The following is a 48,037-nucleotide window of genomic DNA, read 5'->3' as shown; positions in this document are numbered from 1 at the left end:
GGGGCGGTTGTCGCGCTTTAGGGGGGGGGGTTTGTGGGGCGTCCCCCCCACCGCCGCCGGGACACTGACGGAAGATGTCAGGGATGGGCGCTTACCGTCCGGGCATGGACAACAGCTTCGACTTCTTCGTCGGCACCTGGACCTCACGGCAGCGACGGCTGCGCAAGGCACTCGCCGGCAGCGACGAATGGTACGAGTTCACCGGCCACACCAGGTGCTGGAGCGTCCTGGACGGGACGGGCAACATCGACGAGGTCACCTTCCCCAGCGAGGGGTCCGCCGGGGTGACCCTGCGTCTGTACGACGAGGCGGCCGACGAATGGGCGCTCTACTGGGCCGGCAGCGCCACCGGCATGTCACTGCCGCCCGTCGTGGGCCGCTTCGACGACACCGGGCGCGGGGTCTTCACCTGCGACGACGTGTACGACGGCCGGCCGATCAAGGTCGCCTACATCTGGTCGGACATCACCGGTGAGTCGGCCCGCTGGGAACAGCGGTTCTCGCCCGACGGCGGGGTCACCTGGGAGACGAACTGGATCGCCGACTTCACCCGTTCCTCCTGAATCCTTTCCGGGGGTCGATGCCTCTCATGTCCGTACAACGCAACGAGACAATGGGAGACCATCATGGTGATTGCCATCGCGGCCGGGGCTGCGGCCGTACTGATCTGCACGTGCGTGGTCGTACTGCGGCGAAGGAGCAAGGAACGTGGCTGACCCGCAGCGCCTCGGCACGTCCGCCGGCTCCGGTGCCGTGGCACCGGAGCCGGCCGGCGGCGGGCGCGCCTGGTCGGACGAACAGCTGATCAACGCGGCCCGCGCCGGCGACGCCGACTCGATCGCCGCGCTGGTGTCGGGCGCCCACCCGCACGTGCGGCGCTTCGCCCACACGCTGTGCGCCACGCCCGAGGACGCCGAGGACGCCGCCCAGGAGGCGCTGATCGTCCTGTACCGCAAGATCGGCACCCTGCGGGCGTCCGGAGCGCTGGCCTCGTGGATGTTCCGGATCATCCGCAACGAATGCATCAGGCGGGCCCGCCTGATGCTGCGCCCCGGGCCGCCCGCGCCCCCCTCGGCCGCCGCGCAGTCGGCCGAGGAGGAGATGTTCGAACGGCTGGAGGCCGCCCGGGTGGCCGAGGCCATCGCGGCACTCCCCGCCGACCAGCGGCGGGTGCTCATCATGCGGGACGTCCAGGGGCTCAGCGGCCGCATGGTCGCCGACGCCCTCGGGCTGAGCGTGCCCGCGATGAAGTCCCGCCTGCACCGCGCCCGTGCGACCGTGCACGGCCTGCTGTCCCAAGGAGCCCTCCATGACTGAGCCCACCGCGGGGACGTCACTGCCCCGTCATTTGGCCCGCGGCGCGCTGGGCTTCGGCGCGCTGATCGCCTCGGTCGCGCTGATCCCGTGGACCGGCCCCGTCAGCCTGGTGCTCGCCGTCGTCGGCGCGATCGCCCTGCGCGGGTGCCCGGCGTGCTGGGTGATGGCGCTGGTGCAGCTCGTCTCGATGGGACGCATGCAGCGGACCTGCACCGACGGCGTGTGCGAGCTGGTCCCGGCGGGCGGGCGGCACACGGGGAAGGGGCATTAGCGAGAGGCTGCCTTCGCGGGGCGGCCTTGCGGTCTGTGCCGGGCCGGGGTGTGAGCGGCTCGGCGTCGGGGGCCCTGGTGGCCTTGCCGGTCGGGGCGCGCCCTGGCCGGTGATCGTCTACCGGGGGCGGCGGTGCCAACCATGGGGGCTGAAGGGCGTCTCCCCGGACGGGCTCCAGCAGGCCCACCCGGGAACCAGGCAACGGGCCGGGTGGACCACAGGCGCCGAAGGCGCCGTCCTGACAGGCCCACCCGGTGACCGGGTGGGCGTCGAAGAAGGTCAGGGAACGCGGATGATGAGCGCGTCGCCCTGCCCGCCACCGCCGCACAGCCCCGCCGCACCCAGGCCGCCGCCCCGCCGCTTCAGCTCGTACGCCAGCGTCAGCACGATCCGCGCCCCCGAGGCCCCGATCGGGTGCCCCAGCGCGATGCCGCCGCCGTTGACGTTCACCTTGTCCAGCGGCACCCCGAGCTCCTTGGCCGACTGCAGCACGACGCTGGCGAAGGCCTCGTTGATCTCGACCAGGTCAAGGTCGTCGGCGGTGAGCCCCTGCTTGGACAGCGCGTGCTTGATGGCGTTGGCCGGCTGCGACTGCAGGGACGCGTCGGGCCCGGCCACGTTGCCGTGCCGTCCGATCTCCGCCAGCCACGGCAGCCCCAGCTCCTCCGCCTTGGCCTTCGACATGACCACCACGGCGCACGCCCCGTCGGAGATCTGCGAGGCCGACCCGGCGGTGATGGTGCCGTCGGCGGCGAAGGCCGGGCGCAGCTTGGCCAGCGTCTCGACGGTGGTGTCCCCGCGTACGCCCTCGTCCTCCAGGACGACCACCGGCTCGCCACGCCGCTGCGGGATCTCGACCGGGACGATCTCCTCCCCGAAGACGCCGTTCTTGGTCGCGGCGGCGGCGAGCTGGTGGGAGCGGGCCGACACGGCGTCCTGCTCCTCGCGGCCGATGCCGAGCCTGGCGTTGTACCGCTCGGTCGACTCCCCCATCGCGCACTGGTCGAAGGCGCAGAACAGTCCGTCGTGGGCCATCGAGTCGACCACGTCGGAGCCGCCGTACTTGACGCCCTTGCGCAGTCCGGGCAGCAGGTGGGGCGCGTTGGTCATGGACTCCATGCCGCCCGCGACCACGATGTCGAACTCGCCGGCGCGGATGAGCTGGTCGGCCAGGGCGATGGCGTCGAGGCCCGACAGGCAGACCTTGTTGACGGTCAGCGAGGGCACGGTCATCGGGATGCCGGCCTTGACGGCGGCCTGGCGGGAGGGGATCTGGCCGGCGCCCGCCTGGAGCACCTGGCCCATGATCACGTACTCGACGGCCTCGGGGGCCACTCCGGCACGTTCCAGCGCGGCCTTGATGGCGATACCGCCCAGCTCCACGCCGGACAGCCCGGACAGGGCGCCGAGCAGCTTGCCGATGGGGGTACGAGCTCCGGCGACGATGACGGAACTGGACATTGGCGGCGGCCTCCTGTGCTCATGAGGGGTTCTTTGACACCATACCCACGAGTAGGAGCTCGCCCGCTATGGAGGTAGGCCACACAATGTTCATGCGCATCGACCACATCGGGATCGCCTGCCACGACCTGGAGGAGAAGATCGCGTTCTTCTCGGAGACGTTCGCACTCACCGTCGTGGCACGCGAGGTCAACGAGGCGCAGGGCGTCAAGGAGGCCATGCTGCACATCGCCGACGGCGAGGGCGGCGGCTCCTACATCCAGCTGCTGGAACCGCTCTCCGACGACTCCCCCGTAGGAAAATTCCTCGCCAAACGGGGCGAAGGTGTCCACCATGTGGCATTTGGGGTTTCCGACGTCGCCGAGGCCATGACTAAGATCAACGAGAAGGGCGTGAGGGTGCTCGACGAACGTCCGCGTCACGGTTCCATGGGGTCGCAGATCGCGTTCTTGCATCCCAAAGATGTGGGGGGAATGCTCACCGAGTTGGTCCAAGCGGCCTCGCGCTAGCAAACAGATATTTCGTACATAAGTAACTAGTCACGCAGAAAGCTGGACGGGGCCCGAAGGTGGCACCAGCGGAGTACGCTGGCTTCCCACCGGACAGGGAGCCTGCCGCGAGGCACAGGCTCCTGGCTCGGCTGCGCCGAACCCCCCGTCCGGCCCGTGTAGCCGTCTCGACAACCCAGGATCGAGCCTCCATGCAGTCCGACATCGACGCCCAGCTCAACAACTTCTTCGAGGACGCCCCGGCACGCGAGTTCGACGTCGTGCTCAGGGGCTACGACCGGCACCAGGTACACGACCACCTCAAGCAGCTCGACCTGGAGCTACGCCAGTCGAGGGAGCAGGTCACCAACCTGCAGCGCGATCTGTCCGACTCCCAGCGCCAGTTGCAGGAGCAGGAGCGTCCGACGTACTCCGGTCTCGGCGCCCGCATCGAGCAGTTGCTGCGCCTGGCCGAGGAGCAGGCCACCGAGCTCGTGCAGGCCGCCCGGACCGAGGCCAACGAGATCAAGGCCGCCGCCAAGGTCGAGGCGGCCGACCTGCGGGCAGCCGCCGAGGCCGAGGCCGCCGAGAAGCGGGCCCAGGCCACGCGGGAGAGCGACGACATGCGCTCCACCGCCGAGCGGGACGCCGAGGAGATCCGCTCCACCGCCCGCCGCGAGGCCGACGAGCTGACCAACACCACCGAGCGCGAGGCCGCCAAGCTGCGGGCCACCGCCGACCACGAGGTGGCCGAGAAGCGGGCCGACGCCGAGCGCGAGATCGCCAAGCTCCGCACCACCACCGAGCGCGAGGTGGCGCAACTGCGCGCCTCGACCAAGCGTGAGCGCGACGAGGTGCTGACCACCGCCAAGCGGCAGGCCGACGAGATGCGCGCGCAGGCTCAGCGGGTGCTGGAGGAGTCGGAGGCCAAGCGGGCCCAGGACGAGGCCGAGTTCGAGATCCAGCTCGCCTCCCGCCGGGAGGAGGCCGAGCGCCAGGAGGCCGAGCGCCACGCCACCGCCCAGGCCAACACGCAGAAGATGGTCGCCGAGGCCGAGCAGCGGGCCGCCACGGCCGAGTCGCGCGCCACGAAGGCCACCCAGCAGGCCGAGCAGACGCGCCGCGAGGCCGACCTGCACGCCAAGCAGCTCGTCGCGAACGCCCGCAAGAGCTCCGAGACGGTCATGGCGGAGGCCAAGTCCAGCGCCGAGACGATCGTCACCGAGGCGAAGAACGACGCCGAGCGCACCCGTACGACGATGCAGCGCCAGGTCGACGAGCTGACCAGGCAGCGCGACAGCATCACCAGCCACCTGGCCCAGCTGCGCCAGCTCCTCGGCGGCGCCGCCCTGCCGGGCCTGGAGCCGGAGCCCGCGGTCGCCGCGGCCCCGGCCAAGCCGGCCATCGCGGCCCCGGCCGCCGAGCCGGCCGCGCCGCCCACGACCCCCGCTCCCAAGGTCGAGGCCAGGAGCGAGGACGACGCGGAGTGGTGGCAGGAGTGACGGCGGGCTAGACGGAGACCGCACACGGGGGCTGTACACGGCTGGAAGAGAGCCTGGTGACCTTGGGTCGCTAGGCTCTCTTTCTGTTTCACGACAAGCGTTCCACCGACCCCCCCGTCCCCCTAGGAGCCTAGGAGCCCTCCGTGTCCGCAGAAACCGAGCCCAGGACCGCCGAGGAGGCCAAGGCGCCCCAGGAGGCCGGGCCGTCCGAGGAGCAGGCGCCGTACGGGCTGCCGGGCAAGCCGTTCGCCCGCGGGCCGTTCCTGTTCGGGCTGGTGGGCGGGCTGGGCGTGCTGACGGCCATCGCGCTCGCGCAGATGATCGAGAAGTCGCTCAGCACGATCATCCTCATTGTCGTCGCGATGTTCCTGGCCGTGGGCCTCAACCCGGCGGTCGAGGCGTTACAGCGGCGCGGGCTGGCCAGGCGGCTGGCGATCTCGATCGTGTTCACCGGGGTGATCGTGGCGTTCACGCTGTTCGGCCTGGCCATCGTGCCGCCGGTCAGCCAGCAGTTGTCGGAGTTCATCGCGGCCGTGCCCGGTTACATCACCGACCTGAGCAACCATCCGACGGTCCGCCAGATCGAGGCCGAGTATCACGTGCTCGCGCAGGTGCGCCAGTTCGTGACCAGCACGCTCGGGCCCGCGCTGGCCAGCGGCATCATGGGCGCGGGGCTGGTGGTGCTCAACGGCGTGTTCACCACGGTGACACTGCTGGTGCTCATGCTGTACTTCCTCGGCTCGCTGCACACGATCAAGGAGTACCTGCTCAAGCTCGTCCCGGCCTCGCGCCGGCCGCGCACGTCGGCCATCACCGAGCAGATCCTCACCGGCATCGGCGGCTACGTCGCGGGCAACGTCCTCATCTCGGTCATCGCGGGCGTGCTGACGTGGATCTTCCTGTCGATCGCCGGGGTGCAGTACGCGCTCGCGCTCGCCCTCGTCGTGGCGCTGACCGACCTGATCCCGCTGGTGGGCGCCACGATCGGCGCGGTGCTCGTCACCGGGGTCGCGCTGTTGCAGTCGCTGCCCGCCGGCATCGCCTGCGCGATCTTCTTCGTGGTCTACCAGCAGATCGAGAACTACTTCATCTACCCCAGGGTGATGAAACGCTCGGTGGACGTGACGCCCGCCGTGACGGTGATCGCCGCGCTGTTCGGCGGCGCCCTGCTCGGCATCGTCGGAGCGTTGCTGGCGATCCCGGTGGCCGCCGCCATCGCGCTGATCATCCGGGAGATCGTGCTGCCCCGCCAAGCTCGGTCCTGAGGAACTCGGTCACCGCCGCGTTGAACGCCTCCGGCTGCTCGACCGCGCTCAGGTGACCGGCCTTGGGGATGACCTCCAGCCTGCCCTCGGGCGCGGCCCGTGCCATGGCCTCGGCATCGGCGGGCGGCGACAGCTCGTCCTCCTCCCCCACGACGATCAGCAGGGGCACCTTCAGCTCGCTCAACGTGCCGAAGGAGTCGGGACGGGCGGCCATGGCCCGTTGCGCCCAGGCCACGGCTCCCGGCGGGGCCGACTGCACCAGGCCCTTGACCCGGCCGAAGACCATGGCCCTGCGTTCCTTGGTCGTGGGACCGATGAGCGCCGGCAGCACCTCGCCGACCAGCACCTCGCTCCCCTCGGCCAGCACGGCCTGCGCGATGCGCTCCCGGTTCTCCCTGGCCGCGGGCGGGTCGGGGCTGGCCTTGGTGTCGGCCAGGATCACCCCGAGCACCCGGTCGGGATGCCGCCGGCAGAGCGCCATGGTCACGTAGCCGCCCATCGACAACCCGCCGACCACCGCCCGATCGATGCCTTCCTCGTCGAGCAGCCTGACGACGTCGTCGGCCATCAGGTCGAGGGAGGGCTCGTCGTCGCCCAGCCGGGAGCCGCCGAAACCGCGCAGGTCGGGGGTGACGACCCGGCAGACCTTCGACAGCACTTCGCGTTGGGCCAGCCACATCGCCGACGACAGCGGGAACGCGTGAAGCAGCACAACCGGGAGTCCGCTCCCGGCCGATCTCGTGTAGAGCTGCACGGACCACACGGTAGCCCGGTTCACGTTGACATTCACTTATTGACGTATGCCGGTATACCGCGATAAGCCCGCCCGGCGTCCGAGCGGGCTCAGCCGATCGCGGTGGCCCCGCCGTCCACGAACAGCACCTGGCCCGTCATGTACGCCGACGCCTCCCCGGCGAGGAACACGGCCGGCTGGGCCATCTCCTCCGGCGTCCCCCACCGCCGCATGGGCACGCCGGCGATCGTGGCGGCGCTCGCGGCCTCGTCCTCCCACAGGTTGCGGTTGAGGTCGGTGGCCGTCCAGCCGGGGCACAGGGCGTTGACGCGTACGCCGGCCGACGCCCACTCGGCCGCCAGCGTCTTGGTCAGGGCCACCAGCCCGGCCTTGGCGGCGGCGTACGGGGCGAGCAGCGGGGCGCCGCGCGCCGCCACCGACGCCACGTTGATCACCGAGCCGGAGCCGCGGCCCAGCAGATGGGGCGCGACGGCGTGGCAGACGGCCATGGCGGAGTCCAGGTTGAGCCGCATCAGCTTGTCCCAGCCGGACAGGCGCAGGTCCTTGAACTCGACCAGGAAGTTCGAGCCGCCGGCGTTGTTGACGACGACGTCGAGGTGCCCGAGCCCGTCGATCGAGGCGGCGACGGCCGCGGCGGCGGCTTCGCGGTCGGTGAGGTCGGCGGCGATCACGACGGCCCGCCTGCCGAGCGCCTCGACCTCCTTGCCGACCTCGGCCAGCGCCTCGGCCGACCTGGAGACCAGGGCGACGTCGGCGCCCGCCGCGGCGTAGGCGAGCGCGATGGCCCGTCCGATGCCCTTCGACGCCCCGGTGACCAGAGCCGTCCTGCCGGACAGGTCGAACGCGCCCACAGTGCCTCCTCGCTCGGAACCGAACAAGATTCTACAAATCTTCGCCCGCCCGCGCCATGCCCGTCCCACCCCGAATCAGGACGGACCCACCGGCAATCGCGGCGCTTCCGGCGCGGCGGGAGCCTGCGGCTTGCCCGGCAGCCCCGCCCCTTCCGGCAGCAGCGACCCGCACGCCTTGACCGCCGCCCCGTACTTCTCCGACAGCGCGTCCACCCGCTCGCCGCCGATGCTGAGATTGACCAGGCCGTCCTCCGAGACGGTGACCCCGGGGAAGTCCGGCAGCCCGTGCGCGCGCACGCACGACGTGAACGCCTTGCCGCCGTCATCCGGCCCGGCCTCCCCGTACGAGGCCGCCGCGCCGCCCGCGACGGCGGCGAAGACCAGCGCGGCCAGGACCACCCGCCTGACGGTCGAACCCTTCATGGTGACTCCTCCGTTTCGTCCGATGCTCACAGCGAACCCCGCCCCCGGTTACCACCCGGGAACGACGGCGGTTACCCCGCTGTAACCCCGCTCTGGGCATGCTGGGGCGACCATGAGGGTGCTGATCGTCGAAGACCACGAGGAGCTCGCCCACACCGTGGCCGCCGGCCTGCGCCGCGAGGGCATGGCCGTCGACGTGGCGCTGGGCGGGCACACCGGGCTGGACCGCGCCTCCGTCAACGACTACGACGTGGTCGTGCTCGACCGCGACCTGCCCGGCCTGCACGGCGACGACGTGTGCCGGAGCCTGACCGCCGACGGCCGTCCGGCGGGCGTGCTGATGCTCACCGCCGCCGGGACCATCGACGACCGGGTGAGCGGGCTGGGCATCGGGGCCGACGACTACCTGCCCAAGCCGTTCGCCTTCGCCGAGCTGGTGGCCAGGATCAGGGCGCTGGCCAGGCGGGCGCGTCCGGCGCTGCCGCCGGTGCTGCCGCCGGTGCTGGTCCACGGCGGGCTGCGGCTGGACCCGTCCACGCGCGTCGCCACCCGCGACGGGCGCCGGCTGGCGCTCAGCCCGAAGGAGTTCGCGGTGCTGGAGCTGCTGCTGTCGGCCGGCGGCGCGGTGGTCTCGGCCGAGCAGCTGCTCGAACGCGGGTGGGACGAGTTCGCCGACCCGTTCACGCAGACCGTGAAGGTGACGGTCAGCCGGTTGCGCCGCAAGCTCGGCGACCCGCCGCTGATCGAGACCGTCCCGCAGGCCGGCTACCGGATGGCCGGTCCCGGAGCCGGTTCGGACACGGGCGGAGGTGCCCCGGCGTGCGACGGACCGTACGGCTGCGGCTGACGCTGCTCTACAGCGGCCTGTTCGTGGCCGCCGGCATGCTGCTGGTCGCCCTGATCTACCTGCTGGTCGCGCACTCGCCGTTCCCCGGCGCGCCGACCGCTCCCGTCCTGCCAGGGGGGCCGGCCGTGCCGGAGCCGCGGGTGGACCTGGCGTACCTGGCCGAGCAGCAGGCGGCCGGGCTGCGCAGGCTGCTGGTCAACTCGGTGATCGCCCTCGTGGTCATGGCGTTCGCGTCGATGTTGCTGGGATGGCTGACGGCCGGACGGGTGCTGCGGCCGCTGCACGACATGACGGCGACCGTCCGGCGCATCACGGCCGACCGGCTGGACAGGCGGCTGGCCGCGTCCGGCCCGGACGACGAGCTGAAGAAGCTGGCCGACACCTTCGACGACCTGCTGGATCGGCTGGAGGCCGCCTTCACCGCGCAGCGGCGGTTCGTGGCCAACGCCTCCCACGAGTTGCGCACACCGCTGACCCTCCAGCGCGCCATGGCCGAGGTCGCGCTGGCCGACCCGGAGGCCGACGCCGCGGCGCTGCGCCACGTCCTTGACCGCCTGCTGGCGGCCGGCCGGCATCAGGAACGGCTCATCGAGGCGCTGCTCGTCCTGGCCAGGAGCGAGCAGGGCCTGGACCACCGGGAGCCGCTCGACCTGGCCGCCGTCGCCGGGCAGGTGCTCGACCGGCGGCCGGGCCCGTCGCTGCGCGTCGAGGCGGCGCTGCGGCCCGCGCCCGCCTCCGGCGACCCCGCCCTGCTCGAACGCCTGGTCGCGAACCTGCTGGACAACGCGGCGCGGCACAACGTACCGGACGGGTGGATCTCGGTCGCCACGGACGTGCGGGCGGGCCTGGCCACGCTCACCGTCGCCAACAGCGGCCCGGTGATCCCGCCCGACCGGGTCGCGACGCTGCTCCAGCCTTTCCAGCGGCTGGAGAGCGGCCGCAGGGCGGTCGGCGACGGGCTGGGGCTGGGGCTGTCGATCGTCGCCGCCGTCGTCCGGGCCCACCACGGCACGCTGGAGGTGGTCGCGCGGCCGGAGGGCGGACTGGAGGTGACCGTCAGATGTCCGTCGGCAGCGGGTACGCCTCCGGATTGACCCGCCGGACGATCTCGTTCAGGACGATCCGGACGTAGGGCTCGCCCACCCACAGGTGCTTGGCACCGTCCACGCCGATGACCTCGGCCTGCGGCACCCTGGCGAACCGCCGCCGGGCCTCCTCGGGACGCAGGTAGTCGTCGAACTCGGGCACCAGCGCCACCAGCGGCCGCCCGAACCCGGCCCACGCGTCGAGGTCGTCGTCGGTGGCCCTGTGGAGCGGGGGCGAGAGCAGGATCGCACCCTCGACGAGAGGGTCGTGCGCCCACTTCAGGGTCAGCTCGGTGCCGAAGGACCAGCCCACCACCCACACCCGCGGCAGGTCGTGGAACTCGGCGTACTCCAGCGCCGCCGCCACGTCGAACCGCTCGCCCTCGCCGCCGTCGAACGTGCCGCCGGAGGTGCCGCGCTCGGAGCCGGTGCCGCGCGTGTTGAAGCGCAGCACGGCGAGGTCGGCGAGCGCGGGCAGCCGGTTGGCGGCCTTCTTGTAGACGTGGCTGTCCATGAACCCGCCGTGGGTGGGCAGCGGGTGCAGGGTGACCAGGGTGGCCACGGGCGGCCGGTCGAGGGGCTGGGCCAGCTCGCCGACCAGGGTCAGGCCGTCGCCCGTCTGCAGCTCGATCGGTTCACGTCGGGCGGGCAGCACGGTGGCCGCGCGAATCTCCACGGGGGTCCTCCTAGTAGCGGCTGCGGCCGGGGCCGCGGTCGAGTCTCTTGCGCCAGCAGGTCGGGTGCCAGTGGCGGCGCTCCTCGTCGCCGCCCGGCCAGTCGGGCCAGGCGACCAGGTGCGGCCTGCCGCCCAGGATCTCCTGGTCGCAGCCGGGGCAGCGGTAGGTCTTGGTCGAGGACGCGCCCGTGAGCATGCGCACCTTCCAGTCGCCGTCCGGCCATTCCTCCACCTTGTCGTTGCCGGCGGGAAGGCCGAGAGGGCGGGAGTCGTCCCGCCGGCGGGCGCGGCGGGGGCTCATGAGCGGGGGAACTCGCTCACACCGGCGGTGACGAGCTGGTCGAGCAGGGGGGCGGGGGCGAAGGCGGGCTCGCGGTATTCGGCGTAGAGGGCCCTGAGGCCGTCGCGGACCCTGGCCAGGCCGAGGTAGCCCAGCATCTCGAACGGGCCGGCCGGGTAGCCGCAGCCCAGCCGCATGGCGGCGTCGATGTCGGCGATGGAGGCGTAGCCGGCGTCGTACATGCGGACGGCGTCGTTGAGGAAGGGGAAGAGCAGGGCGTCGGCCACGAACCCGGCCCGGTCCTTGCACGAGACGGGCACCAGACCGGCCACCCGCATCAGGTCGCGCGCCGCCTTGGCGGCCCCGGGCGAGGTGAGCGCGGTGCCGGCCAGCTCGGCCACCTTGTCGCCGACGACGTGCACGCCGACCATCCTGGTGGGGTCGGACAGGCGTGCGGCGTACTCGATCACGGGACGATCGGTGCACCGCAGCACGGTGTCCGGCGAATCGGACGGGCGGAATCCGGACGCCCGCAGCCGCTCGCCGAGCCCGTGGACGTCGGGCCCGTCGATCCCGAAGGTGATGACGGTCGACTTCTCCGGCTCCTTGGGCGGCTCCTGCGGCCCGTAGAAGCCGTGGCCGGTCTTGCGGCCGAGCAGCCCGGCGGTGACCAGCTCGCGCAGCAGCGGCGAGGGCGCGTGCCGGCGGTCACGCGTCTCGTCGAACAGCACCTCCATCACCTCGTACGCGGTGTCGAGCCCGATCAGGTCGAGCAGCGCGAACGGCCCCATCGGCAACCCCACGCCCAGCCGCATGGCGTCGTCGATGCCGTCGCGCGTGGCGATGCCCAGCTCCAGCAGGACGGCGGCGTGGTTGAGGTAGGGCAGGAGCAGCCGGTTGACCACGAACCCGGCCCGGTCGCCCGCCGGGACGGCCGTCTTGCCCAGCCGCCCGGCCAGCTCGCAGACCTCGGAGACCACCCCGGGCGCGGTCACCACCGTGCCCACCACCTCGACCAGCCGCATGACCGGCGCCGGGTTGAAGAAGTGCATGCCGACGACCCGATCGGGCCGGCCCGTGGCGGCGGCGACGGCGGTGACCGGCAGCGAGGAGGTGTTGGTGGCCAGGACGGTCTCGGGCTTGCAGATGCGGTCGAGGTCCTGGAACAGCGAGATCTTGTGGTCGAGCACCTCGGGGATCGCCTCGATCACGAGGTCGACCTCGCGCAGGTCCTCGCGCGAGGTGGTCAGCGTGATGCGGCCCAGGATCGCGGCCCGCTGCTCGGCCGTCAGCTTGCCCCGGTCGGCCGCCCTGGCCGTGGAGCGCTCGACGTGCCCGCGCCCTCGGGCCAGCGCCTCGACGTCGGCCTCGACGCCGATCACCCGCAGCCCGGCGCGCGCGAAGACCTCGGCGATCCCGGCACCCATCGTGCCGAGCCCGACAACTGCCACCGTTTCAAACGCCATGCGACCAGTTTTCCAGAGCCGCTAAGGTGGGACGTCATGCGGCTGGTCATCGCGCGATGCAGCGTGGATTACATCGGACGGCTCACGGCACATCTGCCGATGGCGCCTAGGCTCGTCCTCATCAAGGCGGACGGGAGCGTCAGCATCCACGCCGACGACCGCGCCTTCAAACCGCTCAACTGGATGAACCCGCCGTGCAAGCTCAAGGAGGACGGCGGCACCTGGACGGTCACCCACGGCAAGACCGGCGAGAAGCTGGTCCTGACGATGGAGGAGATCATCCACGACTCCAGCCACGAGCTGGGCGTCGACCCCGGCCTGATCAAGGACGGCGTGGAGGCCCACCTCCAGGAGCTGCTGGCCGAGCACATCACGACCCTGGGCGAGGGCTACTCGCTGATCCGCCGCGAGTACATGACGGCCATCGGCCCGGTCGACATCCTCTGCCGTGACGCGCTGGGCGCGACGGTGGCGATCGAGATCAAGCGGCGCGGCGAGATCGACGGCGTCGAGCAGCTCACCCGCTACCTGGACCTGCTCAACCGCGACCCGCTGATCGCGCCGGTGCGCGGGGTGTTCGCGGCGCAGGAGATCAAGCCGCAGGCGCGGGTGCTCGCCACCGACCGGGGCATCGACTGCGTCACCCTCGACTACGACGCCCTGCGCGGCATCGAGCCGGAGAACCCGACCCTCTTCTGACCCTCCCGGCCCCGAACGGGCCGGGATTTCTCATGGCCTGACATTCCTGTGTTGACAGGTCGCTCATGGACATTCTAGTTTCGACCTATCGAGATTGGAGTGTTCATGAGCGTTCCTTCGTACCTCAGCGGCGATCTGGCGCCCGTGCCCGACGAGATCGAGGCGCGTGACCTTGAGGTCACGGGTGTGCTCCCCGGCGAGCTGACCGGGCGCTACTTCCGCAACGGGCCCAACCCCCGGCCGGGCGAGGACCCCGGTCACTGGTTCGCCGGGCACGGCATGCTGCACGGCGTCCGGCTGCGGGACGGGCGGGCCGAGTGGTACCGCAACCGGTGGGTGCGGACCAGCAAGTTCACCGACGACGCGCCGTTCGTCTCCGACGCCGGGGTCGATCGGGCCGCCGTGACGGCCAACACGCACGTCGTCCGGCACGCCGGGCGCATCCTGGCGCTGGTGGAGAACGGCCTGCCGCACGAGGTGACGCCCGAGCTGGCCACCGTGGGCCCGTGCGACTTCGGCGGACGGCTGACCACCGCGATGACCGCCCACCCCAAGCAGGACCCGCTCACCGGTGAGCTGCACTTCTTCGGCTACGGGTACTTCCCGCCGTTCCTCACCTACCACCGGCTCTCGGCCGCCGGCGAGTTGGTGGAGAGCAGGGAGATCGAGGTGCCGGGGCCGACGATGATGCACGACTTCGCCGTCACCGAGCACCACCTGGTCTGGCTCGACCTGCCCGTGGTGTTCGACCTCAACCGCCAGGGCATGCCGTACGCCTGGGAGGACGGCTACGGCGCCAGGATCGGCGTGACCCCCCGGACGGGCGGCCCGACGCGCTGGTTCGACGTCGACCCCTGCTACGTGTTCCACGTCGGCAACGCCTGGGAGGACGAGCGGGGACGTGTCGTCCTGAACGCCGCCCGCTACTCCCCCGAAGCCTGGTCCACCGTCTGGGACCAGATCGGCGGCGCGGCGGACCCGGCCAGGCACGCGGGGGCCGCCGGCGCCGCCGCCCTGCACCGCTGGATCCTCGACCCGGCCGACGGCACGGCCAAGGAGGAGGCGCTGGACGACCGCGGCGTGGAGTTCCCCACGTTCAACGAGGACCTGCTCGGACGGCCCAGCCGCTACCTCTACACGGTGAGCGCCGAGGCCGTCGTCAAGTACGACCAGCGCGACGGCTCCACCCAGGTCAGGAGGACCGGCGGCAGCACCGGCGAGGCCGTCTTCGTGCCGGCCGAGGGAGCCAAGGGCGAGGACGAGGGGTGGCTGCTGTCGATCGTCACCTCCGGGGAGTCGTCCGAGCTGGTGGTGCTGGACGCGAGCGATCTGTCCGACGTCGCGTCGGTGCGGCTGCCCAGGCGGGTGCCGGCCGGCTTCCACGGCTCGTGGTTCGCGGAGGGGTGACGGTGGACGTCAGGGAGTCGGACGACTTCGACGCCGCGGGCCAGGCGCTGGCCAGGGCCTTCCACGACGATCCGGTGATCGGGTGGCTGCTGCCCGGCAACCGGGGCGCGGCGGGGATGTTCGCCACGCTGGCCCGGCACACGCACGCGATCACCGAGACGGCGCCCAGCGGGGGCGGCGCCGTGGCGGGGGTCGCGCTGTGGGACCCGCCGGGCCACCGTCCCGACGACGAGGCGGCGATTCCCGGCCTGGTCGAGGCCATGGGCGACCGGGTGCACCAGGGCCTGCTGCTGGAGGCGGAGTTCGCCCGGCACAAGCCCGCCGGCCCCTACTGGTACCTGGCCCAGCTCGGCACGGTGCCCGAGCTCCAGGGCACCGGGGTCGGCGGCGCGCTGATGCGCGCGGGCCTGGCCAGGTGCGGCGGCCTGCCGATCTACCTGGAGAGCAGCAAGGAGTCCAACGTGCCCTTCTACGAGCGGTTCGGGTTCGTGGTCACCGAGCGGTTCACGCTGCCGGACGGGCCGCCGGTCTGGGGGATGCTGCGCCCACCCCAGAGCTAGTAAGCGACGGCTTACCGGTTTATCGTGACGCCATGTCCACGCTGACGTTCGACTCACTGAACCCGGCTACCGGCGAGGTCGTCGGCAGTCACCCGAAACACGACGCCCAGGCCGTGCACGAGGCGGTGGCCAGGGCCGGGGCAGCCGCGGAGTGGTGGGCGGCCCTGCCTCCGGGGGAGCGCAGGCGCCGCCTGCTCGACTACAAGGCGGTCATCACGCGGCGGCTGCGGGAGCTGGCCGCGCTCGTGCACGAGGAGACCGGCAAGCCCGTCGGCGACGCCACGCTGGAGATCGTGCTGGCCGTCACGCACCTCGACTGGGCGGCCCGCAACGCCGCCAAGGTGCTGGGCCGCCGCCGCGTGGCCACCGGCATGCTCGGGCTCAACCTGGCCGCCACGCTCGAATACCTGCCGCTCGGCGTGGTCGGCGTGATCGGCCCGTGGAACTACCCGGTGTTCACCCCGATGGGCTCCATCGCGTACGCGCTGGCGGCCGGCAACGCCGTCGTGTTCAAGCCCAGCGAGCTCACCCCCGGGGTCGGCGTGCGTCTGGCGGAGCTGTTCGCCGAGTCGGTGCCCGAGCAGCCGGTGCTGCAGACGGTGACCGGGCTCGGCGAGACCGGCGCGGCGCTGGCCGCCGACCCCCGGGTGCGGAAGGTGGCCTTCACCGGTTCCACCGCCACCGCCAAGCGGGTCATGGCGGCGTGCGCGGAGAACCTCACGCCCATCGTGGCCGAGTGCGGCGGCAAGGACGCCTTCATCGTGGACGCCGACGCCGACCTGCCCGCCGCGGCCGACGCCTGCCTGTGGGGCGCGATGTCGAACGCGGGCCAGACCTGCGCGGGCGTCGAACGGGTCTACGTGGTGGACGCGGTGTACGAGCCGTTCATGCGGGAGCTGTCGGAGCGGGCCGCCAAGGTCAAGGCAGGCCAGGACTACGGCCCGATCACCATGCCCGCCCAGCTCGACATCATCAGGCGGCACATCGACGACGCCACCAAGTCCGGAAAAGTAGTGACAGGCGGCCCCGACTCCGTACGGGCGCCGTTCGTGGACCCGGTGATCGTGGCGGACGTGCCGGAGGACTCGCCGGCCGTGCGGGAGGAGACGTTCGGGCCGACGATCACCGTCCGGCGCACCCGCGACGCGCAGGAGGCGCTGGAGCTGGCCAACGCCTCGGCGTACGGGCTGGCGGGCACGATCTTCTCGCGGAACGCCCGCCGGGCGACGCAGCTCGCGCGCGCGATGCGTACCGGGATGACCGCCGTCAACTCGGTGATCTCCTTCGCCGGGGTGCCCGCGCTGCCGTTCGGCGGAATCGGCGACTCGGGGTTCGGCCGCATCCACGGCGCCGACGGCCTACGCGAGTTCACCAGGCCAAAGGCGGTCTCCCGCCAGCGCTTCGCCCTGCCCGGCATGAACCTGACCTCGTTCAGGAGGGGGCCCGATGAGCTTGAGCGACTGATCAGGCTTGTCACGTTCTTGCACGGGCGACGTAAAAGATAATCATCGCGCTCTTTCCCAAATCCGATCATCCGTCCATAATTGTGTGCTCTGGGGGCCACGATCATGTTGGACGGGTGGAATGTGAACCGGTCTTACCGGGGAATGTCGGCCGAGCAAAGGCTGGCGGACAGACGCGAGCGGCTGATGACGGCCGCCTACACGCTATACGCGAAACCAGGTTTCGCGGCGACGACCATCGAAAGATTGTGCTCGGAGGCGCGGATCTCCAACCGCGCCTTCTACGAATGTTTCGGCGGCCGCGAGGAGTTGCTCCAGGCGCTGCACGAGCGGTGCGTCGAGGAAAGCCTCGCGGTTGTGGCCAAAGCGTTACAGGAGGCGCCGAGCACGCTTGACGGAAGAGTCAAGGCGGGGATTCGCGCCTATATCGAGTTCGCCGCCGCCGACTGGCGGCGGGCCCGCATCATGCACCTGGAGGTGCGCAGATCGGGCGACGTCCTGACAGCCTCGCGTCAGCGGGCGGTGGACGCCTTCGCCCGGCTCGTGGAGGAGGCCTCGGCGGATTTCCCGCAGGGCCCGACGCTCAATCGGCGACTGGTGGCACTTGGCGTAATTGGCGCACTACAAGAGCTGCTGATCGAATGGATACTGGCCGAGGAGCAGCCGGGCATCGACGAACTCGTGGAGGTGGCCGTGCACATCTTCATCCGCAGCCTGAGTCCGTCGTGACCCGCCGATTACCCGCAGTGATGGGGTCACGAAATAATCACTTTCGAAGTTCTTTCCCGGAGCCCACGCCCATGATAGCGGCCGACCCGAAATCTACATTCCATCTATATTCGGCTCGTGGAAAGGGCGCGGGCGACGGCTGATCGGCACCCGGCCCCGATATGTGACCTCAGGCCACCGCGGCCGCGGGAACCTCGACGTGCAGGACCCGATTCAGCCGGGTCACCGCCAGGATCCTCATGATCCGCGGGGGCACCCCCCGAAGTACGAGGCGGCGTTGCACGCTGATCGCGCGCCGATGCGCCCCGACCAGCACCCCGAGGCCGGTGGCGTCGATCATCTCCAGCTTGGAGAGGTCGAGGATGAGGTCGCCCTCGCCGGCGTCGAGCGCGGCGTGCAGCCGCTCGCGCACGCCGGCCGACGTGCCGGCGTCGAGCCGGGCACCGATCCGTACCGTCTGGCCTCGTGGATTGCGCCGGACGCGCATGCCACCTCCTCAGTCACGCACACGGCGTGTGGTCGCCGGGATCGAAACCCCCGCTCTCCTCCTCTACCCAGCTATCGGCAGTGACACGACCGCCGTCAGCAGGAACTGTCCGTCGCCGATGGGAAGGGCCGTCATGCTCCCGCCCACGGCGGCCATCCGCTCACTCATGCCGATCAGCCCGCTGCCCAGGTCCTCGGCCTGCCTGCGAGCCACTCCGTCGTTGCGCACCGCCAGTTCCGCCTCCTGGTCGGTGAAGCGCAGCGTGATGTCGCAGAAGGTCGCGGCGCTGTGCTTCAGGACGTTGGTGACCGCCTCGCGCACCGCGTAGGCGAACACCGGCGCGACCCCCGGGGGCAGCTCGCGGTGCGGCAGACGCACCTCGCAGCGGACGCCCGCCGCTTCGAGCACTCCCCTCACGCTATTCAGCTCAGCGGTCAAGTCAAGTTCGCGGTAGCCGCGCACGGCCTGCCGCAGCTCACGCAGGGCCTTGCGGGTCAGCGTGTTCACCTCCGCCATCTCGTCCTTGGCCGCCCGGACGTCGGCGTCGGCCAGGCGCACGGCCAGCTCGGTCTTGACGGCGATGGCGGAGAGCTGGTGGCCGACCAGGTCGTGCAGGTCCCTGGCGAAGCGCAGCCGCTCCTCGGCCAGCGCCAGCCGGGTGTGCGCCTCGCGGCCGTCGTGGGCCTGCACGGCCAGGGTCCAGATCCAGGCCCACATCCGGTTGGTGCAGGGCAGCGCCGCGGCCCACAGGACGTCGAGGGCGGCGATGATGACCAGCGAGACGAGGAAGGTGTCACCGCTCTCCGCGAGCAGACCCGTCCCGCCCAGCACGGCCAGCGCGCCGAGCCCGATGCAGACCGCGCACGTCGCCACACCCAAAGCCAGCGCCCGGCGGCTCGGCAGCCCGATCACCGCCACCGACAGCCAGACCATGGGCACGAACCCCCAGCCCATCGGGTCGGCCCCGCCCAGCACCGCCGCCAGGAACGCCAGAGCGCCGGTCCACACGATCTCTCTCGTGGGATACCGGCGCTCCAGGACCGAGGCCACGACCCGGACGAAGAGCCAGGTGAAGGCGAGCGCGGCGACCGTCGCGGGCACGAGCCGCAGCCAGCCGACCGACCCGGCGCCGAGGCCGAACACCGCCGAGGCGACCAGGAAGATCCACATGATCGCGAGCGTCGAGTTCAGCATCCGGCGGGTCGAGCGGCGTGCCCGCGTGATCGCGTCCATCTAGCCCGCGCGCAGCACGTCGCCGAGCTTGAGCCGGGCGCCCGTCCGCAGCACCGCCCGCTCGTAGACCTTGGCGCCGAACGACAGCACCGCCAGCACGGCCACCGCCATCGCCGCCATGGACGCCGCCACCTGCCACATCGGCACGTCGGCCGCCGCCATGCGGACCGGCATGATCATCGACGAGAACGGCGGGATGTAGGACATGACCGTGGCCAGCGTGCCCGTGGGATCGTTGGTGGCGTAGAAGGCCACGAAGTACGTGACCATGATGAGCATCGTCAGCGGCGACATCACGCTGCTCACCTCCTCCTGGCGGGAGACCAGCGAGGCGAACGCCGCCGCGAGCGTGGCGAAGAACGCGTACCCGAGCACGAACCAGACCAGCACGGCGGCCACCAGCCCCGGGATGCCCGGTGGGAAGTCGGCGGCGAAGCCCGACGCCGAGGTGGCGATCAGGCCGACGGCGAGGATCGTGAGCAGGTTGATCAACCCGAGCACGCCCAGCCCGACGATCTTCCCGGCGAGCAGCTGCCACGGGCGCACCGCCGCCAGCAGGATCTCCACGATCCTGCTGCCCTTCTCCTCCACCACGCCCATGGCCACCATCATGACCTGGCCCATGAGCAGCATGAACAGGACGAGCACCAGCACCACGGCGATCCCGGTCTTGGCGGCCTGGTAGCGGGTGTCCACGCCCACGGAGACCATCTGCAGCGGCGGGATCGTCACCCCGGCCGCGCCGAGGCGCATCTCCCGGTTGGTGCTCTGCATGAGCACGCCGAGCTTGGAGTCGACCTCGCCGTCGGTGAGCACCTTGTCGCCGTTGACCAGCACCGCGTCCACGTCGCCGGCCAGCACGGCCTTCTTGGCCGCGGCCTCGTCGGGGAAGGTGCGCCACTCGAACTCGGCCTCCGGCGCGGCGGCCTTCAGCGGGAGCTGCTGGGAGTTGACCGTGCCCAGCGTGTACGAGTCGTTCCCGCCCATGATCTTGGGCGCGAAGGACACCGCCGCCACCAGGATGACGGTCACCAGCAGGCCGACGAGGAACGTCTTCGTGCGCACCTGCGTCACGATCTCGCGGCGGGCGATCAGCATCAGTCCTTTCACGCCACGGCCTCCTTGAAGATCTCGGTGAGGGTCGGCTGCTCGACGCCGAAGTGCTCGACACGGCCCGCCTTCATGGCGCGGCGCAGGATCTCCTGGTCGTCACCTTCGGTCGTCCGCAGGGTGTGCAGGTCGCCATGGACGGCCACCGTGCCCGGCAGGCCGTCGGCCCAGCCCGGCGCGGGGTCGCGGACGTCCACGCGCAACGTCTCGCCCTCGGCGGCGCGCAGCTCGGCCACCGTGCCCGTGGCGACCATCCGGCCGCCGGAGACGATGCCCACCGAGTCGCACAGCCGCTCCACCAGGTCGAGCTGGTGGCTGGAGAAGATCACCGGCACGCCGCTCCTGCACCGCTCCTGGAGGGCCCCGGCCAGGGCGTCCACGGCGAGAGGGTCGAGCCCGGAGAACGGCTCGTCCAGGATCAGCGCCTCGGGGTCGTGCACCAGCGCCACGGCGAGCTGCACGCGCTGCTGGTTGCCCAGCGACAGCGCCTGCACCGCGTCGCCCCTGCGCTCGGTCAGCCCCAGCCGCTCGATGAGGTCGTCGGCGGCCTTCTTCGCCGCCGCCGGGGCGAGCCCGTGCAGCCGGCCGAAGTACTCGATCTGCTCGGCGACCCGCATCTTCTGGTACAGCCCGCGTTCCTCGGGCATGTAGCCGAAGCGCGTCCGGTCGTCGTGGCCCAGCTGCCGGTCCCGCCAGCGCACCGATCCGGAATCGGCCTGGAGCACGCCCATGACGATGCGCATCGTCGTCGTCTTGCCCGCGCCGTTCGCGCCCACGAAGCCGTACATCTCGCCCGGACGTACCGTGAAGCTGATCCCGTCCAGCGCGACCTTGCCACCGGGGCTGTCGGGACCGCCGGCGAAGCGCTTGCGCAGCTCGCTGATCTCGAGCATCAGGCCCTCTCTCTCGTCATGGGTAAATAGTGGCTTTGATGGCGTTCGTCCTGGTAGTCGTGGAAATCATGGAGGTGACATGGAAAGCGCGTCCCGCTCGGATGACATTTGTCATTACGCTGGGTCCATGACGCGTGCCGACAAGGACAAGCCCGTCGTCCTCTCCCGCATCTACACCCGTACGGGCGACGACGGCACCACCAACCTGAGCGACATGAGCCGCGCCGCCAAGACCGACACCCGGCTGGCCGCGTACGCCGACGTCGAGGAGGCCAACGCCTGCCTGGGCCTGGCCCTGTCCCACGGCACCCTGTCCGCCGACCTCGTGGCGGTCCTCGTGCGCATCCAGAACGAGCTGTTCGACGTGGGGGCCGACCTGGCCACGCCCGTGGTGGACGATCCGGAGTTCCCGCCGCTGCGAGTGGAGCAGTCCTACATCGACCGGCTGGAGGAGCAGTGCGACCGGCTCAACGCCGAGCTCAAGCCGCTGCGCAGCTTCATCCTGCCCGGCGGCGACCCGGCCACGGCCGCGCTGCACCTGGCCCGGGTGACCGTACGCAGGGCCGAGCGCACCACGTGGGCGGCGCTCCAGGCCCACGACGACGTCAATCCGCTGACCGCCAAATACCTCAACAGGCTGTCCGACCTGCTCTTCATCGCCTGCCGGGTCGCCCACGGCGGCAACGAGATCCTCTGGAAGCCCGGCGGCACCCGCTAGGCGACGTCGAGGTACGCGCTGGGCGGCGCCGACTCCAGCCAGGCCAGGAACCCGGTGAGCGCGTCGGCGCTCATCGCCAGCGACAGGCCGCGCGTGGTGCCGCCGCAGTCGACGGCGTAGAGGCCGCCGTCGATCTCACGCCGGGCGGAAACGACGAGGCCGCGCCTCGCGATCGCGTGGCGCGGCCTCAGACGGACGCTCATGAGCGGAATCCAGTGGAGCTCACCGTCGGCGTAGCGGGCTACCCCGCTCTGCCAGCCCCGGCTCTCTACTTTCAGCCGACAGGGGACGCTGCCGCGCGAGCGGGCCAGCGTCATCCCTCGCAGGACCACGAGGGCGACCAGCAGCAACAACAAAACCGAAACCGTCGCCACCATGGCCGCCCCCCTGAATCCCGTTGTATGTATTAAACCTCTTCGCCCGCCGCGCGCAGCCGGGCCCTGGCCCGCTTCGCCTCGATCGCCGCGTCGGCGTCCTCCTGGTTGGCCTCGATCGAAGCCTGAGCCCGGTCGAGAGCGTCTCGGGCGGCCGCGACGTCGACCTCGGAACCGAGCTCGGCGACCTCGGCGAGCACCGACACCTCATCGTCGGCCACGGAGATGAACCCCCCGTGAACGGCCGCGACGAGCTCGGGCTCGCCTTCCCGCTTGACGCGCAGCACGCCGCCCTCGACGAGAACGCCGAGCACAGGTGCGTGTTGCGGCATAATACCGATCTCGCCGTCCACGGTCTTGGCAATCACCATGTCGGCCTCGCCCGACCAGATCTCACGCTCGGGTGAGACAACCCCTACGCGTAGCTTCGCCACTTCTGTAGGTTCCTTTCCGATCAGGTAGCGGCACGGGTTCTCGCGCCCGTGCCACTACCGTAGGGCGATCAGCGACGCTCGAGTTCCTTGGCCTTGGCCACGGCCTGGTCGATGCCGCCGACCATGAAGAACGCCTGCTCGGGCAGGTGGTCGTACTCGCCGGCGCACAGGCCCTTGAAGGAGGCGATCGTCTCGTCCAGCGGGACGTTCTCGCCCGGCTGGCCGGTGAACGCCTCGGCGGCGTACATCGGGTGCGACAGGAACCGCTCGATCCGACGGGCCCGCTGCACGGTGACCTTGTCCTCTTCGGACAGCTCGTCGATACCGAGGATCGCGATGATGTCCTGGAGCTCGCGGTACTTCTGCAGGATCCGCTTGGTCTCCTGGGCCACCCGGTAGTGCTCCTCGCCCACGACCTGCGGGTCGAGGATCCGGGAGGTGGAGTCGAGCGGGTCCACCGCGGGGTAGATGCCCTTCTCCGAGATCGGCCGGGACAGAACGGTCTGCGCGTCGAGGTGCGCGAACGCGTTGTGCGGGGCCGGGTCGGTGATGTCGTCGGCGGGCACGTAGATCGCCTGCATCGAGGTGATCGAGTGACCGCGCGTCGAGGTGATGCGCTCCTGGAGCACACCCATCTCGTCGGCCAGCGTCGGCTGGTAACCCACCGCGGACGGCATGCGGCCGAGGAGGGTGGAGACCTCCGAGCCCGCCTGCGTGAAGCGGAAGATGTTGTCGATGAACAGCAGCACGTCCTGCTTCTGCACGTCGCGGAAGTACTCCGCCATCGTCAGCGCGGACAGGGCCACCCGCAGACGGGTGCCCGGCGGCTCGTCCATCTGGCCGAAGACGAGCGCGGTGTCCTTGAGAACGTCCGCCTCCTCCATCTCCAGCCAGAGGTCGTTGCCCTCACGGGTGCGCTCGCCGACGCCGGCGAACACCGAGGTGCCACCGAAGTTGCGGGCGACACGGCGGATCATCTCCTGGATGAGAACCGTCTTGCCCACACCGGCGCCACCGAACAGGCCGATCTTGCCACCCTGCACGTACGGGGTGAGCAGGTCGATGACCTTGATACCCGTGACCAGCATCTCGGTACGGGACTCGAGCTGGTCGAAGGGCGGGGACGGCCGGTGGATGCCCCACTTCTCGGTGATCTGGAGCGAAGCGGTCGGCACGTCGAGCGACTCGCCGAGCGTGTTCCACACGTGACCCTTGACGACGTCGCCGACGGGCACCGAGATCGGGTGGCCGGAGTCGGTGACGGCCGTACCGCGGACCAGGCCGTCGGTGGGCTGCATGGAGATGGCGCGGACCAGGTTGTCACCCAGGTGCTGGGCGACCTCCATGGTCAGGGTCTTGGTCTCGCCGCCGAGGGTCACCTCGACGTTGAGCGCGTTGTAGATGTCGGGCATCGCCTCGACGGGGAACTCCACGTCGACGACGGGCCCCTTGACGCTGGCCACACGACCGGCACCGGCCGACGTGGGCTCAACAGTCTCAACAGCCTCTGCAGTCATTTCACTCTTTCCCCGCTGCGGCGTCAGCCAGCGCGTTGGCGCCACCGACGATCTCGCTGATTTCCTGGGTGATCTCGGCCTGGCGAGCCTGGTTCATCTGCATGGTGAACACGCGGATCAGCTCGTTGGCGTTGTCCGTGGCGGACTTCATGGCGCGGCGGCGCGCAGCCTCCTCCGAAGCAGCCGACTGCAGCAGCGCCGTGAAGATGCGGGACTCCACATAGCGCGGCAGCAGCGTTTCGAGGACGTCGCCCGCGGTGGGCTCGAACTCGAAGTACGGCGGGATCGTCTCGCTTGCCGTCGCCTCGGTCTCCTCGACCTCCAGCGGCAGCACGCGCTTGACCACGACGTTCTGGGTCAGCATCGAGACGAACTCGGTCGAGACGATGTGGATCTCGTCGATCCCCGCCTCTTCCTTGAAGGAGTCGATCAGGATCTGCGCGATCTCCTTGGCGTCGGCGTAGGCCGGCTTCCTGGAGAAGCCCACCCACTGGCCGCCCATCGTACGGTTGCGGAAGGTGTGCCAGGTGACACCCTTCCGGCCGGTGACGAACGGCACCACCGTCAGGCCGCGGCTCTCCAGCAGCCCGCGCAGGGCCTCGGCCTCGCGCAGGACGTTGGCGTTGAAGCCGCCACAGAACCCGCTGTCGCTGGTGACGATGAGGACCCCCGCCTTGGCGGGGTTCTCCTTCGCCACGGTCAACGGATGGTCGACGCTGGCCGCGTTGCTGACGACGCCGGTGACGGCGCGAGTGATCTCACGCTCGTACGGCAGCGCCGCCTGCATCCGCATCTGCGCCTTCACGATCCGCGAGGAGGCGATGAGCTCCTGGGCGCGCGTGATCTTGGCGGTCGACTTGACCGACTTGATCCGCCGCCGCAGCAGCCTTAGCTGGGCACCCATGAGCTACTTCTCCGTCGCCGGACGGACGACCTTCTTGATCTTCTCCTGGCCGACCTCGCCGGCTTCGAGCGGCGCCACCGGCTCGTCCTTGACCAGGAGCTCGCCCGAGGAGGTGGTGAAGCCCTTCTTGAACTCCGTGACGGCGTCCTTGAGGCTGGTCACCGCGTCGTCCGACAGCTCGTTGGTCTCGCGGATGCTGTCGAAGATGCCCTTGTGGCTGCTCTGCAGGTAGTCGAGGAACTCCTGCTCGAAGCGGCGGATGTCCTCGACCGGAACCTCGTCGAGCTCACCCGTCGTGCCCGCCCACACCGACACGACCTGCCGCTCCACGGGGAACGGCGAGTACTGCGGCTGGATGAGCAGCTCGGTCAGGCGCTGACCGCGCTCCAGCTGGGCGCGGGAGGCCGCGTCCAGGTCGGAGGCGAAGGCCGCGAAGGCCTCCAGGTCGCGGTACTGCGACAGCGACAGACGCAGCGTGCCGGCCACCTTGCGCATCGCCTTGATCTGCGCCGAGCCACCGACTCGGGAGACCGAGATACCGACGTTGATGGCGGGACGGATACCGGCGTTGAAGTAGTCGGTCTCCAGGAAGCACTGGCCGTCGGTGATGGAGATGACGTTGGTCGGGATGAACGCCGACACGTCGTTGCCCTTGGTCTCGATGATCGGAAGACCGGTCATCGAGCCGCCGCCCATGTCGGCGGAGAGCTTGGCGCAGCGCTCCAGCAGACGGGAGTGGAGGTAGAAGACGTCACCGGGGAACGCCTCGCGGCCCGGCGGGCGGCGAAGCAGCAGCGAGACGGCGCGGTAGGCGTCGGCCTGCTTGGTGAGGTCGTCGAAGATGATGAGGACGTGCTTGCCCTGGTACATCCAGTGCTGGCCGATGGCCGAACCGGTGTAAGGGGAGATGTACTTGTAACCGGCCGGGTCGGAGGCCGGGGCGGCGACGATCGTGGTGTACTCCAGGGCGCCGGCCTCTTCGAGACGGGAACGCACCTGGGCGATCGTCGAGCCCTTCTGGCCGACCGCGACGTAGACGCAGCGCACCTGCTTCTCGGGGTCGCCCGAGAGCCAGTTGTCGCGCTGGTTGATGATGGTGTCCACGGCGACGGCCGTCTTGCCCGTGCCACGGTCACCGATGATCAGCTGGCGCTGGCCGCGGCCGATCGGCGTCATGGCGTCGATCGCCTTGATGCCGGTCTGCAGCGGCTGCTTCACCGGCTGCCGCTGGACGACCGAGGGGGCCTGCAGTTCGAGGGCGCGCAGGCCCTCGGACTCGATCGCGCCCTTGCCGTCGAGGGGGTTGCCGAGCGGGTCGACCACACGGCCGAGGAAGTTGTCGCCGACGGGCACGGACAGGACCTCGCCCGTCCGGCGGACCGTCTGGCCCTCCTCGATGCTGCTGAAGTCGCCCAGGACCACGACGCCGATCTCTCGGGGGTCGAGGTTCAGGGCCAGGCCGCGCGTGCCGTCCTCGAACTCGAGCAGCTCGTTCGCCATCGCCGAGGGAAGGCCGGAGACATGGGCAATGCCGTCGCCGGCGTCGACGACGGTCCCGATCTCCTCGCGCGCGGCGCCTTCCGGTTCGTACGCCTGGACGAAGCGCTCAAGCGCGTCCCGGATCTCGTCCGGCCGGATCGTAAGCTCCGCCATCTCTACTCTGTCTCCCTATTCATTCGGCGCTCACTGCGCCTCAGCCGGCCAACCGGCGGCGGACTTCTTCAATTCGTCCCACGATCGTGGTGTCGATCATCTCGTCGCCGATGCGAACCGAGAACCCACCGAGCACTCGCTTGTCCACCTCGACGTTCAGGTGCACGTCACGACCGTAGGAGGTGCGCAGCCAGTCGGCCAGTCGCTGCTTCTGCGCGTCGGACAGCTCGACCGCGCTGCGCACGACCGCCACCAGGCGCTGGCGCTGCTGGGCCACGAGCTGGCCGAGCTCCTCCAAGCCCATTTCCAGGCTACGCCCTCGCGGGTGCACCGCCAGCTGCGTGATCAGGCGCAGGCTGGTGGGGGCGACCTTGCCGCCGAGCAGGTCGCTCAGCAACTGCCGCTTGCCCTCGCCGGGCGCGGCCGCGTCCGCGAGCGCGCGGCGGAGGTCGGGGTTGGCGGCGACGATGCGGCCGAAGCGGAAGAGCTCGTCCTCGACGTCGTCGAGCCGGGACTGGCTCTCCGCCTCAGCGGCAGCGGCGACGACGCCGAGCCGTTCGAGCGAGTCGGCCAGGTCTCCGGCGCGCGACCACCGGGCCGAGACCGCGGCCTCGGTCGTGGCGATGGCCGCCTCGGAGACCTTGCCGCCGAGCAGGGCGCGGATGGTGCCCGCCTTCTGCTCGCCGGGCCTGGCCGGGTCGGACAGCGCGCGGCGCAGGCCGTGCTCGCGGTCGAGCAGATCCGCGACGGCGAACAACTCGTCGGAGAGCGCGCCGAGGTCGGCGCTGCCCGCGACCGCGTTGAAGCGCTCCTCGACCTCTGCCAGCGAGGTCCTGCTCAGACCTCGCATTAGCGCACCGCCTGCGCGTTGCTGCTCTCGAGCTCGTCGAGGAACCTGTCCACGATGCGGCTCTGGCGGGCCTCGTCCTCGAGGGACTCGCCGACGATGCGGCCCGCGAGGTCCGTGGACAGACGGCCGATCTCCGTGCGGAGCTGCGCGAACGCGGCGGCACGGTCGGCCTCGATCTGGGCGTGCGCGGCCTCGACGAGACGACGGGCCTCGGCCTGCGCCTCCTCGCGGAGCTCCGCCTTGATCTGCGCGGCCTGCTCGCGAGCCTCTTCACGGAGCCTGCCGGCTTCGCGGCGGGCCTCCTCAAGCTGCTGCGCGTACTGCCGCTGGAGGTTCTGCGCCTCGGCCTGGGCCTCCTCAGCCCTCTTGATGCCACCCTCGATCGCGTCGGTCCGCTCGGCCAGAGTCTTCTGGATGCGCGGAACGAGAATCTTGCCGACGACGAGGAGGACGACGAGGAACGAGAAGATACCGACGACGAGCTCGAACGTGTGCGGAAGGAGCGGGTTCGCCCCTTCTTCCTGCGCGAGGAGCGTAGCTGCCTTAATCATGGGTGCAGCCTTTCGTCAGAATTCTTCTGGTCCTAGATGCCCTGGAAGATGAAGGGCGCGACCAGACCGATCAGGGCGAGGGCCTCGGTGAGGACGAAGCCGAGGAGCATGTTCTGGCGAATCAGGCCGTAAGCCTCGGGCTGACGCGCGATGGCCTGCACGCCCTGACCGAAGATGATGCCGACGCCGATGCCGGGGCCGATGGCGGCGAGACCGTAACCGATGGCGGTGACGTTGCCGGAGACCTCAGCGAGAACGCTCATTGCTATTTCCTTTACTGGACGGCCGGTGAAGGGAGTCCCACCGGTCATGGATATTCCGGTATGTGGTTCTCAGTGATCTGGGTGCAGCGCGCCGCCGATGTACATCGACGCCAGCATCGCGAACAGGAAAGCCTGCAGGAACTGGATGAACAGCTCGAACCCGGTCAGGATGATCGTCATGATCACACCCACCACGCCGACGGGAGCACCCAAGGGGGTCAGCTTCTCGAACAGGAACCAGAAGCCGACCATGCTGAAGAACGCGAGCAGCATGTGACCGGCGAACATGTTCGCGAACAGTCGGACCGCGTGCGTGAACGGTGCGATGATCATGTTCGAGAGGAACTCGATCGGCGCCAGGAGGAAGTAGATCGGCTTGGGCAGACCGGGCGGGAACATCATGTTCTTGAAGTAACCGATGCCGCCCTGATGCTTGACGCCCAGGTAGACCTTGATCACGTAGATCGAGATCGCGAGCACGGCCGGGAACGCGATGTGCGAGGCGACCGGGAACTGCGCGAGCGGGATCACACCCAGGACGTTCCAGAACAGGACCAGGAAGAAGAGCGTGATCAGCAGGCCCATCCACCGATCGGCGTCCTTGCCGAGGAACGGCCGGGCGATCTGGTCGCGGACGAACATGTAGCCGTACTCGACGACGTTCTGGGTGCCCCTCGGCACGAGCTTCGGCTTGGCGAAGGCCACCCAGCACACCGCGATCACCACGAGCGCGCTGAGCATCGCCAGCAGCACCGGCTTGGTGAACCAGCTCACCCCAGGGATGATCGGCGTGAACGAATTGAACAGCTCATCGGGCGATGGCGCCCGGAAGTTGTCTTCGGGGGCGAGGACCGTCAGCGCAATCACGCGGCGTTCCCTTCAACGTCGTAGTGGATCACAAGGGTTTCCTCAGCGAGGCGATCGCTGCGTCGGGTTAGCGACCGAACTTCCGGTAGACCGCGTAGCCGCCGAGCACGACCCCAAGGACCACGCCTATGGGGAAGAACGCGGACATGTCGAGCCACCGGTCCAGCAACCACCCGAGACCGCCATAGATCGCCATCCCGGCGAGCAGATAGCTGGGGACTGACCACATGGCATCGGAGAAGTCGCGACCGTCGTGTTCCGGTCGGCGTTCCTGTGCGCTCATCGCGGCCCCGACGATAGCAGGCGAGTGGAGGACTAGTCATATCGGACCCCATCCCTTTACCTGCCTCATGAGTCGCCCTTTCCGGGGACCGAGGCTTCGGGGTCGACGTAGAGCATCTTGGTCTTCATGAACGCGCGGACCTCGAACCCGGTCCAGACGAGCGTGCAGCCGACCACGGACCACGCGAAGGCCTGGGTGTTCCAGGCGGTGGTCTCACGGAAGGCGGTGAGCACCGCCATGATGGCGATGACCTTGACGAGGTAGCTGACCATGGCCGCGATCGCCATCATCTGCGGGGAGACGCGGGCGGCATAGGAGACCGCTACCACGCTGACGCTGAAGAAAACTCCGACGAGCAAGGTGCCGAGGGCCGCGCCGAGCGCTCCCTTGCCGCCCGCCACGAGGAAAGCGACGATGACCGCGACCACCCCGACCGCGAAGGTCGGAACAGCGGCGCTCTTGAGTACGCGCACGTCGTTGGCCTGCATCGGTGCTCCATCAGCATGTTGTCAAGCGAGCGTTTGCTACCTCCAGAACATGTGCGTCTGGAGGTCCCTGCTCGTGAAAGATATCACAAGCTCACGGAAGACCGCTTTTACCTGCCGTTTCTAGTTCCCGATCAAGGACGACTCGGAAATGCAGGAATGACCGGTTTGCCCTCGGCGCTCGCGCGTTCCTGCGAGGACGGGCCGCTCTGCGGCGGCATCTGCCGCCTGACCTCGGTGTCCGGCGGGATCGGCGGCATCGGGCCGGTGGGCGGGCCGTCGTCGTCGGGCTGCTTGTTGCGCGCCGCCGAGTGCGCGCCGCCCCTGCCCCGCCAGCGCGGCGCCGCCATCAGGACGAGCACCGCCAGCGCCAGCACGATGACCACGACGAACAGCAGCACCGGCACGCCCTCGCGCGACATCGCCACCAAGCCGAAGGCGAACAGGAACGCCCACGCGTACATGATCAGCACCGACCGGCGGTGCGAGTGGCCGATGTCCAGCAGCCGGTGGTGCAGGTGACCCCGGTCGGGGGCGAACGGCGACATGCCGTGGGACGTGCGCCGGACCACGGCGGTGATCAGGTCGATCAGCGGCAGGACCAGCACCGCCGCCGGCAGCATCAGCGGCAGCAGCACCGGGACCTTGTTCATGTCCTCGATGGCGGCCGGGTCGAGCGGCGTGACCGTGACGATCGACGAGGCGAGCACCAGCCCGATCAGCATCGCCCCGGTGTCGCCCATGAAGATCTTCGCGGGATGGAAGTTGTGCGGCAGGAAACCCAGGCACGTGCCGATGAGGACGGCCGCGATGGCCGCCGTCGTGGTGATGTTCCCCACGCTCATGCTCTGGGCCAGCAGGATCGAGTACGCCCACGTGGCCATGGCGGCGATGCACACGATGCCGGCCGCGAGCCCGTCGAGACCGTCGACGAAGTTCACGGCGTTGATGGTGACCACCACGATCATGATGGTGATGATCGTGCTCAGCGTGTAGTCGAGGCTGGTGGAGCCGCCCCAGTCCTTGGGCAGCGGAATGTAGAGCAGCCGCAGGTCGAAAAAGACCAGCACGCCCGCCGCCGCGATCTGCCCGCCGAGCTTGATGAAGGCGTCCATGCCCCACCAGTCGTCGAGGAAGCCGGTGAGCGTGATCAGGCCGCCCGCGACGATCAGCGCGGTGACCGCCTTGGGGTTGTACTCCGACAGCGCCTCGCCGGTGTGTTTCAGCTGGGTGGCGACCAGCAGGCCGACCACCAGGCCGCCGTACATGGCCAGGCCGCCGAGCCTCGGCGTCGGCGTGGTGTGCACGTCGCGCTCGCGAACCTCGGGCATGGCTCCGATGCGGATGGCGAAGCGGCGCACCAGCGGGACCAGCAGATACGTCACCGCTGCCGAGATGAGCGCCATGAACAGGTATTCGCGCACGGACCTAGTTTCCCGGATGCTCCGGCCAGCTGTGACCGGAAACCGACACAGACCAGCTTAATATTCGCTGAGATATGGCTGATGGATGGCGAGAAGCGCCGACACTCTTTCCCTGACCTCGGGCGCGACGGACGGATCGCGCACTGCGCACGAGACCAGACTTCCCACCTCTTTCATCTCACGCGGGCCCATGCCCTGCGTGGTCACGCACGGCGTGCCCACCCGGATCCCCGAGGTGACCGCCGCAGGCTCCGGATCGTACGGGATGACGTTGCGGTTGAGCGTGATCCCGGCGGCCGCGCAGCGCCGTTCGGCCTCGGCCCCGGACACGCCCAGCTCGCGCAGGTCGATCAGCGCCAGATGGGTGTCCGTGCCGCCCGTGACCGGACGCATGCCCTCCACGGCCAGCGCGTCGGCGAGCGTACGGGCATTGGCGACGACGCGGCCCGCGTACTCGGCGAACTCCGGCCGCAGCGCCTCCCCGAACGCCACCGCCTTGGCCGCCACGGCGTGCATCAGCGGCCCTCCCTGCACGAACGGGAACACCGCCCGGTCGATCTTCGCGGCCAGTTCCTCCGTGCACAGGATCGCGCCGCCGCGCGGCCCGCGCAGCACCTTGTGGGTGGTCAGCGTCACGACGTCCGCGTACGGCACCGCCGACGGGATCACCCCGCCCGCCATCAGCCCGATCGGGTGCGCCACGTCGGCGAGCAGCCACGCGCCCACCTCGTCGGCGATGCCGCGGAAGATCGAGAAGTCGATCAGCCTCGGGTACGCGGTCGCGCCGCACACGATCACCTTGGGCCGCCGCCGCAGCGCCAGGTCCCGCACCTCGTCGTAGTCGATGAGCTCGGTGTCGCGCCGCACGCCGTAGGAGGCGACGTCGAACCACCTTCCCGAGAAGTTCACCTTCGAGCCGTGCGTGAGGTGGCCGCCGTGCGGGAGCGCCATGGCGAGCATGGTGTCGCCCGGCTGGAGCAGCGCGGCGTAGGCGGCCAGGTTGGCGGTGGCCCCGGAATGCGGCTGGACGTTGGCGTGCTCGGCCCCGAACAGCCTGCGCGCCCGCTCGACGGCCAGGCGTTCGGCCCGGTCGACCACCTCGCAGCCGCCGTAGTAGCGCCTGCCGGGGTAGCCCTCGGCGTACTTGTTGGTGAGGGTGGAACCCAGGGCGGCCATGACGGCCGGGGAGGTGAAGTTCTCGCCGGCGATCAGCTGGATGCCGGCGCGGACCCGTGCGAGCTCGTCGAGCAGCACCTGCGCCAGCTCGGGATCCTGCCGCCGCAACTGCCCGAAGTCGGGACCGTAGTAGGGCTCACCACCCATCCCTTCACTGTACGACCGCATGCCCGATTTGCCCAGGTAGAAGGCCCGTGGCGGTCGTTGTCTCGTCCGGGGTGGTTGCGCGTGGCGGTGGTCGTTCGCCGGGCCGCTCCCCGTGAGGACCCTTGGCTTTGAGGACCCTCACCCGTGAGGGCCGTTGCCCATGGGAGCCGTCATCTGGGAGGGCCGTCGTTCGCGGAGACGGGCGCCTGCGGGGGGCGCCTGCGGGTCAGGGGAAGGCGTGCGGTGCGCCGGTCTGGCTGGGGATCCATCTCGGGGTGTCGTCGGCCTCATCGCTGATCGCGGTGAGCACGGAGTGGCGGTAGATGGCCAGCTTGGACCGCCATTCCCGGATGTCCTGCACATAGCGCTCCCCGACCGGGGCGTCCCAGGTCTGCGGGCTCTTGGCCAGTGTGTACGCCTTGTCGAGGGCCGTGCTGAGCTTCTCCAACATGGGCATGACGGTGTTCCAGGCGGTGATGAGACGTTCGTAGTCCGGGTTGAACTCGTAGGCCAGCGGCTGGTTGTCCAGCGGGCCCGCCGCGGTGACGGGGGGCATCTCGTCCCTGCTCCTGGGCCTGGGGGCGGGCGGGTCGACGTACATCACGCACTCCTTCCCGGCGTCCCGGAGTCGATCTCACCTGTCGGACCGTCCGGCCTGATGTCCTCGGGCATCCATTCGCCCTTGCCGTACTCGCCGGGCGGAACCTCCACGGATGGCATGTCGAGCGGCTGAATGTCGCGGGCGTCCTGCATCAGCGTCCTGAGCACGTCCTCCCCGGCGTCGGGCAACTCCACCGCCACGACCCCGTCACCCACACTCACCCACTTCCCGCCATGGCCGCCGACATCCAACCCCTGCACCCCACCGCCGACGCCATGACCGGTTGCACCGTGACCGCTGGCACCGTGATGAGCATTCACGCCGTAAGCACCCGCACCACCGTCCGCCGCCGTAGCCGTCGCACCACCTGCGCTCGCGCCCCCTGCTCCCCCAGCCGGTACGTCGCCTCCAGGAGGTACGGCCGCCCCTCCCCCCGGCGCCGTAGGCGGAATCCGCACCCCGGTAGAAGCATCACCACGCCCACCCCCACCTCCATCGGCAGTACCACCACCGCCCCGACCAGCCTCGACGCCGCCATCAGCACGACGCCCGTCCGCTGCACCACCATCAGAGCGACCGGCATCGGTTGCCTCACCGCCAGTCCCGCCATCGGCGCGTCCGCCATCCGCGCCACCGGAGCCCCCACCGACGTCACGACCAACGTTCGTAGCACCGCCATCAGCCCGAGCCCCGTCAGCACCGCGGCCATAGCCGCCGCCATCAGTGCCGCCGACGTCACGACCGCCATTCGTGGCGCCCCCATCAGCCCGAACCCCGTCAGCTCCCCCGCCGCCGTAGCCACCACCATCACGGCCACCCACGTCACGACCACCATTCGCGGCACCGCCATCAGCCCGAGCCCCGTCGGAACGCGCGCCATCAGCGTTGCCGCCACCGGCGTCACGGCTGCCGTTCGCGTCCTTGCCGTCCGCGCAGGCGTCGCCCTCGGAGCGACCGGTGTCGGTAGTACCGCCGTCCGAGCGGCCGGTGTCCGCGGTGCCGCCGTCGGAGCGGCCGGTGTCGCTGTTCGCGACGCCGGTGGACCCGTCGGTTCGGCCCGTGCCGTGGTCCGTGTGGCCATTTGTGCCGTCGGCTTGACCGGTGTCGCCGATGGGCTGGGTGCCAGTGCCGGTGGTGGCGTCGGGGCGGGTTTGGGTGGAGGAAGCGCCGTCGGGGTGGGTGCCGTGGGCGTTGCCCGCGTCTCCGGGAGTGCCGTGGTGACCGCTCTCGCCTGCTGCGGTGCCGGCGTGCGAGCCCGTGTCCCCTGCGGTGCCGGCGTGCGAGCCCGTGTCCCCTGCGGTGCCGACGTGGGAGCCCGCGGCCTCTGATGTGCCGACGTGGGTGTCCGGGAGTCCTGGTGTGTCGTAGGGGTGGCGGCCGGTGGTGCCTGGGGTGGTGGTCGAGGGGTCGGTGCCGCCCTCTCCTGTCGGCACCGACAGTCCTTCGCCCCCGCCCGCCGTCGCCCCGGCGCCATCGGCGTGCACCGTCGGCATGTCGGCGGGCTGCACGTTGTCGACGTTCTTGAGCAGGGACTCCAGTTGTTCGGCCGTGGGCGGGTCGATGGGGACCTGGAGGACCTTCACGCCGTCGACCACCACGACCTGGGGCTTGTGCGCGTCGGCCGGTCGGTCGTTGGCGGGGACGTCGGTCGTGCCGGTGTCGGCTTCCGCTCCCCGGTCGCGCCTGCTGTCCTGGTCGGCGGCCTTCGGATCGTCGACGGACGAGGTGTCGCCGGTCCGGGTGTCGGTTCCGCGAGGGTCGTTCGTGCGGGTCCCGGTGTCCTTGTCGGTGTCGTCGCACGACTTGCCGTCAGCGTCGGCCTTGGCGTCGTCGCCGGTCTTGGTGCCATCGCCGGTCTTCGGGCTGTCGCCCGCTTTGTGCCCGTCGCCCGTCTTGGTGTCGTGGTCCTTCGGCGTGGGTGGTTCCGTGGGCTTCGGGTCGTGGTCCTTCGGGGCGGGTGGGTCGGCGGGCTTGGTGTCGGGGGCCTTCGAAGGTGGCTCGGTGGGCTTCGGGTCGTGGTCCTTCGAGGCGTCGGGGTGTTTGGGGGTGGCAGGGGTCGAGTCGTCGGCGCGGGGGTTGTCGTACTTGTCGTTGCGGGTGCCCGGCAGTTCCTTGGGCTCGTCGTCCTTGCCGCCGCCGCCCGTCTTCGACGTGTCGCCCAGCTTCCCGTCGGCGCGCTTCTCCAGGACGGCCAGCCGCGCGTTGACGTCCTTGACCATGTGATCGGCGGAGTCGGCCACCTGGACCGGACGATGGGTGCTCCGCGTGGACAGCCTGGCACGGCTCATCACCGCTCTGACCTGGTCCTCGGCCGTACGCAGCACCGAGGACGCGTGCTTGACCTCGGTCAGCAGGTCACGGACCAGCTGCGGATCCATGCCGTCGAACTTGCCCATGGGCCACTCCCGGACGTGTCGCCGTTCCGGGACTCACCGTAATCGTGTCCGAGGCACCGCCGCAGCCGGGATAAAAAGACGGTATACGTCAGTCGTCGGTGGCGACGTAACCGATGATGCCGCGCAGCTTCTCCACCGGGATCGCGCCGCGGCGCAGCAGGCGGGGCACCGCCGTGGTGAGGTCGAGGATGGTGGAGGGCGTGTTGTCGGTGGTCTTGCCGCCGTCGAGGTAGACCGCGACCGAGTCGCCGAGCTGCTCCTGGGCCTCCTCCGCCGTCGTCGCCGCGGGGGCGCCGGAGCGGTTGGCGCTGGAGACGGCCATCGGGCCGGTCTCCTTGAGCAGGTCGAGCGCGACCGGGTGGAGCGGCATGCGGACCGCGACCGTGCCCTTGGTGTCCCCCAGGTCCCAGGAAAGGGCCCTGTTGGCCCTGCAGACCAGCGTGAGCGGCCCGGGCCAGAAGGCGTCGATGAGATCCTGCCCATAGGGCCCGAGGTCGTCCACGAGCGCTGTGGCGGCTCTGACGGTGCCCACGAGGACGGGCGGAGGCATGTCGCGGCCGCGCCCCTTGGCGTCGAGCAGCGCGGTGACGGCCGGCGGCATGAACGCGTCGGCGCCGATGCCGTAGACGGTGTCGGTCGGCAGCACGACCAGCTCGCCGCGGCGCACGGCGGTGGCGGCCTCGATCAGGCCCTCGGCGCGCTGGTCGAGGTCGGAGCAGTCAAAGCGTCTTCCCACGGCGTGCATCCTAGTCCTGGCCGAGTCTGGCCGTGACGAAGCGGTCCCTTCGGGTGAGGTCCTGGCGCAGGCGGACGTCGCGCCAACCGTTGTCCTCGGGGAAGGTCAGGTAGACGGCCCTGCCCTGCTCGTCGGCGTGTTCGACGGCCACCCAGCCGCCGGGGCGGAGCAGGCGGCGGGCGGTGCGTTCGACCGCGCGCACCTCGCCCAGCCCGTCGTCGCCGGAGCCGTACAGGGCCCTGGAGGGGTCGTAGTCGCGGACCTCGGGGTCGCGCGGGATGGCGCCGGGCGGGATGTACGGCGGGTTGGAGATCACCAGGTCGACCTTGCCGTTGAGCTCGGGAAGGGCTCCGGCGAGGTCTTCCGGGTGCAGGTGCGTACGCCCCTGGCCCAGCTCGGAGATGTTGCGCTTGGCCCAGGTGTAGGCCGCCGGGTCGACCTCGACGGCGTGCACCTCGGCGAGCGCGACCTCCTGGGCGATCGACAGCGCGATGGCCCCCGAGCCGGTGCCGAGGTCGACGACGAGCGGGGCCGTCACGTCCATGGCGCGCAGAGTCTCGATCGCCCACCCGGCCATGACCTCGGTCTCCGGCCGCGGCACGAACACGCCGGGGCCGACCGCCAGTTCCAGGTAGCGGAAGTAGGCGTGGCCGGTGATGTGCTGCAGCGGCTCACGCGCCTCGCGCCGGGCGATGCCCTCCCAGAACAGCGCGTCGAAGTCGGAGTCCTTGACCGTGTGGAGCTCGCTCCTGCGCACGCCGTGGACGAACGCCGCGATCTCCTCCGCGTCGGTGCGCGGCGAAGGCACACCTGCCTCGGCCAGCCGGGCGGTGGCTAGAGCGATCTCGTCCAGCAGAAATGTCATGAGTGTTGTGCGAGCTTCTCCGCCATCTCGGCGTCGATGAGTGCCTGGGTGACGGCGGTGAGCTCGCCGTCGAGAACCTGGTCGAGGTTATACGCCTTGAAGCCTACGCGGTGGTCGGAAATCCGGTTCTCGGGAAAGTTGTACGTGCGGATGCGCTCGGAACGGTCGACCGTGCGAACCTGTGACTTGCGCTCGGCCTGCGCCGCGGCGTCGGCCTGCTCCTGGGCCACGGCCAGCAGGCGGGCACGCAGGATGCGCATCGCCGACTCCTTGTTCTGGAGCTGGCTCTTCTCGTTCTGGCAGGAGACGACCACGCCCGTGGGCAGGTGGGTGATGCGGACGGCCGAGTCGGTCGTGTTGACGCTCTGGCCGCCGGGACCGCTGGAGCGGTAGACGTCGATGCGCAGGTCGTTGGGGTCGATCTGGACCTCGACCTCCTCCGCCTCCGGGTAGACCAGCACGCCCGCGGCGCTCGTGTGGATGCGGCCCTGGGACTCGGTGACGGGCACCCGCTGCACGCGGTGGACGCCGCCCTCGAACTTGAGCCTGGACCACACGCCCTCGTCGCCCTTGGCCTTGATGCCGACCGTGACGTCCTTGTAGCCGCCGAGGTCGGAGGGCTGGGTGTCGATGATCTCGGTCTTCCAGCCCAGGCGCTCGGCGTACCGGAGGTACATGCGCAGCAGGTCGCCGGCGAACAGCGCGGACTCCTCGCCGCCCTCGCCCGCCTTGATCTCCATGATGATGTCTTTGTCATCGTTGGGGTCGCGCGGGATGAGCAGGTGCCTGAGCTTCTCCTCAAGCTGCGGGATGCGCTCTTCGAGCTCGGCCGCCTCGGCGGCGAACGCCTCGTCCTCGCCGGCCAGTTCCTTGGCCGCGGTCAGGTCGTCGCGGGCGGAGTCGAGCTCGCGGTAGGTGCTGACGATCGGGGTGAGCTGGCTGTAGCGCCGGCCGAAGGTGCGGGCCTTGTTCTGGTCGGCGTGCACGGCGGGGTCGGCAAGCTGCAGCTCCAGCTCGGAATACTCCTTGAGCAACTCGTCGAGGTTCACCGTGGGTCCTTCAGTGGTTTGAATGCCGTTTCACCAAGAACGCCGACCCGGCGCACGTGGTGCGGGCCGGGTCGGCGTCGGTGAAGCTACTTGCCCGTGGCCTTCTTGCCGAAGCGCTTCTCGAAGCGAGCCACCCGGCCGCCGGTGTCGAGGATCTTCTGCTTGCCCGTGTAGAACGGGTGGCAGGCGGAGCACACGTCGGCGTGGATGACGCCGTTCTTCGCGGTGCTGCGGGTCGTGAACGTGTTACCGCAGGAGCAGGAGACCTGCGTCACGTGGTAATCGGGGTGGATGTCGGGCTTCATGGCTGTCCTTTCGGGCTGCGGCCGCCGGGTCGCCTTCACGCATGGCGTGAACCGGAACCGCAAAATGGTCAGCTACCAGTGTGCCAGATCGTGCAACCTCCCCAGGCCATGAGGCATTCCCACGATCTTCATGACGCGGCCGCACGCGTCACACTAGGCTCCCACGCACAAACTATCACTTTCCCCTCAAATGGGACTTAGCCAAAGGATCACCCAACTGATGAAGAGAAGGGTGCGGCTGCTCCTCGCGGCCGCCACGGGGGCCGCCGTTCTCCTCGGAGGCGCCGGTCTCTCGGCCACCGGCGCGTCGGCCTCGGCGTACGCGCTGGCGGACGACTTCACGGGAGACGCGTCGGCGAACGCGTACATCCCCCTGGAGAAGGACGTCGACGCGACCGTCACGCTCAAGCTCAAGAACCCGGACACCGTCACCGGCGTGACCGGGACCATCGAGCCGCCCGGCAAGACGGCCAAGACGGTGACGTTCGACTTCACGCCGAGCACGCCGAGCACGTCCACCCCCACCGCCACGCCGACCACCACGCCGTCCCCGGTCGCGGACAAGACGATCACCGGCAAGTGGACGATCGGCAAGGACGACCCGGCGGGCGACTGGAAGCTCACCGTCAACGTCGCCCGGTCGGGCGGGAGCAGCCCGAGCACCTTCACCGTCAAGGTCTCCGGCAAGCAGGGCATCTCCGGCGCGAACGTCACGCCCGACCCGGTCCAGCTCGTCAAGGGCAGGGACACCAAGGTCACGGTCGAGGCGTCGGTGAAGGACGCGGGCACGGTCTCGGCCAAGCTCGTCAGCGACACCACCAGCGAGTACTACGACCTCGGTGAGCTGGCCAAGGAGTCGGACACCTACTACCGGGGCGTCACGTACTTCACCGACGACACCACCGAGGGCTCCTGGACCCTTGAGGTGTACGCCACCCGCGGCGGCCAGACGCTCAAGGGCGAGGCGTCGTTCTCGGTCGTCGCCCCGACCGGCGGCGCGTCGAAGAAGGTCAAGACCCGGGTGACGATCTCGGCCCCGAACAAGGTCACCAAGGGCCGCGCGTTCAAGGTGTACGGCAAGGTCTACCGCGGCACCAAGGCGTACAAGGGCAAGATCGTCGAGGTGTACTTCAAGACCAAGGGCACCAAGACGTACAAGTTCATGGGTTACGCCAAGGCCACCTCGACCGGCAAGTACAGCAAGACGTTCAAGGGCAAGAAGGACGGCTACTTCCAGGTCAAGGTGCCCGGCACGAGCAAGACGCGCACCTCCCTGTCGCCGCAGGAGTTCGTGGACGTCAGGTAGCGGGTACGGCCCGCATCCCCAACCCCGGGTGCAGGCCGTATCAGCGACCCAGGTACGTCAGGACGGCGAGTACCCGCCGATGGTCCTCGGGCGCCGGCCCGAGGGCCAGCTTGGTGAAGATGCCGGACACGTGTTTCTCCACCGCGCCTTCGGTGACGACCAGCCTGGAGGCGATGGCGGTGTTCGAACGGCCCTCGGCCATCAGGGCCAGGACCTCGCGCTCCCGGGGGGAGAGCAGGTCGAGCGGCGCGCCCCTGCGCCTGCGGCTGAGCAGTTGCACGACGACCTCCGGGTCGACGACCGTGCCGCCCGCCGCCACCTGGCGCACCGCCTCCATGAACTCGGCCACGTCGGCCACCCGCTCCTTCAGCAGGTAGCCGACGGCGCGGCCGATCAGCTCGCCCGCGTAACGCTCCTCGACGTACTGGGACAGCACCAGGATCGGGAAGTCGGGCCGGGCCGCGCGGACCCTCAGCGCCGCCTTCAGCCCCTCGTCGGTGTGGGTGGGCGGCATGCGCACGTCGACGATCGCCAGGTCGGGCTCGTGTTCGAGGACCGCGGCCACCAGCGCCGGCCCGTCGGACACGGCGGCCACGGTCTCGAAGCCGCCGTCGGCGAGCAGCCGCGCCAGCCCCTCGCGTAACAGTACGGAATCCTCGGCGATGACCACGCGCATGAGCACATGACTACCATTCGCAGGGCAGCTCCGCGCGCACGATCGTCGGCCCGCCGACAGGGCTGTGCAGCACGAGCACGCCGTCGATGGTGGCCGCCCGGTCGGCCAGCCCCGACAGGCCGCCGCCCGGCGTGACGAGGGCGCCGCCGATGCCGTTGTCCCACACGTCCACGACCACGCCGCGGTCGTCCCTGAACACCGTCACCGACGCCTCCGTCGCGCCCGAGTGCTTGGCCAGGTTGGTCAGGGCCTCGGCGACGATGAAGTACGCGATGCTCTCCACCGCCGGGGGCGGCCGTTCGGACAGCTCGACGGAGACGTCCACGTGCACCGGGGCCCGCGCGGCCAGCCCCGACAGCGCCGCATCGAGCCCGCGGTCGGTGAGGATGGCCGGATGGATGCCGCGGGCGAGGTTGCGCAGCTCGGCGATGGCCGCCTTCGTGCCCGCGTGGGCCTGCACGATCAGCGTCCTGGCCGCCTCCGGCTCGGTGTCGAACTTGGCCTGCGCCCGTCCGAGGTCCACCGCCACCGACAGCAGCCGCTGCTGCGCGCCGTCGTGCAGGTCGCGCTCGATCCTGCGGCGTTCGGCCTCGGCCGCGTCGATGCCCCTGGCCCTGCTGGCCCGCAGCCGCTCCTCCTCGCTGCCGCCGAGCAGCACCGTGGCGAGCGTGCCGTGCAGCCAGGCCATCCCCCGTACGAGATAGGCCGTCACGACGAGCAGCAGCACCCCGAACGCGCCCGCCGCCAGCGCGCCCGTCCAGTCGTCGATGACCAGGCCGCTGCGCACGTCGCCCAGGACGTACAGGACGCGTGCGAAGGGCGCGAGCAGCAGCATCCCCGTGGCCGTCCACAACGCGACCGACAACGCGGACTCGACCAGGCCCAGCGGCACCAGCATGAGGAGGTAGCCGAGGTCCTGCCAGGTGGCCTTGTCACCCAGCAGCCAGGTGAGGTGCGCCAGCAGCCCGCCCTCGGGCCTGCTCCGGTACGGGTCCGCGATCCGCACCCCGAACGCCGCCCCCATCAGCCGCCGCTCCAGCATCGCCCCGCCGCGCCACATCAGCACGGCCGCCATCGTCAGCGGCAACCCCACCCAGACGATCACCAGCGGCACCGCGACCGTCGTCGCCAGGGCTACGACGACGAACCAGGCCACCCCGAACCCCGCGCTGACCAGCAGGTACGGAGCCGCGCGCCAGGTCATGGGGTCCACCAGCACCCCTAACGGCCCCATCGGCCCGAACCGCACCCTGTCCTTCAGCCTCACCGATCGCATGCCTCCAGCCTGCCCGGCGGCACGGGCGGGGTGAATGGAGCAGGCGTCCGGTCCACGGGTGGGGTTAACCCCACCCCTTCGGCCCCGCGCGAACGCGAAAGGGGCGGCGGGGAGAACTCCCCACCGCCCCTCAAGGCGCGCGGCCGCTAGTCGCGGTCGTTGCTCACCGTGGTCTTCTGGACCTGCATGAGGAACTCGGCGTTGGACTTGGTCTCCTTCATCTTCTCCAGGAGAAGCTCCAGAGCCTGCTGCATGTCCAGAGCGTGCAGCACCCGCCGCAGCTTCCAGACGATCTGCAGCTCGTCCTTGCCCATGAGGATCTCTTCCTTACGCGTGCCGGACGCGTCGACGTCGACCGCGGGGAAGATGCGCTTGTCGGCCAGGGAGCGGTTGAGCTTGAGCTCCATGTTGCCGGTGCCCTTGAACTCCTCGAAGATGACCTCGTCCATCTTGGAGCCGGTCTCGACCAGGGCCGTGGCGAGGATCGTCAGCGAGCCGCCGTTCTCGATGTTGCGGGCGGCGCCGAAGAAGCGCTTGGGCGGGTAGAGCGCCGTGGAGTCGACACCACCCGACAGGATACGACCGGAGGCCGGGGCCGCCAGGTTGTAGGCACGGCCGAGTCGCGTGATCGAGTCGAGCAGGACGACCACGTCGTGACCCAGCTCCACCAGGCGCTTGGCGCGCTCGATGGCCAGCTCCGCGACCGTGGTGTGGTCCTCGGCCGGACGGTCGAAGGTCGAGTGGATGACCTCGCCCTTGACCGACCGCTGCATGTCGGTGACCTCTTCGGGACGCTCGTCCACGAGCACGACCATCAGGTGGCACTCGGGGTTGTTGCGGGTGATCGCGTTGGCGATCGCCTGCAGCACCATCGTCTTGCCGGCCTTCGGCGGCGAGACGATCAGACCGCGCTGGCCCTTGCCGATCGGCGAGACGAGGTCGATGATCCGCGTGGTGAGGATGTTGTGCTCGGTCTCCAGGCGCAGGCGCTCCTGCGGGTAGAGCGGCGTCAGCTTGTTGAAGTCGGGCCGGTTGCGGGCCTGCTCCGGGTCCATGCCGTTGACGGTGTCGAGGCGGACCAGGGCGTTGAACTTCTCGCGGCGCTCGCCGTCGCGCGGCTGGCGCACCGCGCCGGTGATGACGTCGCCCTTGCGCAGGCCGTTGCGGCGGATCTGGGCCAGCGAGACGTAGACGTCGTTGCTGCCCGGCAGGTAGCCGCTGGTCCTGACGAACGCGTAGTTGTCGAGGATGTCGAGGATGCCGGCGATCGGGATGAGCACGTCGTCGTCGCCGATGACGGGCTCGGTGCTGTCGAAGCGGTCACGACCGCGGCCGCGGTTGCGCTCACGGAAACGGCCCCTGCGGCCACGGCCGCTGCCGTCGTCGTCGACGCCGCCACGCTGGTCACCACGCTGGTCACCGCGCTGGTCACCGCGCTGGTCACCGCGCTGGTCACCGCGCTGGTCACCGCGCTGGTCGCCACGCTGGTCACCGCGCTGGTCGCCGCGCTGGTCGCCGCGGCCGCTCTCGGCGCGGCCGCCCTCACCGCGGTCGGCACGGTCACCGCGGTCACTGCGCTCACTGCGCTCGCCACGGTCACCGCGGTCACTGCGCTCGCCGCGGTCACTGCGCTCGCGGCGCTCGCCGCGGCTGCGCCGCTCGCGACGGCTCTCACGCTCGCCCCGCGTGTCGGCCTGACCGGCGTCCACGACCTGGGCCTGCTGCTCGACGGCCGGCTCGGCCGGCGCGGCCACGGGCTCGGGGGCCGCGGCCACCGGCTCGGCGGCCTGCGGAGCGGCCTCCTCGGCGGGCTTGGTGCGGGAACGTTCCCTGCGCGTACGGGTGGGCCGCTCGGCCACGGGAGGCGCCGCCTCCGTCATGACGGGCGCAGCCTCGACCGCGGGTGCCGCCGGAGCGCCGTCTCCGGAGGCGCCACCCTGCTTCTCCTGGATGGCCGCGATGAGCTGGCTCTTCCGCATGCGCCCGGTGCCGCTGATGCCCAGCTCAGCGGCCATCTTCTGCAGCTCGGGCAGCACCTTGGCGGACAGGCCGGTGCCGGAGCGACGCGCACGAGGCTTGGCCGCGGCGCGGGTGGGGGTGTCGCCGGACGCGGGCTGAACGCCTGGTGCGTCGGAGAGGAGTTCGGTGGTGTCGCTCAACTAAAAGGTCCTTCCCAGGGGTCGGGCGCCGGTTTTGTTCTGCCGGGCGTCCCGGAGGTGCTTGCGACCCGGCGGGACAGACCGGGTCGGGGTGCACGTTGCGATCTTCGGCTGTCGCGGACGGCCGCCACTCTTGGGGAGGGGTTCGTCCAGGCCGCCACAGGACCGTGGCGCGTGGCTGACACCCCCCAGATTGCTGTCGCCAACCAGATGTCGATGTGCGTCGAACGCGCAGGTCCCCGTCGTCGCCGCCTCACGTTGAGCCAACCGGGTGTGGGCCAACCGGAGGCAACGGATTCCGGGGAGACAGCCGCGCTGCTCACGCCTCGCGACGTGAAACATGATGCAGCGATGTATGGCTGACAAGCACGCACCCACCAAGGGGGCATCTGGTGCGGCTATCAGCCTAACATCACCAGCGCACACGGCTATTCCCTGAAGGTCTAAAGAGGCATCAGCGTGTCTCGGGGAACTGAACGTTCGCACCAACCGGGTCGACGTCCATTTGCTGGATGTGCCAGTCATTACCCACTTCTGGCGCGATCAAATCCTGCGTATCCGGTGACGAAAACGCAAGAACCGTGGGACCCGCCCCCGAAACGACCGCGGGCACGCCGACTGCACGCAGACGTTCTACCAGACGTGCGCTCTCCGGCATGGCAGGCGCGCGGTAGGGCTGGTGGAGACGGTCTTCGGTGGCGGCGAGCAACAGCTCTGGTTCCGGTCGCGAGGTCAGCGCGGCGATCAGCAACGCGGCCCTGCCGGCGTTGAAGGAGGCGTCCTTGTGGGGCACGTCCTTCGGCAAGAGCCCCCGAGCGGTCTCCGTGGCCAGCCGCGTCGTCGGGACGACGGCGACCGGACGGACCCTCTCGTCGGGGGCCAGCTTCACCATACGCGGCGCTCCGGCGTGGTCGGTCCAGGCCACCGTCAGGCCCCCGGCCAGGCACGGAGCGACGTTGTCGGGGTGGCCCTCCATCTCGGTGGCCAGCGCGAAGACGTCGTCGTCGGACAGGACGGCGTCGCTCAGCGCGCGGGCGGCCAGGATGCCGGCGCAGACGGCCGCGGAGGACGAGCCGAGGCCGCGGGCGTGCGGGATGCGGTTGACGCAGCGCAGGCTGATGCCCTCGGGCTGCGGCGCTCGCATGCGGGTGTACGCCTCGCGCATGGCCCTGAGGACGAGGTGTCCCTCGCCGAGGTCCACCTCGCCCGCGCCTTCGCCCTCCACGCTCACGCGCACGCCCGGCTCGGCGGTGAGCGTGGCCTCCACGTCGTCGTAGAGGGTGAGCGCGAGGCCCAGCGCGTCGAAGCCGGGCCCCAGGTTGGCCGACGTGGCCGGCACGCGGATCCGCACCGTCGTCATTGGTTCACGATTCCCTCGTCGTTCGCTCACTGCCCGTGCGGGCCTCAGGCGAGGTTGAGCGCCGCGGCGGCGGCGTGCACGTCGATCGGGATGACCACCGGGGCGGGCGCGCCCGCGATGGCCCAGTCGGGGTCCTTCAGGCCGTTGCCGGTGACGGTGCACACGATGCGCCGCCCGGGCTCCACGAGCCCCTGGGAGTGGGCCTGGAGCAGCCCCGCGACGCTCGCCGCCGAGGCCAGCTCCACGAACACGCCCTCTTCCTGGGCCAGCAGCTTGTACGCCGCCGCGATCTGCCGGTCGGTCACCGCCTGGATGACGCCGCCGGACTCGTCGCGCGCCGCCGTGGCCAGGCCCCAGGACGCCGGGTTGCCGATGCGGATGGCGGTGGCGATCGTGTGGGGATGGGTCACCGGAGCGCCCTCGACGATCGGCGCGGAGCCGCTGGCCTGGAAGCCGAACATGCGCGGACGCTTCGTCGAGACCCCGTCGGCGGCGTACTCCTGGTAGCCCATCCAGTAGGCCGAGATGTTGCCCGCGTTGCCCACCGGGATGCAGTGGATGTCGGGCGCGTCACCGAGCGTGTCGACGATCTCGAACGCGGCCGTCTTCTGGCCCTGCAGCCGGAACGGGTTGACCGAGTTGACCAGCGCGATCGGGTAGCTGGAGGACAGCTTGCGGGTCATCTCCAGGCAGTCGTCGAACGACCCCTCGACCTGCAGCAGCGTGGCCCCGTGGACGAGCGCCTGCGCCAGCTTGCCCATCGCGATCTTGCCCTTGGGCACCAGCACGGCGCAGGTCAGCCCCGCGCGTACGGCGTAGGCCGCCGCGCTGGCCGAGGTGTTGCCGGTGGAGGCGCAGATGACCGCCTTGGCGCCCTCTTCGACCGCCTTGCTGATGGCCATGGTCATGCCACGGTCCTTGAAGCTGCCGGTCGGGTTGGCCCCCTCGACCTTCAGATAGACCTCGCAGCCCGTCAGCGCCGACACGCGGTGCGCCGGGACGAGCGGGGTGCCGCCTTCCAGGAGCGTGATGACGGGCGTCTTCGTGGTGACCGGAAGACGCTCTCGGTACTCCTCGATGAGGCCACGCCATGACCTGCCCATGATGACTCCCTACCTGCGGTGTTGGCCACCGAGTGTACGGGGTGCGCGGCGGTGACGCGGAGCCGAGTCCACTGTGTGGACAGGTCGTTGGACAGCGGCACTATTCAGGAAATTCTCAGCATCTCCCGATAAGGTCTCGGCAGGGGGTCACCATGAACGCGCGTCCTGCTTTGAGGCAGAACGACTATTCACCAGTAGTGCCGCCGGAGCTCGGGGCCTGGTCGCCGGGGTTGTCCGTGAGCGTGGTGATACCGGCGCACGGCGGGCAGGACAAACTCGATCTGGCGCTGGCCGCGCTGGCCGCGCAGACGTACCCGGACCAGCTGATGGAGGTCCTGGTCGTGGACGACGGCAGCGCGCCGCCCGTCCGGTTGCCGGAGATCCGGCCGGTCAACACCAGGCTCGTCCCGGTACGCGACGGCTGGGGCATCTCGAACGCGGTCAACACGGGTGCGAAGGCCGCCGACGGTGAGATCATCCAGCGGCTCGACGCCGACATGGTCGCCTGCCGCGAGCACATCGAGGCCCTGGCCCGCTGGCACCACGTGACCGACTACCTGGTCACCATCGGGATGAAGAAGTTCGTCGACGCGCCGCCGGTCACCGCGCGCCAGGTCTTCGGCGCCGGACGTCTGGACGAGGTGTTCGACCTGGCCGGGGCCGTGTCGAGCTCGACCGAGGCGACGATCGAGAAGACCGACGGGCTGCGCAGGAGCCGCAACCCGTACCACGTGTGCACCGGGCCGACCTTCGCACTCCCCCGCGAGGTCTTCGACGCCGTGGGCGGCCTCGACCCGACCGTGGTGCGCGGCGAGGACACCGAGTTCTCCTACCGGCTGGCCATGCACGGCGTGGTGTTCGTGCCGGACCCGGCCGCCCAGGCCGTGCATCTCGGGCTGCCGGCGCAGCATCGCGACCGGGAGCGGGCCGTGCGGGCGGTGGAGCCGTACCTGGCGCACCGGATCCCGCTCCGCCGGGACCTGCGCAAGGACCGGGGGCGGCGGTGGCTGGTGCCGTACGTGGAGATCGTGCTGGACGTCACCGACACCTCCGAGTCGGTGGTGCGGCGGGCGGTGGCGGCGGCCCTGGACGGCAAGCTCCAGGACGTCGTCCTGACGCTGGTGGGCCCGTGGTCGCGGCTCGACGACGGACGGCGCGCGGTGTTGTCGGACCCGTGCTTCGAACTGCGGCTCATGCGCGACCTGTTCGCGCACGACGAACGCATCCGGCTCATCGACGAGGCCGCGCCGACGCCCGCGCCCACGCCGTTCCGCTACCGGGGGCCGGTGGAC

50 protein-coding genes and 1 pseudogene (1 of these 51 running past the window's edge) are annotated in these 48,037 nt (G+C 70.3%); 16 read left to right on the top strand and 35 right to left on the bottom strand.

What is annotated here, in order from left to right; all coding sequences use genetic code 11:
* Nucleotides 1-104: 104 nt before the first annotated feature.
* The 3 genes from ABZ815_RS07775 to ABZ815_RS07765 all read left to right on the top strand — a co-directional run bounded on the left by ABZ815_RS07775 (nucleotide 105) and on the right by ABZ815_RS07765 (nucleotide 1,588).
* The gene (locus ABZ815_RS07775; protein ID WP_357695156.1) at nucleotides 105-563 is read left to right on the top strand and encodes a hypothetical protein; all 459 of its coding nucleotides are present in this window, start codon (nucleotides 105-107) and stop codon (nucleotides 561-563) included.
* 145 nt (nucleotides 564-708) lie between these two features.
* Nucleotides 709-1,317: a sigma-70 family RNA polymerase sigma factor gene (locus ABZ815_RS07770; RefSeq protein ID WP_357695154.1), complete on the top strand. Its 609-nt coding sequence runs from the start codon at nucleotides 709-711 to the stop codon at nucleotides 1,315-1,317.
* On the top strand, nucleotides 1,310-1,588 hold the full coding sequence (locus ABZ815_RS07765) for a hypothetical protein (RefSeq protein ID WP_357695152.1): 279 nt from the start codon (nucleotides 1,310-1,312) through the stop codon (nucleotides 1,586-1,588). The genes ABZ815_RS07770 and ABZ815_RS07765 overlap by 8 nt, the downstream gene beginning before the upstream one ends.
* A 279-nt stretch (nucleotides 1,589-1,867) precedes the next feature.
* Here ABZ815_RS07765 and ABZ815_RS07760 read toward each other — a convergent pair whose 3' ends face one another.
* Nucleotides 1,868-3,049, bottom strand: a complete 1,182-nt coding sequence (locus ABZ815_RS07760; RefSeq protein ID WP_357695150.1) for an acetyl-CoA C-acetyltransferase — start codon at nucleotides 3,047-3,049, stop codon at nucleotides 1,868-1,870.
* Between the two features lie 86 nt (nucleotides 3,050-3,135).
* Between ABZ815_RS07760 and mce the strand changes: the two genes are divergently transcribed.
* The 3 genes from mce to ABZ815_RS07745 all read left to right on the top strand — a co-directional run bounded on the left by mce (nucleotide 3,136) and on the right by ABZ815_RS07745 (nucleotide 6,304).
* Nucleotides 3,136-3,558 (top strand): methylmalonyl-CoA epimerase, encoded by a 423-nt coding sequence (mce, locus tag ABZ815_RS07755; protein ID WP_357695148.1) that lies wholly within the window; start codon nucleotides 3,136-3,138, stop codon nucleotides 3,556-3,558.
* Between the two features lie 191 nt (nucleotides 3,559-3,749).
* On the top strand, nucleotides 3,750-5,039 hold the full coding sequence (locus ABZ815_RS07750; protein ID WP_357695146.1) for a DivIVA domain-containing protein: 1,290 nt from the start codon (nucleotides 3,750-3,752) through the stop codon (nucleotides 5,037-5,039).
* Between the two features lie 143 nt (nucleotides 5,040-5,182).
* On the top strand, nucleotides 5,183-6,304 hold the full coding sequence (locus ABZ815_RS07745) for an AI-2E family transporter (RefSeq protein ID WP_357695144.1): 1,122 nt from the start codon (nucleotides 5,183-5,185) through the stop codon (nucleotides 6,302-6,304).
* On the opposite strand, the gene ABZ815_RS07740 is transcribed toward ABZ815_RS07745, so the two are convergent.
* The 3 genes from ABZ815_RS07740 to ABZ815_RS07730 all read right to left on the bottom strand — a co-directional run bounded on the left by ABZ815_RS07740 (nucleotide 6,264) and on the right by ABZ815_RS07730 (nucleotide 8,332).
* Nucleotides 6,264-7,016: an alpha/beta fold hydrolase gene (locus ABZ815_RS07740; RefSeq protein WP_357695142.1), complete on the bottom strand. Its 753-nt coding sequence runs from the start codon at nucleotides 7,014-7,016 to the stop codon at nucleotides 6,264-6,266. The two genes, ABZ815_RS07745 and ABZ815_RS07740, sit on opposite strands and share 41 nt — an antisense overlap.
* Before the next feature lie 131 nt (nucleotides 7,017-7,147).
* Nucleotides 7,148-7,909 carry an SDR family NAD(P)-dependent oxidoreductase gene (locus tag ABZ815_RS07735; protein WP_357695140.1) on the bottom strand — a complete coding sequence of 254 codons (762 nt, stop codon included), beginning with the start codon at nucleotides 7,907-7,909 and terminating at the stop codon, nucleotides 7,148-7,150.
* A gap of 75 nt (nucleotides 7,910-7,984) precedes the next feature.
* Nucleotides 7,985-8,332 (bottom strand): hypothetical protein, encoded by a 348-nt coding sequence (locus ABZ815_RS07730; protein WP_357695138.1) that lies wholly within the window; start codon nucleotides 8,330-8,332, stop codon nucleotides 7,985-7,987.
* Between the two features lie 112 nt (nucleotides 8,333-8,444).
* Here ABZ815_RS07730 and ABZ815_RS07725 point away from each other — a divergent pair.
* Together ABZ815_RS07725 and ABZ815_RS07720 are read left to right on the top strand one after the other, a co-directional pair.
* Nucleotides 8,445-9,107, top strand: a pseudogene (locus ABZ815_RS07725) (response regulator transcription factor); the annotation flags it as partial.
* 44 nt (nucleotides 9,108-9,151) lie between these two features.
* Nucleotides 9,152-10,273 carry an ATP-binding protein gene (locus ABZ815_RS07720; RefSeq protein ID WP_357695136.1) on the top strand — a complete coding sequence of 374 codons (1,122 nt, stop codon included), beginning with the start codon at nucleotides 9,152-9,154 and terminating at the stop codon, nucleotides 10,271-10,273.
* Here the strand turns inward: ABZ815_RS07720 and ABZ815_RS07715 are convergent.
* From ABZ815_RS07715 to ABZ815_RS07705, 3 genes are read right to left on the bottom strand one after another with little or no spacing between them, the layout of a single operon-like run.
* The gene (locus tag ABZ815_RS07715; protein WP_357695134.1) at nucleotides 10,236-10,940 is read right to left on the bottom strand and encodes an alpha/beta fold hydrolase; all 705 of its coding nucleotides are present in this window, start codon (nucleotides 10,938-10,940) and stop codon (nucleotides 10,236-10,238) included. The two genes, ABZ815_RS07720 and ABZ815_RS07715, sit on opposite strands and share 38 nt — an antisense overlap.
* A gap of 10 nt (nucleotides 10,941-10,950) precedes the next feature.
* On the bottom strand, nucleotides 10,951-11,241 hold the full coding sequence (locus ABZ815_RS07710) for an ATP/GTP-binding protein (RefSeq protein WP_357695132.1): 291 nt from the start codon (nucleotides 11,239-11,241) through the stop codon (nucleotides 10,951-10,953).
* Entirely contained in the window at nucleotides 11,238-12,686 is a 1,449-nt protein-coding gene (locus ABZ815_RS07705) for a 3-hydroxybutyryl-CoA dehydrogenase (protein WP_357695130.1), read from the bottom strand. Before ABZ815_RS07705 ends, ABZ815_RS07710 begins: the two co-directional genes overlap by 4 nt.
* Before the next feature lie 36 nt (nucleotides 12,687-12,722).
* On the opposite strand from ABZ815_RS07705, the gene nucS reads away from it, so the two are divergent.
* From nucS to ABZ815_RS07680, 5 genes are all read left to right on the top strand, one after another.
* Complete coding sequence (gene nucS / locus ABZ815_RS07700) at nucleotides 12,723-13,385, top strand: endonuclease NucS (RefSeq protein ID WP_357695128.1); 663 nt, start codon at nucleotides 12,723-12,725, stop codon at nucleotides 13,383-13,385.
* Between the two features lie 105 nt (nucleotides 13,386-13,490).
* The gene (locus ABZ815_RS07695) at nucleotides 13,491-14,792 is read left to right on the top strand and encodes a carotenoid oxygenase family protein (protein WP_357695126.1); all 1,302 of its coding nucleotides are present in this window, start codon (nucleotides 13,491-13,493) and stop codon (nucleotides 14,790-14,792) included.
* A gap of 2 nt (nucleotides 14,793-14,794) precedes the next feature.
* The gene (locus tag ABZ815_RS07690) at nucleotides 14,795-15,352 is read left to right on the top strand and encodes a GNAT family N-acetyltransferase (RefSeq protein WP_357695124.1); all 558 of its coding nucleotides are present in this window, start codon (nucleotides 14,795-14,797) and stop codon (nucleotides 15,350-15,352) included.
* A gap of 32 nt (nucleotides 15,353-15,384) precedes the next feature.
* Nucleotides 15,385-16,857, top strand: a complete 1,473-nt coding sequence (locus ABZ815_RS07685) for an aldehyde dehydrogenase family protein (RefSeq protein WP_357695122.1) — start codon at nucleotides 15,385-15,387, stop codon at nucleotides 16,855-16,857.
* 102 nt (nucleotides 16,858-16,959) lie between these two features.
* Nucleotides 16,960-17,544, top strand: coding sequence for a TetR/AcrR family transcriptional regulator (locus ABZ815_RS07680; protein WP_357695120.1), 585 nt, complete (start codon nucleotides 16,960-16,962; stop codon nucleotides 17,542-17,544).
* A gap of 169 nt (nucleotides 17,545-17,713) precedes the next feature.
* On the opposite strand, the gene ABZ815_RS07675 is transcribed toward ABZ815_RS07680, so the two are convergent.
* The 4 genes from ABZ815_RS07675 to ABZ815_RS07660 form a co-directional block, all read right to left on the bottom strand.
* Nucleotides 17,714-18,031, bottom strand: coding sequence for an STAS domain-containing protein (locus ABZ815_RS07675; protein WP_352324282.1), 318 nt, complete (start codon nucleotides 18,029-18,031; stop codon nucleotides 17,714-17,716).
* 63 nt (nucleotides 18,032-18,094) lie between these two features.
* Nucleotides 18,095-19,264 carry a sensor histidine kinase gene (locus ABZ815_RS07670; protein ID WP_357695118.1) on the bottom strand — a complete coding sequence of 390 codons (1,170 nt, stop codon included), beginning with the start codon at nucleotides 19,262-19,264 and terminating at the stop codon, nucleotides 18,095-18,097.
* Nucleotides 19,265-20,374 (bottom strand): ABC transporter permease, encoded by a 1,110-nt coding sequence (locus ABZ815_RS07665; RefSeq protein ID WP_357695116.1) that lies wholly within the window; start codon nucleotides 20,372-20,374, stop codon nucleotides 19,265-19,267.
* Complete coding sequence (locus tag ABZ815_RS07660) at nucleotides 20,371-21,267, bottom strand: ATP-binding cassette domain-containing protein (RefSeq protein ID WP_357695114.1); 897 nt, start codon at nucleotides 21,265-21,267, stop codon at nucleotides 20,371-20,373. The genes ABZ815_RS07665 and ABZ815_RS07660 overlap by 4 nt, the downstream gene beginning before the upstream one ends.
* 127 nt (nucleotides 21,268-21,394) lie before the next feature.
* Here ABZ815_RS07660 and ABZ815_RS07655 point away from each other — a divergent pair, with 127 nt between their 5' ends.
* Entirely contained in the window at nucleotides 21,395-21,985 is a 591-nt protein-coding gene (locus ABZ815_RS07655; RefSeq protein ID WP_357695112.1) for a cob(I)yrinic acid a,c-diamide adenosyltransferase, read from the top strand.
* Here the strand turns inward: ABZ815_RS07655 and ABZ815_RS07650 are convergent.
* From ABZ815_RS07650 to rpmE, 19 genes are all read right to left on the bottom strand, one after another.
* Nucleotides 21,982-22,362, bottom strand: a complete 381-nt coding sequence (locus tag ABZ815_RS07650; RefSeq protein WP_357695110.1) for a DUF2550 domain-containing protein — start codon at nucleotides 22,360-22,362, stop codon at nucleotides 21,982-21,984. The two genes, ABZ815_RS07655 and ABZ815_RS07650, sit on opposite strands and share 4 nt — an antisense overlap.
* 29 nt (nucleotides 22,363-22,391) lie before the next feature.
* Nucleotides 22,392-22,793 carry a F0F1 ATP synthase subunit epsilon gene (locus ABZ815_RS07645; protein WP_080042501.1) on the bottom strand — a complete coding sequence of 134 codons (402 nt, stop codon included), beginning with the start codon at nucleotides 22,791-22,793 and terminating at the stop codon, nucleotides 22,392-22,394.
* Between the two features lie 68 nt (nucleotides 22,794-22,861).
* Nucleotides 22,862-24,310: a F0F1 ATP synthase subunit beta gene (atpD, locus tag ABZ815_RS07640; RefSeq protein ID WP_357695107.1), complete on the bottom strand. Its 1,449-nt coding sequence runs from the start codon at nucleotides 24,308-24,310 to the stop codon at nucleotides 22,862-22,864.
* A 1-nt stretch (nucleotide 24,311) separates the two neighbouring features.
* Nucleotides 24,312-25,214, bottom strand: a complete 903-nt coding sequence (locus ABZ815_RS07635) for a F0F1 ATP synthase subunit gamma (protein WP_357695105.1) — start codon at nucleotides 25,212-25,214, stop codon at nucleotides 24,312-24,314.
* A 3-nt stretch (nucleotides 25,215-25,217) separates the two neighbouring features.
* Nucleotides 25,218-26,867, bottom strand: a complete 1,650-nt coding sequence (gene atpA / locus ABZ815_RS07630; protein ID WP_357695103.1) for a F0F1 ATP synthase subunit alpha — start codon at nucleotides 26,865-26,867, stop codon at nucleotides 25,218-25,220.
* A gap of 40 nt (nucleotides 26,868-26,907) precedes the next feature.
* Nucleotides 26,908-27,717, bottom strand: coding sequence for a F0F1 ATP synthase subunit delta (locus tag ABZ815_RS07625; protein WP_357695101.1), 810 nt, complete (start codon nucleotides 27,715-27,717; stop codon nucleotides 26,908-26,910).
* Nucleotides 27,717-28,268, bottom strand: coding sequence for a F0F1 ATP synthase subunit B (locus tag ABZ815_RS07620; protein WP_357695099.1), 552 nt, complete (start codon nucleotides 28,266-28,268; stop codon nucleotides 27,717-27,719). The genes ABZ815_RS07625 and ABZ815_RS07620 overlap by 1 nt, the downstream gene beginning before the upstream one ends.
* Before the next feature lie 32 nt (nucleotides 28,269-28,300).
* Complete coding sequence (atpE, locus tag ABZ815_RS07615; protein WP_138666586.1) at nucleotides 28,301-28,531, bottom strand: ATP synthase F0 subunit C; 231 nt, start codon at nucleotides 28,529-28,531, stop codon at nucleotides 28,301-28,303.
* 69 nt (nucleotides 28,532-28,600) lie between these two features.
* On the bottom strand, nucleotides 28,601-29,398 hold the full coding sequence (gene atpB / locus ABZ815_RS07610) for a F0F1 ATP synthase subunit A (protein WP_357695097.1): 798 nt from the start codon (nucleotides 29,396-29,398) through the stop codon (nucleotides 28,601-28,603).
* Nucleotides 29,399-29,465: 67 nt separating this feature from the next.
* Nucleotides 29,466-29,681, bottom strand: coding sequence for an AtpZ/AtpI family protein (locus ABZ815_RS07605; RefSeq protein WP_357695095.1), 216 nt, complete (start codon nucleotides 29,679-29,681; stop codon nucleotides 29,466-29,468).
* Between the two features lie 65 nt (nucleotides 29,682-29,746).
* On the bottom strand, nucleotides 29,747-30,169 hold the full coding sequence (locus tag ABZ815_RS07600) for a hypothetical protein (RefSeq protein WP_357695093.1): 423 nt from the start codon (nucleotides 30,167-30,169) through the stop codon (nucleotides 29,747-29,749).
* 131 nt (nucleotides 30,170-30,300) lie between these two features.
* Nucleotides 30,301-31,590 carry an MraY family glycosyltransferase gene (locus ABZ815_RS07595; RefSeq protein ID WP_357695091.1) on the bottom strand — a complete coding sequence of 430 codons (1,290 nt, stop codon included), beginning with the start codon at nucleotides 31,588-31,590 and terminating at the stop codon, nucleotides 30,301-30,303.
* A 57-nt stretch (nucleotides 31,591-31,647) separates the two neighbouring features.
* Complete coding sequence (gene glyA / locus ABZ815_RS07590) at nucleotides 31,648-32,913, bottom strand: serine hydroxymethyltransferase (protein WP_357695089.1); 1,266 nt, start codon at nucleotides 32,911-32,913, stop codon at nucleotides 31,648-31,650.
* A gap of 226 nt (nucleotides 32,914-33,139) precedes the next feature.
* Nucleotides 33,140-33,514 carry a hypothetical protein gene (locus tag ABZ815_RS07585; RefSeq protein ID WP_357695087.1) on the bottom strand — a complete coding sequence of 125 codons (375 nt, stop codon included), beginning with the start codon at nucleotides 33,512-33,514 and terminating at the stop codon, nucleotides 33,140-33,142.
* Complete coding sequence (locus tag ABZ815_RS07580) at nucleotides 33,514-35,910, bottom strand: hypothetical protein (RefSeq protein WP_357695085.1); 2,397 nt, start codon at nucleotides 35,908-35,910, stop codon at nucleotides 33,514-33,516. Before ABZ815_RS07580 ends, ABZ815_RS07585 begins: the two co-directional genes overlap by 1 nt.
* An 88-nt stretch (nucleotides 35,911-35,998) precedes the next feature.
* On the bottom strand, nucleotides 35,999-36,655 hold the full coding sequence (locus tag ABZ815_RS07575; RefSeq protein ID WP_357695083.1) for an L-threonylcarbamoyladenylate synthase: 657 nt from the start codon (nucleotides 36,653-36,655) through the stop codon (nucleotides 35,999-36,001).
* 1 nt (nucleotide 36,656) lies between these two features.
* The gene (prmC, locus tag ABZ815_RS07570) at nucleotides 36,657-37,511 is read right to left on the bottom strand and encodes a peptide chain release factor N(5)-glutamine methyltransferase (protein ID WP_357695081.1); all 855 of its coding nucleotides are present in this window, start codon (nucleotides 37,509-37,511) and stop codon (nucleotides 36,657-36,659) included.
* Complete coding sequence (prfA, locus tag ABZ815_RS07565) at nucleotides 37,508-38,560, bottom strand: peptide chain release factor 1 (protein ID WP_357695079.1); 1,053 nt, start codon at nucleotides 38,558-38,560, stop codon at nucleotides 37,508-37,510. Before prfA ends, prmC begins: the two co-directional genes overlap by 4 nt.
* Nucleotides 38,561-38,646: 86 nt before the next feature.
* A complete protein-coding gene (rpmE, locus tag ABZ815_RS07560) occupies nucleotides 38,647-38,865 on the bottom strand; it encodes a 50S ribosomal protein L31 (RefSeq protein ID WP_352320396.1) in 219 nt (72 codons plus the stop codon).
* Nucleotides 38,866-39,085: 220 nt separating this feature from the next.
* On the opposite strand from rpmE, the gene ABZ815_RS07555 reads away from it, so the two are divergent.
* Nucleotides 39,086-40,171 (top strand): hypothetical protein, encoded by a 1,086-nt coding sequence (locus tag ABZ815_RS07555; protein ID WP_357695077.1) that lies wholly within the window; start codon nucleotides 39,086-39,088, stop codon nucleotides 40,169-40,171.
* A 40-nt stretch (nucleotides 40,172-40,211) separates the two neighbouring features.
* On the opposite strand, the gene ABZ815_RS07550 is transcribed toward ABZ815_RS07555, so the two are convergent.
* The 5 genes from ABZ815_RS07550 to thrC all read right to left on the bottom strand — a co-directional run bounded on the left by ABZ815_RS07550 (nucleotide 40,212) and on the right by thrC (nucleotide 46,745).
* Nucleotides 40,212-40,847, bottom strand: coding sequence for a response regulator transcription factor (locus ABZ815_RS07550; RefSeq protein WP_357695075.1), 636 nt, complete (start codon nucleotides 40,845-40,847; stop codon nucleotides 40,212-40,214).
* 10 nt (nucleotides 40,848-40,857) lie between these two features.
* The gene (locus tag ABZ815_RS07545) at nucleotides 40,858-42,123 is read right to left on the bottom strand and encodes a sensor domain-containing protein (protein WP_357695073.1); all 1,266 of its coding nucleotides are present in this window, start codon (nucleotides 42,121-42,123) and stop codon (nucleotides 40,858-40,860) included.
* Between the two features lie 146 nt (nucleotides 42,124-42,269).
* On the bottom strand, nucleotides 42,270-44,282 hold the full coding sequence (rho, locus tag ABZ815_RS07540; RefSeq protein WP_357695071.1) for a transcription termination factor Rho: 2,013 nt from the start codon (nucleotides 44,280-44,282) through the stop codon (nucleotides 42,270-42,272).
* A gap of 454 nt (nucleotides 44,283-44,736) precedes the next feature.
* Nucleotides 44,737-45,642, bottom strand: coding sequence for a homoserine kinase (gene thrB / locus ABZ815_RS07535; protein WP_357695069.1), 906 nt, complete (start codon nucleotides 45,640-45,642; stop codon nucleotides 44,737-44,739).
* A 44-nt stretch (nucleotides 45,643-45,686) separates the two neighbouring features.
* Nucleotides 45,687-46,745, bottom strand: a complete 1,059-nt coding sequence (gene thrC / locus ABZ815_RS07530; RefSeq protein WP_357695067.1) for a threonine synthase — start codon at nucleotides 46,743-46,745, stop codon at nucleotides 45,687-45,689.
* Nucleotides 46,746-46,981: 236 nt separating this feature from the next.
* Between thrC and ABZ815_RS07525 the strand changes: the two genes are divergently transcribed.
* Nucleotides 46,982-48,037, top strand: partial view of a glycosyltransferase gene (locus tag ABZ815_RS07525; protein ID WP_357695065.1) — the 5' portion only. 333 nt of this gene lie beyond the right edge of the window; 1,056 of the gene's 1,389 nt are visible here — the first part of the coding sequence; the start codon lies at nucleotides 46,982-46,984; its stop codon lies beyond the right edge, outside the window.

The organism is Nonomuraea sp. NPDC047529, assembly GCF_040642995.1.
Classification (GTDB): Bacteria; Actinomycetota; Actinomycetes; order Streptosporangiales; family Streptosporangiaceae; genus Nonomuraea.
The sequence above is the reverse complement of the archived record's forward strand: the minus strand, read 5'-3'. Positions and strand labels throughout refer to the sequence as shown.

Coding starts and splice junctions, on each gene's coding strand:
- ABZ815_RS07775 (WP_357695156.1), top strand. CDS start 105: ATGGACAACAGCTTCGACTTCTTCGTCGGCACCTGGACCTCACGGCAG.
- ABZ815_RS07765 (WP_357695152.1), top strand. CDS start 1,310: ATGACTGAGCCCACCGCGGGGACGTCACTGCCCCGTCATTTGGCCCGC.
- ABZ815_RS07760 (WP_357695150.1), bottom strand. CDS start 3,049: ATGTCCAGTTCCGTCATCGTCGCCGGAGCTCGTACCCCCATCGGCAAG.
- mce (WP_357695148.1), top strand. CDS start 3,136: ATGTTCATGCGCATCGACCACATCGGGATCGCCTGCCACGACCTGGAG.
- ABZ815_RS07750 (WP_357695146.1), top strand. CDS start 3,750: ATGCAGTCCGACATCGACGCCCAGCTCAACAACTTCTTCGAGGACGCC.
- ABZ815_RS07730 (WP_357695138.1), bottom strand. CDS start 8,332: ATGAAGGGTTCGACCGTCAGGCGGGTGGTCCTGGCCGCGCTGGTCTTC.
- ABZ815_RS07710 (WP_357695132.1), bottom strand. CDS start 11,241: ATGAGCCCCCGCCGCGCCCGCCGGCGGGACGACTCCCGCCCTCTCGGC.
- ABZ815_RS07705 (WP_357695130.1), bottom strand. CDS start 12,686: ATGGCGTTTGAAACGGTGGCAGTTGTCGGGCTCGGCACGATGGGTGCC.
- nucS (WP_357695128.1), top strand. CDS start 12,723: ATGCGGCTGGTCATCGCGCGATGCAGCGTGGATTACATCGGACGGCTC.
- ABZ815_RS07695 (WP_357695126.1), top strand. CDS start 13,491: ATGAGCGTTCCTTCGTACCTCAGCGGCGATCTGGCGCCCGTGCCCGAC.
- ABZ815_RS07685 (WP_357695122.1), top strand. CDS start 15,385: ATGTCCACGCTGACGTTCGACTCACTGAACCCGGCTACCGGCGAGGTC.
- ABZ815_RS07680 (WP_357695120.1), top strand. CDS start 16,960: ATGTCGGCCGAGCAAAGGCTGGCGGACAGACGCGAGCGGCTGATGACG.
- ABZ815_RS07675 (WP_352324282.1), bottom strand. CDS start 18,031: ATGCGCGTCCGGCGCAATCCACGAGGCCAGACGGTACGGATCGGTGCC.
- ABZ815_RS07670 (WP_357695118.1), bottom strand. CDS start 19,264: ATGGACGCGATCACGCGGGCACGCCGCTCGACCCGCCGGATGCTGAAC.
- ABZ815_RS07660 (WP_357695114.1), bottom strand. CDS start 21,267: ATGCTCGAGATCAGCGAGCTGCGCAAGCGCTTCGCCGGCGGTCCCGAC.
- ABZ815_RS07655 (WP_357695112.1), top strand. CDS start 21,395: ATGACGCGTGCCGACAAGGACAAGCCCGTCGTCCTCTCCCGCATCTAC.
- ABZ815_RS07650 (WP_357695110.1), bottom strand. CDS start 22,362: ATGGTGGCGACGGTTTCGGTTTTGTTGTTGCTGCTGGTCGCCCTCGTG.
- atpD (WP_357695107.1), bottom strand. CDS start 24,310: ATGACTGCAGAGGCTGTTGAGACTGTTGAGCCCACGTCGGCCGGTGCC.
- ABZ815_RS07635 (WP_357695105.1), bottom strand. CDS start 25,214: ATGGGTGCCCAGCTAAGGCTGCTGCGGCGGCGGATCAAGTCGGTCAAG.
- atpA (WP_357695103.1), bottom strand. CDS start 26,867: ATGGCGGAGCTTACGATCCGGCCGGACGAGATCCGGGACGCGCTTGAG.
- ABZ815_RS07625 (WP_357695101.1), bottom strand. CDS start 27,717: ATGCGAGGTCTGAGCAGGACCTCGCTGGCAGAGGTCGAGGAGCGCTTC.
- ABZ815_RS07620 (WP_357695099.1), bottom strand. CDS start 28,268: ATGATTAAGGCAGCTACGCTCCTCGCGCAGGAAGAAGGGGCGAACCCG.
- atpE (WP_138666586.1), bottom strand. CDS start 28,531: ATGAGCGTTCTCGCTGAGGTCTCCGGCAACGTCACCGCCATCGGTTAC.
- ABZ815_RS07605 (WP_357695095.1), bottom strand. CDS start 29,681: ATGAGCGCACAGGAACGCCGACCGGAACACGACGGTCGCGACTTCTCC.
- ABZ815_RS07600 (WP_357695093.1), bottom strand. CDS start 30,169: ATGCAGGCCAACGACGTGCGCGTACTCAAGAGCGCCGCTGTTCCGACC.
- glyA (WP_357695089.1), bottom strand. CDS start 32,913: ATGGGTGGTGAGCCCTACTACGGTCCCGACTTCGGGCAGTTGCGGCGG.
- ABZ815_RS07585 (WP_357695087.1), bottom strand. CDS start 33,514: ATGTACGTCGACCCGCCCGCCCCCAGGCCCAGGAGCAGGGACGAGATG.
- ABZ815_RS07580 (WP_357695085.1), bottom strand. CDS start 35,910: ATGGGCAAGTTCGACGGCATGGATCCGCAGCTGGTCCGTGACCTGCTG.
- ABZ815_RS07575 (WP_357695083.1), bottom strand. CDS start 36,655: ATGCACGCCGTGGGAAGACGCTTTGACTGCTCCGACCTCGACCAGCGC.
- prmC (WP_357695081.1), bottom strand. CDS start 37,511: ATGACATTTCTGCTGGACGAGATCGCTCTAGCCACCGCCCGGCTGGCC.
- rpmE (WP_352320396.1), bottom strand. CDS start 38,865: ATGAAGCCCGACATCCACCCCGATTACCACGTGACGCAGGTCTCCTGC.
- ABZ815_RS07555 (WP_357695077.1), top strand. CDS start 39,086: ATGAAGAGAAGGGTGCGGCTGCTCCTCGCGGCCGCCACGGGGGCCGCC.
- ABZ815_RS07550 (WP_357695075.1), bottom strand. CDS start 40,847: ATGCGCGTGGTCATCGCCGAGGATTCCGTACTGTTACGCGAGGGGCTG.
- ABZ815_RS07545 (WP_357695073.1), bottom strand. CDS start 42,123: ATGCGATCGGTGAGGCTGAAGGACAGGGTGCGGTTCGGGCCGATGGGG.
- thrB (WP_357695069.1), bottom strand. CDS start 45,642: ATGACGACGGTGCGGATCCGCGTGCCGGCCACGTCGGCCAACCTGGGG.
- thrC (WP_357695067.1), bottom strand. CDS start 46,745: ATGGGCAGGTCATGGCGTGGCCTCATCGAGGAGTACCGAGAGCGTCTT.